The 56479-nt window shown below is 61.9% G+C and carries 51 protein-coding genes and 1 tRNA gene (2 of these 52 only partly in view); 38 read left to right on the top strand and 14 right to left on the bottom strand.

Translation table 11 applies throughout. The features are described from left to right. The 10 genes from K3819_RS00805 to pgaD form a co-directional block, all read left to right on the top strand. Nucleotides 1-424, top strand: the final stretch of a protein-coding gene (locus K3819_RS00805) for an FUSC family protein (protein WP_221398452.1). 1640 nt of this gene lie to the left of the window's left edge; 424 of the gene's 2064 nt are visible here — the last part of the coding sequence; its start codon lies beyond the left edge, outside the window; it ends in the stop codon at nucleotides 422-424. Further along, the gene (locus K3819_RS00810; RefSeq protein WP_007957657.1) at nucleotides 421-630 is read left to right on the top strand and encodes a DUF1656 domain-containing protein; all 210 of its coding nucleotides are present in this window, start codon (nucleotides 421-423) and stop codon (nucleotides 628-630) included. Before K3819_RS00805 ends, K3819_RS00810 begins: the two co-directional genes overlap by 4 nt. Continuing rightward, nucleotides 627-1514: an HlyD family secretion protein gene (locus K3819_RS00815; protein ID WP_163973805.1), complete on the top strand. Its 888-nt coding sequence runs from the start codon at nucleotides 627-629 to the stop codon at nucleotides 1512-1514. Before K3819_RS00810 ends, K3819_RS00815 begins: the two co-directional genes overlap by 4 nt. After that, a complete protein-coding gene (locus tag K3819_RS00820; protein WP_085613322.1) occupies nucleotides 1511-2953 on the top strand; it encodes an efflux transporter outer membrane subunit in 1443 nt (480 codons plus the stop codon). The genes K3819_RS00815 and K3819_RS00820 overlap by 4 nt, the downstream gene beginning before the upstream one ends. A 93-nt stretch (nucleotides 2954-3046) precedes the next feature. After that, nucleotides 3047-3682, top strand: a complete 636-nt coding sequence (locus K3819_RS00825) for a hypothetical protein (RefSeq protein WP_011331886.1) — start codon at nucleotides 3047-3049, stop codon at nucleotides 3680-3682. A gap of 199 nt (nucleotides 3683-3881) precedes the next feature. After that, nucleotides 3882-5387 carry a YdgA family protein gene (locus K3819_RS00830; RefSeq protein WP_221398453.1) on the top strand — a complete coding sequence of 502 codons (1506 nt, stop codon included), beginning with the start codon at nucleotides 3882-3884 and terminating at the stop codon, nucleotides 5385-5387. Between the two features lie 257 nt (nucleotides 5388-5644). Beyond that, a complete protein-coding gene (gene pgaA / locus K3819_RS00835; RefSeq protein ID WP_221398454.1) occupies nucleotides 5645-8125 on the top strand; it encodes a poly-beta-1,6 N-acetyl-D-glucosamine export porin PgaA in 2481 nt (826 codons plus the stop codon). A gap of 12 nt (nucleotides 8126-8137) precedes the next feature. Continuing rightward, on the top strand, nucleotides 8138-10135 hold the full coding sequence (gene pgaB / locus K3819_RS00840; RefSeq protein WP_221398455.1) for a poly-beta-1,6-N-acetyl-D-glucosamine N-deacetylase PgaB: 1998 nt from the start codon (nucleotides 8138-8140) through the stop codon (nucleotides 10133-10135). Nucleotide 10136: 1 nt separating this feature from the next. Then, a complete protein-coding gene (gene pgaC / locus K3819_RS00845; protein ID WP_085746287.1) occupies nucleotides 10137-11492 on the top strand; it encodes a poly-beta-1,6-N-acetyl-D-glucosamine synthase in 1356 nt (451 codons plus the stop codon). Then, complete coding sequence (gene pgaD / locus K3819_RS00850) at nucleotides 11489-12022, top strand: poly-beta-1,6-N-acetyl-D-glucosamine biosynthesis protein PgaD (RefSeq protein WP_134334008.1); 534 nt, start codon at nucleotides 11489-11491, stop codon at nucleotides 12020-12022. The genes pgaC and pgaD overlap by 4 nt, the downstream gene beginning before the upstream one ends. Here pgaD and K3819_RS00855 read toward each other — a convergent pair. Then, nucleotides 12015-13544 (bottom strand): FAD-dependent oxidoreductase, encoded by a 1530-nt coding sequence (locus K3819_RS00855; protein WP_221398456.1) that lies wholly within the window; start codon nucleotides 13542-13544, stop codon nucleotides 12015-12017. The genes pgaD and K3819_RS00855 overlap by 8 nt on opposite strands. A 139-nt stretch (nucleotides 13545-13683) precedes the next feature. Between K3819_RS00855 and K3819_RS00860 the strand changes: the two genes are divergently transcribed. The 5 genes from K3819_RS00860 (at nucleotide 13684) to K3819_RS00880 (ending at nucleotide 17524) form a co-directional block, all read left to right on the top strand. Beyond that, complete coding sequence (locus tag K3819_RS00860; protein ID WP_064592611.1) at nucleotides 13684-14244, top strand: YbhB/YbcL family Raf kinase inhibitor-like protein; 561 nt, start codon at nucleotides 13684-13686, stop codon at nucleotides 14242-14244. 88 nt (nucleotides 14245-14332) lie between these two features. Further along, nucleotides 14333-16024 (top strand): VWA domain-containing protein, encoded by a 1692-nt coding sequence (locus K3819_RS00865; RefSeq protein WP_221398457.1) that lies wholly within the window; start codon nucleotides 14333-14335, stop codon nucleotides 16022-16024. Between the two features lie 29 nt (nucleotides 16025-16053). Further along, nucleotides 16054-16635, top strand: a complete 582-nt coding sequence (locus K3819_RS00870) for an RNA polymerase sigma factor (protein ID WP_039773061.1) — start codon at nucleotides 16054-16056, stop codon at nucleotides 16633-16635. Then, the gene (locus K3819_RS00875; RefSeq protein WP_221398458.1) at nucleotides 16632-17234 is read left to right on the top strand and encodes a hypothetical protein; all 603 of its coding nucleotides are present in this window, start codon (nucleotides 16632-16634) and stop codon (nucleotides 17232-17234) included. The genes K3819_RS00870 and K3819_RS00875 overlap by 4 nt, the downstream gene beginning before the upstream one ends. Before the next feature lie 20 nt (nucleotides 17235-17254). Continuing rightward, complete coding sequence (locus tag K3819_RS00880) at nucleotides 17255-17524, top strand: hypothetical protein (RefSeq protein ID WP_256575423.1); 270 nt, start codon at nucleotides 17255-17257, stop codon at nucleotides 17522-17524. Between the two features lie 67 nt (nucleotides 17525-17591). Here K3819_RS00880 and K3819_RS00885 read toward each other — a convergent pair. After that, nucleotides 17592-17668: transfer RNA gene (locus K3819_RS00885), tRNA-Arg, on the bottom strand. A 442-nt stretch (nucleotides 17669-18110) separates the two neighbouring features. Here K3819_RS00885 and gabD point away from each other — a divergent pair. The 3 genes from gabD (at nucleotide 18111) to K3819_RS00900 (ending at nucleotide 22369) form a co-directional block, all read left to right on the top strand. After that, nucleotides 18111-19553 carry an NADP-dependent succinate-semialdehyde dehydrogenase gene (gabD, locus tag K3819_RS00890; protein WP_221398459.1) on the top strand — a complete coding sequence of 481 codons (1443 nt, stop codon included), beginning with the start codon at nucleotides 18111-18113 and terminating at the stop codon, nucleotides 19551-19553. A gap of 186 nt (nucleotides 19554-19739) precedes the next feature. Beyond that, nucleotides 19740-21017 (top strand): 4-aminobutyrate--2-oxoglutarate transaminase, encoded by a 1278-nt coding sequence (gabT, locus tag K3819_RS00895; protein WP_007957613.1) that lies wholly within the window; start codon nucleotides 19740-19742, stop codon nucleotides 21015-21017. A gap of 140 nt (nucleotides 21018-21157) precedes the next feature. Beyond that, entirely contained in the window at nucleotides 21158-22369 is a 1212-nt protein-coding gene (locus tag K3819_RS00900) for a response regulator (protein WP_134334004.1), read from the top strand. A 27-nt stretch (nucleotides 22370-22396) separates the two neighbouring features. Here the strand turns inward: K3819_RS00900 and K3819_RS00905 are convergent, their stop codons facing one another. Both K3819_RS00905 and desA read right to left on the bottom strand, forming a co-directional pair. Then, on the bottom strand, nucleotides 22397-23386 hold the full coding sequence (locus K3819_RS00905; RefSeq protein ID WP_085613312.1) for a sensor domain-containing diguanylate cyclase: 990 nt from the start codon (nucleotides 23384-23386) through the stop codon (nucleotides 22397-22399). Nucleotides 23387-23531: 145 nt separating this feature from the next. Continuing rightward, nucleotides 23532-24716, bottom strand: a complete 1185-nt coding sequence (desA, locus tag K3819_RS00910; RefSeq protein ID WP_221398460.1) for a delta-9 fatty acid desaturase DesA — start codon at nucleotides 24714-24716, stop codon at nucleotides 23532-23534. 146 nt (nucleotides 24717-24862) lie between these two features. Here desA and dibA point away from each other — a divergent pair, with 146 nt between their 5' ends. The 6 genes from dibA to K3819_RS00940 all read left to right on the top strand — a co-directional run bounded on the left by dibA (nucleotide 24863) and on the right by K3819_RS00940 (nucleotide 31163). Continuing rightward, nucleotides 24863-26782: a phosphodiesterase DibA gene (gene dibA, locus K3819_RS00915; protein WP_085613310.1), complete on the top strand. Its 1920-nt coding sequence runs from the start codon at nucleotides 24863-24865 to the stop codon at nucleotides 26780-26782. Between the two features lie 190 nt (nucleotides 26783-26972). After that, on the top strand, nucleotides 26973-27155 hold the full coding sequence (gene oscA / locus K3819_RS00920) for a sulfur starvation response protein OscA (RefSeq protein WP_039772974.1): 183 nt from the start codon (nucleotides 26973-26975) through the stop codon (nucleotides 27153-27155). 140 nt (nucleotides 27156-27295) lie between these two features. Beyond that, nucleotides 27296-28309 (top strand): sulfate ABC transporter substrate-binding protein, encoded by a 1014-nt coding sequence (locus K3819_RS00925; protein WP_221398461.1) that lies wholly within the window; start codon nucleotides 27296-27298, stop codon nucleotides 28307-28309. A gap of 156 nt (nucleotides 28310-28465) precedes the next feature. Beyond that, nucleotides 28466-29284 (top strand): sulfate ABC transporter permease subunit CysT, encoded by an 819-nt coding sequence (gene cysT, locus K3819_RS00930; protein WP_007952818.1) that lies wholly within the window; start codon nucleotides 28466-28468, stop codon nucleotides 29282-29284. A 13-nt stretch (nucleotides 29285-29297) separates the two neighbouring features. Next, nucleotides 29298-30170: a sulfate ABC transporter permease subunit CysW gene (cysW, locus tag K3819_RS00935; RefSeq protein WP_011331905.1), complete on the top strand. Its 873-nt coding sequence runs from the start codon at nucleotides 29298-29300 to the stop codon at nucleotides 30168-30170. 3 nt (nucleotides 30171-30173) lie between these two features. Then, complete coding sequence (locus K3819_RS00940) at nucleotides 30174-31163, top strand: sulfate/molybdate ABC transporter ATP-binding protein (RefSeq protein ID WP_064592629.1); 990 nt, start codon at nucleotides 30174-30176, stop codon at nucleotides 31161-31163. Nucleotides 31164-31267: 104 nt separating this feature from the next. On the opposite strand, the gene K3819_RS00945 is transcribed toward K3819_RS00940, so the two are convergent. Next, nucleotides 31268-31792, bottom strand: a complete 525-nt coding sequence (locus K3819_RS00945; RefSeq protein ID WP_221398462.1) for a DUF962 domain-containing protein — start codon at nucleotides 31790-31792, stop codon at nucleotides 31268-31270. Between the two features lie 85 nt (nucleotides 31793-31877). Between K3819_RS00945 and K3819_RS00950 the strand changes: the two genes are divergently transcribed. Then, nucleotides 31878-32561 carry a Crp/Fnr family transcriptional regulator gene (locus K3819_RS00950; RefSeq protein WP_221398463.1) on the top strand — a complete coding sequence of 228 codons (684 nt, stop codon included), beginning with the start codon at nucleotides 31878-31880 and terminating at the stop codon, nucleotides 32559-32561. A 122-nt stretch (nucleotides 32562-32683) separates the two neighbouring features. On the opposite strand, the gene uraH is transcribed toward K3819_RS00950, so the two are convergent. Next, complete coding sequence (gene uraH, locus K3819_RS00955; RefSeq protein WP_064592647.1) at nucleotides 32684-33094, bottom strand: hydroxyisourate hydrolase; 411 nt, start codon at nucleotides 33092-33094, stop codon at nucleotides 32684-32686. A gap of 16 nt (nucleotides 33095-33110) precedes the next feature. Beyond that, nucleotides 33111-33593, bottom strand: a complete 483-nt coding sequence (locus K3819_RS00960; protein ID WP_085611234.1) for a heme-binding protein — start codon at nucleotides 33591-33593, stop codon at nucleotides 33111-33113. 136 nt (nucleotides 33594-33729) lie between these two features. On the opposite strand from K3819_RS00960, the gene K3819_RS00965 reads away from it, so the two are divergent. The 4 genes from K3819_RS00965 to K3819_RS00980 all read left to right on the top strand — a co-directional run bounded on the left by K3819_RS00965 (nucleotide 33730) and on the right by K3819_RS00980 (nucleotide 37367). Then, on the top strand, nucleotides 33730-34410 hold the full coding sequence (locus tag K3819_RS00965) for a heavy metal response regulator transcription factor (RefSeq protein ID WP_085611233.1): 681 nt from the start codon (nucleotides 33730-33732) through the stop codon (nucleotides 34408-34410). Then, nucleotides 34400-35788 (top strand): heavy metal sensor histidine kinase, encoded by a 1389-nt coding sequence (locus tag K3819_RS00970; RefSeq protein ID WP_221398464.1) that lies wholly within the window; start codon nucleotides 34400-34402, stop codon nucleotides 35786-35788. Before K3819_RS00965 ends, K3819_RS00970 begins: the two co-directional genes overlap by 11 nt. Nucleotides 35789-35902: 114 nt before the next feature. Further along, entirely contained in the window at nucleotides 35903-36151 is a 249-nt protein-coding gene (locus tag K3819_RS00975) for a helix-turn-helix domain-containing protein (RefSeq protein ID WP_085647915.1), read from the top strand. After that, nucleotides 36144-37367 (top strand): type II toxin-antitoxin system HipA family toxin, encoded by a 1224-nt coding sequence (locus K3819_RS00980; protein ID WP_221398465.1) that lies wholly within the window; start codon nucleotides 36144-36146, stop codon nucleotides 37365-37367. The genes K3819_RS00975 and K3819_RS00980 overlap by 8 nt, the downstream gene beginning before the upstream one ends. Nucleotides 37368-37382: 15 nt before the next feature. Here the strand turns inward: K3819_RS00980 and K3819_RS00985 are convergent, their stop codons facing one another. Beyond that, nucleotides 37383-38387: an AraC family transcriptional regulator gene (locus tag K3819_RS00985; protein ID WP_064592655.1), complete on the bottom strand. Its 1005-nt coding sequence runs from the start codon at nucleotides 38385-38387 to the stop codon at nucleotides 37383-37385. 100 nt (nucleotides 38388-38487) lie between these two features. Between K3819_RS00985 and K3819_RS00990 the strand changes: the two genes are divergently transcribed. After that, complete coding sequence (locus tag K3819_RS00990) at nucleotides 38488-39561, top strand: fatty acid desaturase (protein WP_221398466.1); 1074 nt, start codon at nucleotides 38488-38490, stop codon at nucleotides 39559-39561. A gap of 110 nt (nucleotides 39562-39671) precedes the next feature. Here K3819_RS00990 and K3819_RS00995 read toward each other — a convergent pair whose 3' ends face one another. From K3819_RS00995 to K3819_RS01005, 3 genes are read right to left on the bottom strand one after another with little or no spacing between them, the layout of a single operon-like run. Continuing rightward, nucleotides 39672-41282: an arylsulfatase gene (locus K3819_RS00995; RefSeq protein WP_221398467.1), complete on the bottom strand. Its 1611-nt coding sequence runs from the start codon at nucleotides 41280-41282 to the stop codon at nucleotides 39672-39674. Nucleotides 41283-41296: 14 nt separating this feature from the next. Beyond that, nucleotides 41297-42112 (bottom strand): ABC transporter ATP-binding protein, encoded by an 816-nt coding sequence (locus K3819_RS01000; RefSeq protein ID WP_221398468.1) that lies wholly within the window; start codon nucleotides 42110-42112, stop codon nucleotides 41297-41299. Continuing rightward, nucleotides 42109-43707, bottom strand: coding sequence for an ABC transporter permease (locus K3819_RS01005; protein WP_221398469.1), 1599 nt, complete (start codon nucleotides 43705-43707; stop codon nucleotides 42109-42111). Before K3819_RS01005 ends, K3819_RS01000 begins: the two co-directional genes overlap by 4 nt. Nucleotides 43708-44016: 309 nt before the next feature. Between K3819_RS01005 and K3819_RS01010 the strand changes: the two genes are divergently transcribed. Then, on the top strand, nucleotides 44017-45030 hold the full coding sequence (locus K3819_RS01010; protein WP_011331920.1) for an ABC transporter substrate-binding protein: 1014 nt from the start codon (nucleotides 44017-44019) through the stop codon (nucleotides 45028-45030). A 94-nt stretch (nucleotides 45031-45124) separates the two neighbouring features. Here the strand turns inward: K3819_RS01010 and K3819_RS01015 are convergent, their stop codons facing one another. Next, nucleotides 45125-46045 carry a LysR family transcriptional regulator gene (locus K3819_RS01015; RefSeq protein ID WP_039764497.1) on the bottom strand — a complete coding sequence of 307 codons (921 nt, stop codon included), beginning with the start codon at nucleotides 46043-46045 and terminating at the stop codon, nucleotides 45125-45127. 180 nt (nucleotides 46046-46225) lie between these two features. Here K3819_RS01015 and K3819_RS01020 point away from each other — a divergent pair, with 180 nt between their 5' ends. Then, on the top strand, nucleotides 46226-47146 hold the full coding sequence (locus tag K3819_RS01020; RefSeq protein ID WP_221398470.1) for a TauD/TfdA family dioxygenase: 921 nt from the start codon (nucleotides 46226-46228) through the stop codon (nucleotides 47144-47146). Nucleotides 47147-47233: 87 nt separating this feature from the next. On the opposite strand, the gene K3819_RS01025 is transcribed toward K3819_RS01020, so the two are convergent. Further along, a complete protein-coding gene (locus tag K3819_RS01025; protein WP_221398471.1) occupies nucleotides 47234-48844 on the bottom strand; it encodes an alkaline phosphatase family protein in 1611 nt (536 codons plus the stop codon). Between the two features lie 190 nt (nucleotides 48845-49034). Then, complete coding sequence (locus tag K3819_RS01030) at nucleotides 49035-49979, bottom strand: LysR family transcriptional regulator (protein ID WP_085611223.1); 945 nt, start codon at nucleotides 49977-49979, stop codon at nucleotides 49035-49037. 165 nt (nucleotides 49980-50144) lie between these two features. Between K3819_RS01030 and K3819_RS01035 the strand changes: the two genes are divergently transcribed. The 6 genes from K3819_RS01035 to K3819_RS01060 form a co-directional block, all read left to right on the top strand. Continuing rightward, the gene (locus tag K3819_RS01035; RefSeq protein ID WP_221398472.1) at nucleotides 50145-52505 is read left to right on the top strand and encodes a TonB-dependent receptor; all 2361 of its coding nucleotides are present in this window, start codon (nucleotides 50145-50147) and stop codon (nucleotides 52503-52505) included. A 23-nt stretch (nucleotides 52506-52528) separates the two neighbouring features. Beyond that, on the top strand, nucleotides 52529-53872 hold the full coding sequence (locus tag K3819_RS01040) for an aryl-sulfate sulfotransferase (protein ID WP_221398473.1): 1344 nt from the start codon (nucleotides 52529-52531) through the stop codon (nucleotides 53870-53872). Nucleotides 53873-54251: 379 nt separating this feature from the next. Beyond that, nucleotides 54252-55064 carry an energy transducer TonB gene (locus tag K3819_RS01045; RefSeq protein ID WP_041475106.1) on the top strand — a complete coding sequence of 271 codons (813 nt, stop codon included), beginning with the start codon at nucleotides 54252-54254 and terminating at the stop codon, nucleotides 55062-55064. Between the two features lie 45 nt (nucleotides 55065-55109). Continuing rightward, on the top strand, nucleotides 55110-55835 hold the full coding sequence (locus tag K3819_RS01050; RefSeq protein WP_221398474.1) for a MotA/TolQ/ExbB proton channel family protein: 726 nt from the start codon (nucleotides 55110-55112) through the stop codon (nucleotides 55833-55835). A 1-nt stretch (nucleotide 55836) separates the two neighbouring features. Next, a complete protein-coding gene (locus K3819_RS01055) occupies nucleotides 55837-56238 on the top strand; it encodes a biopolymer transporter ExbD (RefSeq protein ID WP_003220570.1) in 402 nt (133 codons plus the stop codon). A 168-nt stretch (nucleotides 56239-56406) separates the two neighbouring features. Beyond that, nucleotides 56407-56479, top strand: the beginning of a protein-coding gene (locus tag K3819_RS01060; protein ID WP_007952774.1) for an alpha/beta hydrolase. The gene runs 509 nt beyond the window's last position; 73 of the gene's 582 nt are visible here — the first part of the coding sequence; the start codon lies at nucleotides 56407-56409; its stop codon lies off the right edge, out of view.

Raw genomic sequence — 56479 nt, forward strand, 5'->3', positions numbered from 1 at the left:
ACACCGGCAACTGGGTGTGCAACTGCTCGACCGTCTGATGCAGCACCTGCCGCGTCTGGCGCTGACCGGCCAGGACACCGGCATCGCCATGCGCGAAGTGCGCGTGGGGCTGAACCTGCTCGACCTGCTCGCCTACACACCGCGAGTGACGGGCGCGCCGAACGCGTTGCTCAAGCAAGTGGTGGCAGAGGTCGGCGAGTATTTCCGGGCCTGTCTCAAGGCCGGCGAACGCCTGCCGGCGCCAAGCGCCTTGCTGATGACCATGGATCGCACCCGCCGTGCGCTCAACGGCCACGGCGATGAAGAAACCCGGCTCAACCTGTTGCACGCCTTGAGCGGTTTGCGCCTGGCGCTGTTGCCCGGCGTGGAATTCGTTTCCAACGCAGAGCCCGAAGAACCGCTGCCCGAAGGAGCGCCCCTATGATCGGTGATCTGGATATCAGCGGCATTTTCCTGCCGACCCTGCTGGTGTTGATGGGCATCACTTATGTGCTGTTTGTGTTGGTACACGGCGTGCTCACACGCCTGCATTTCTACCGTCTGGTCTGGCACCGGGCATTGTTCAACGTGGCTCTCTACGCCGTGATGCTGTACGGCGTGGATTCACTCAGTCGATACCTGATGACATGAAAAAACCGTTTCTGACCCTCGGTCGCGTCGTCCTGACGCTGCTGATCGTGACTTTCGCCGTCGTCGTGGTCTGGCGCATGGTGATGTATTACATGTTCGCGCCCTGGACCCGCGACGGCCACATTCGCGCCGACATCGTGCAGATCGCTCCGGACGTGTCCGGGCTGATCCAGCAGGTCGAAGTGAAGGACAACCAGTTGGTGAAGCGCGGCCAGGTGCTGTTCAGCATCGACCAGGACCGTTTCAAACTGGCGCTGCGCCAGGCCAGGGCGGCGGTCGCTGATCGCGAAGAAACCCTCGCTCAGGCGCAGCGTGAAGCCAAGCGTAACCGTGGTCTGGGCAATCTGGTGCCGGCCGAACAGCTGGAAGAAAGCCTGTCGAAAGTGGCCCGCGCGCAATCGGCCCTGGCCGAAGCGCTGGTGGCGGTGGACAGCGCTCAGCTCAACCTCGATCGCTCGGTGATCCGCAGCCCGGTGGACGGCTACGTCAACGACCGTGCGCCACGCTCGCAGGAATTCGTCACCGCCGGGCGTCCGGTGTTGTCGGTGGTCGACAGCAATTCGTTCCACATCGACGGCTATTTCGAAGAAACCAAACTCGACGGCATCCACATCGGGCAGTCGGTGGATATCCGTGTGATCGGCGACCGCGCCCGCTTGCGCGGGCATGTAGAAAGCATTGTTGCCGGTATCGAAGACCGTGACCGTTCGAGCGGCAGCAACCTGCTGCCCAACGTCAATCCGGCGTTCAGCTGGGTGCGTCTGGCGCAACGGATTCCGGTGCGCATTGCCTTCGACGACGTGCCGGATGACTTCCGCATGATCGCCGGGCGCACCGCCACCGTGTCGATCATCGACGATCAACCGCAGGAGCCCGCGCAATGAACAGGGCCCTGATGGTCGCCGGGCTGGGCATGATGCTGTCGGCCTGCTCGATGGTCGGGCCGGACTACCACGTGCCCGAAGACGCGGCGATCCAGCGCAAGGATTTCCAGGGCGACCTGGCGGTGGCCGGCAAACCGGTGGTGTCGGCCCCGGTGCCGGCGGACTGGTGGCGGCTGTACCAGGATCCGCGTCTGGATCAACTGGTGCAGCAGGCCATGGCCTCCAACACTGATCTGCGGGTGGCGGCGGCGAACCTGTCGCGGGCCCGTGCGCAGGTCGATGAAGCCGAAGCGGCCGGTGGCTGGAGCGGCGGCGTGAAGATGGGTGCGCAACGCTTGCAGGAATCCGGCGAGGCATTCCTGCTGCCGGAGAAAGTGCCGGTGGCCAACATCGGCGATATCGGTATCAGTGCGTCCTATCAGTTCGACCTGTGGGGCACCCTGCAACGCGGGATCGAAGCGGCGAAGGCCAACGCCGATGCGACTCAGGCCGCTGCCGACACCGCACGCATCACTCTGGTCGCCGACGTGGTGCGGGCCTACACCCAGGTCTGCGCGGCGAACGAGGAACGGGAAATCGCCCAGCATTCCCTCGACCTGCAATCCCAGAGCACCACGCTGATCCAGCGCCTGCGCGATGCCGGGCGTGGCGACGAAACCCAGGTCACCCGTTCGCAGACCCAATTCAAATCCTTGCGCGCCGACATGCCGCGTTATGAGGCGGCGCGGCAGGCCGGGTTGTTCCGGCTGTCGATGCTGCTGGCCAAGCCTGTCGATCAACTGCCGGCCGGCACCGCGACCTGTGCCGAGCTGCCGAAAATCGCGCAACTGGTGCCAGTCGGTGACGGCGCCGCGCTGCTCAAGCGTCGGCCGGACATCCGCCAGGCCGAGCGGCGTCTGGCGGCCGCGACCGCCGGGATCGGCATCGCCACCGGCGAGCTGTACCCGGACATCAGTTTCGGCGCGACAATCGGCACCGTCGGCATTCTCGACAACCTGGGCAAACCGTCCACCAATCGCTGGGGCTTCGGCCCGTCGCTGAGCTGGAGCGTGCCGACCAACGGCGCCCGGGCCCGCATCCGTGAAGCCGAAGCCACCACCCAGGGCGCGCTGGCGCATTTCGACGGCGTGGTGCTCAACGCCATCCGCGAAACCCAGACCGGCCTGTCCCAGTACTCCGCGCTGCTGCAACGCCGCGATGCGCTGGCCGATGCCGAGCAGTCGGCAAAACTGGCGGCGGACCAGACGCACCGCTTCTTCCAGGCCGGCCGCGAGTCGTTCCTTGCCGACCTGCAGGCCACCCGCACCTACACCGACGTCACCGCGCAACTGGCCGCGGCCAACACCCAGGTTGCCATGAGCCAGATCGATTTGTTCCTCGCCCTGGGCGGCGGTTGGGAAAGCGGACGAACGCAAGCCTCGAGCGCCAGCAAACCCTGAGGCCGTTGCTATGCTTTGAAGTATTGAAAGGGCGCCCCGAACCAGGCGCCTTTTCAGTGCACATCGCTAGCGCAGGTCTAGGGGAAACCAATAATGAAAAACCCTTACGCTCTTGGCTTCTGGTGCGCCCTGGTAGCCTTGGTGCTGCTGTCGGCCACCTACTTCTACGGCATCATGCTGGCCCACCAGATCGACAAGGCAATGGTCTTCCTCGACAGTACCGTGGCGCTGATCGCGGTCATGGCGATCGTGGTCGTGGCGTCGGCGCTGGTGCAGACCCAGCGACTCAAAAAACGCCAGCTTGAGCAAAGCAAGACGCTGCTGCTGATCTGGGACACCAAGGTCGCGCTGCGCAAAGTCGAAACCGTATTCGACCGCTACTTCTGGGGCGGCTACTGGCAGCCGGGGCGTACCTTCGCCGAAGTCATGGGCGAGCTCACCGGCACGCCGCTGGAAAAAAGCCTCGAAGCCCTGAAAAAACAATGTCTGGCCCTCGACCGACAAGTCGCCGGCGACGGCTGGCACTGGCTCAACAACGCCCGCGAACTGTCGGACGTCGCCACGGCCATGGCCCGCGAGCGTTATCAACTGGATTTCTGCGACCCGCGCAGCGACGGGCCGGGCGGAGCGGTGATCGACCGGGATTTCGAAGTGCTGGTGTACACCTGGACCGCGCGGCTGAAAAGCTTCGACCATCAGCTGGACGAGATCGAGGTTCAATACTCCTGAGCCCGAAAAGATCGCCGAACCCGGCGATCTTTTTGTTTGTCCATGTCTTGTCGACACTCTTTAACCTTTAAACATTGGGCTGCCAGGCGCGCCCGGTGCTAATCTCCACCGCTAAATTCAGCGGAGTCGCGCCACGGCCCGGTCACGGGTTCAGGGAAGACGACCACACTTTCAGCCACGGAAATCGATCAGGTCATTCATGAATAAATCAGCAGGCGTGCTTCTCGGAATTGTTGTGGCCATTGGCGCCATCAGCGTAGGCGGGGCCTGGTACACCGGCACCAAAATCGAAGGCGTGCTGAACAACGCCGTCGCCAATGCCAACAGCGAGTTGCAGACCGCCATGGCCGGCTCCAACGGCAGTGCGTCGCTGGAACTGGTGTCGCTGGAGCGCAACACCTTCAGCAGCACCGCGCACTATCGCCTCAAGGGCGAGGGTGAAATGTTCGGCGAAGCGCCGGTCGAGCTGCTGTTCGTCGACCGCATCGAACATGGCCCGCTGCCGTTCTCGCGTCTGGTTTCGCTGAAATGGCTGCCGGTCATGGCCACCAGTCACTTTGAGCTGGAAAAGACCCCGATCACCGAAAAATGGTTTGCCGCCACCAAGGGCGCGGCGCCGCTCAAAGGTGTGGTCAACATCGGCTACGACCAGTCCACCACCGGCAACCTCGAACTGCTGCCACTGGAAACCGCGCTGGATGACAAGTCGAACCTGAAGTTTTCCGGCTTGAACATGGATATTTCCGCCAGCGCCCAGGCCCAGAAGGTCAAGGCCGACGGCTACATGGACAGCCTGCGCCTGACCACGGTCGCCGAAGACCAGACCCCGGTGCAGATCGAACTCAATGGCCTGACCCTGGCCAGCAACCTCGCCAAGAGTACCTACGGCTATTACACCGGCGAGAACACCCTGGAGCTGACCAGCAGCAAGACCACCTTCGGCGCCAAGCAGTCGGTGCTGGGCGTGAAGAACTTCGAAATGAAGAACCGTACCGAAGAGAACGGCAGCAACGCCTCCGGCCGTGCCGACTACAAGGTCGCTGAAGTGACCCTCAACGACAAGAAGATCGGTTCGGCCAACCTGGCCATGAGCCTGAAAAACCTCGACATTCCGTCGGCGATGTCGCTGATGCAGATCTACCAGACCAAGCTGCAGCCTTACGAAAAAGCCGCTGCCGAAGCCACCGCCGCCGGCCTGCCGGCACCGGAGCTGAACCTGACCGAGGCCGAGTCGACCCAGGTCAAGGCCGACCTGCAGAAACTGCTGGCAGCCGGGCCGCAGTTGGCACTGGAAGACCTGTCGCTGAAAACCGCCAACGGCGAAAGCCGGGCGAATCTGGTGCTTGATCTGACCAAGCCTGCGTCGATGGACCTGCCACCGGATCAACTGGGCAAACAGTTGATCGCGCTGCTGGACATCAATGTGTTGGTGTCCAAGCCGATGCTGATCGACCTGCTCAGCGTGCAGGCGCAAATCGATGGCCAGACCGATGCCAAGGCCATCGTCGACCAGGCCAGCGCTGGCGCCGACATGTTCGCCGGCATGGCCGTTGGTTCGCAGTTGGCGACACTCGATGGCACCAACGTTGTCACCAAGCTGCATTACGCCGCCAATCAGGTGGAGTTCAACGGCCAGAAGATGACCGTCGAGCAGTTCGTGGGCTTTCTGATGAGCAAGTTCGGCAGTATCGAACAGCCTCAGTAAACGCCTCGCGCGTCACCGAAACGCCCGGCCTCTGCACCCGCAGACGCCGGGCGTTTTGCTGTCTGGCATCCGGGTCAACGGTTAGCCGGGGCCAGTCATCGTCACGAATCTGAACAATTATTGTGTTCTGAATATTGATCTACGCTTGCGTGCAAGACTGCTTGGATAGCTTGGCCAGGTGAATCGACCTGGCCTCCGTTACGAATTGGGCAAGGGGGGGCACTGCTACCCGGCTGGCCATGTAAGGATGCTGACGAATGCCGCGTATTGATGGTCCTGTATTACATCGTGGTTTACGCCCTTTGTTTCGAGTCGCGCTGTGCAGCCAGTTGCTCTGGCCGGCGTTCGCGTTCGCCGACACGGCCTACGATCAAATGGTACTCGACGCCCGGGCCGGGCATTACACGCCCGCGCTGACCGTTTTGCGTCAGGTGCCGCCGGCCCAGGCCACCACCGGCCAGGTCAGCGATCACCTGCAAATCGCCGGTTGGGCCGGGCTCGACGCCGAAGTGGTGCAGGTCTACGAGACCCAGGCTCGTGGCCGCGCACTGCCGGTTCAGGCGCTGACCGCCACCGCCCGGGCCTACCGTAACCTCAAACGCTGGGATCAGGCGATCCAGGTCTACAACAAGGCCCTGACCCTGGAGCCGGATAACGCCGACCTGCAACTCGGTCTCGCGCTGACCCAGGCCGATTCCAGCAAGCCCGACGAAGGGGTGATCCGCGCCCGTTCGCTGGTCGCCGCCAAACCCGATGATCCCTCCCGCCGACTGGCGCTGGGCTACGCCCTGAATCGCGCCGGCAAGCCGTACGACGCGCTGTTCGAATACGACCAGGCCTTCATGCGCGCCGGCAATAAACCGGAGGTCGCCCGCGAATACGTGGTCGCCCTGCAAAAGGCGCGTCTGCCGGAGCCGGCGCTACGTTTGGCGAAGCAGCGTCCGGGGCTGATCGATCCCGTCACCTTGCGTCGACTGGAAGGTGATCTGGCCGCCGAACGCGTGCGCCTGGCCGAACTGGCCACCCGCAGCGAAAAAGAACGCTACGTGATCGCCGACCGCGCCCTGGCCGACTACGACCAGTTGCTCGCCACCTGGACCCCGGACGCCAGCGCCCACGATGACGTGACCCGCTGGCGCATCGACCGCATGGGCGCACTCAAGGCCCGGGCGCGCACCGCCGAAGTCATCAGCGAATACCAGAAGCTGCAAGCCGAAGGCGTGAAGATCCCGACCTACGCCCTGCGCTGGGTGGCGGCGTCCTATCTGGATCAGCGCCAGCCGGAAATCGCCACCGATCTTTACCGTCAGGTGCTGGCGGCGCCGGACGCCGATGTCGGCGACCGACTCGAAGACACCACGGCGCTGTATTACTCGCTGCTGGAAAGCGACCGCGCCGAAGAGGCGCGCAAGGTTGCTGAGGATCAGGCCAAGGCGCAGAAGCCGCGTGTCGAACTCAAGGGCTTGCCGATCGGCAACCCCAACGACGAATGGATGGACGCCCAGCAACTGGCGGCACAGGCCGGCACCTATGGCTCCGACCTGCCTCACGGTGAAGAGCGTTTGCAGACTCTGGTGGATCAGGCACCGGGCAACATCGGCCTGCGCCTGGCCCAGGCCGATCTGTACCTGGCCCGCAACTGGCCGCGCCGCGCGGAAAACCAGCTCAAGGAAACCGAGAGCATCGCGCCGCGCGACATGGGCCTGGAAGTCGCGCAGGCCCGCACCGCCATGGACTTGCAGGAATGGCGGCAGATGGATGCGCTGACCGATGACGTGGTGGCGCGCTTCCCTGACAACCGTCAGGTCCAGCGTCTGGCCCGTGAACGCGAAGTGCACGACATGTCCGAGCTGCGCGTCGAGGCCTACGGCGGCAAGGCCAACGGCGGCAGCGGTGGCGATGCCGGCGCGGTCTCCGGCAGCCGGGATTTCGGTATCCAGACCACCCTTTACAGCCCGCCGATCGATGAGGACTGGCGGGTGTTCGCCGGGGCCGGATACGCCACCGGCGATTTTGCCGAAGGCACCGGCCACCACCGCTTCCAGCGTGTCGGCCTGGAGCGTCGCACCCGCGACATGACCCTCGAAGCCGAAGTATCGAATCATTCCTACGGTTTCGGCGACAAGCAGGGCGCGCGTCTGGCGATTGCCCGGGATATCAACGACCACTGGCAATACGGCGGCAGCCTTGAATACCTGTCGGCCGAAACCCCGCTGCGGGCATTGAACAGCGACATCAAGGCCAACGGCGGCAGCGGTTTCATCCGCTGGCGCGCCAACGAGAGCCGCGAGTGGCGGCTGGCGGTCAGCCCGTCACACTTCAGTGACGGCAATAACCGCGTCGAAGCCTTGCTGACCGGAAAAGAGGGCGTCTACAGCGCGCCGAACCTGCAAGTCGATGCGGGCCTGGAAGTGGGCACCAGCCACAACTCCAAGTCCGATGACGTGCCGTACTTCAACCCGAAGTCGGACTTCAGCGTCATGCCGCTGCTCAACGTCAATCACGTGCTGTACCACCGCTACGAAACCGCCTGGAGCCAGCAGTTCCAGGCCGGTGCGGGTACTTACAGCCAGCGTGATCACGGTACCGGCGGCATGGCATTGCTCGGTTACGGCCAGCGCTACGCCTGGAACGATGTGTTCGAGGTGGGCGGTTTGTTCAGCGTGATCAACCGGCCCTACGACGGTGACCGGGAAACCGATCTGCGTCTGCTCGTCGACCTCACTTTCCGCTTCTAGAAGAGTTTGAAGATGCCTTTGATTTCGCGTTTCTTCCTTCTGCTGGGAGTGCTGCTGGTCAGCGCCTGCGCCCAGCAAGCCCCGGCCTTCGTGCCGCCGTCCGAGCGACCGGTGGCAGCCAATGAAAAGCCCTGGCCGAAAAACCACGTGCTGGGCATTGCCTACCACGACGTCGAAGACCGTGACCCCGATCAGGCGGTGGTGGCGGTGCGCACCGAGCGCCTGCTCGAACAGCTCGCCTGGCTGCGGGAGAACAACTACAAACCGGTGACGGTCGACCAGATCATGGCCGCGCGCAAAGGCGGGCCGGAACTGCCGCCCAAGGCAATCCTGCTCAGCTTCGACGACGGTTACTCAAGCTTCTACACCCGAGTGTTGCCGGTATTGCGCGCCTACAACTGGCATGCGCTGCTGGCGCCGGTCGGCACCTGGATCGATACGCCGCTGAACCAACCGGTGGATTTCGCCGGTACACCGCGTGCGCGCTCGGACTTCCTGACCTGGGCTCAGGTGCGGGAAATCTCGCAGTCGGGCCTGGTGGAAATCGCCGCCCACACCGATGCCAATCACAAAGGCATTCTCGCCAATCCGCAAGGCAACCTGCAGCCGGCGGCCGCGACCCGACGCTACGATCCGGTGAGCAAGCGCTACGAATCCGAAGCCGATTTCCAGGCGCGGATCCGCGCCGACGTGCAGGCGATCTCGGAGAAAATCCGCAAGAACACCGGTAAGAAACCGCGCATCTGGGTCTGGCCTTACGGCACGGCGGACGGCACGTCGCTGACCGTGGTGAGCGAGGAAGGCTATGAAATGGCCCTGACCCTCGATGACGGCCTCGATGCCCTCGACAACCTGATGAGCGGGCCGCGTTTCCTGGTGGCTTCCGATCCTGACGGCGAGCACTTCGCCAACAGTGTGGTCGGCGTGCAATCGGACTTCACCATGCGCGTCGTGCACGTGGATCTGGATAACGTCTACGACCCGGACCCGGCGCAGCAGGAAATCAACCTCGGCAAACTGATCCAGCGCATGGCCGACATGGGCGCCAACACCGTGTTCCTGCAAGCCTTCGCCGATCCGAAGGGCGATGGGCTGGTGCATTCGCTGTACTTCCCCAACCGTCATCTGCCGATGCGCGCCGACCTGTTCGACCGCGTCGCCTGGCAATTGCGCACCCGGGCTCACGTGAAGGTTTTCGCGTGGATGCCGGTGCTGAGTTTCGAGCTGGATTCGAAGCTGCCACGGGTGACGCGCTGGGATCCGAAGACTGGCACGACCGCGGTCGACCCGGATCAATACAAACGCCTGTCGCCGTTCGATCCCGAAGTGCGACGAATCATCGGCGAGATCTACGAAGACGTGGCACGCCTGACTTCGGTCGACGGCATTCTCTACCACGACGACGCGGTGCTTTCGGACTTCGAAGACGCCAGCCCGCAGGCGCTGAAGGCCTATGCCGCCAACGGCTTGCCGGGCTCGATCGCCGCTCTGCGTGACGATCCGGCAGCGATGCAGCGCTGGACGCGGTTCAAGAGCCGTTACCTGATCGACTTCACCAACGAACTCACCGCCAAGGTGCGCGCGATTCGTGGCCCGCAAGTGCTCACCGCACGCAACATCTTCGCCGAGCCGGTGCTCAATCCGCACAGCGAAGCGTGGTTCGCGCAGAACCTCGACGACTTCCTCGTGACTTACGACTGGACGGCGCCGATGGCCATGCCGCTCATGGAAAAACAGACGTATGCGCAGTCCGGCCCGTGGCTCGAAGAACTGGTGGCGAAGATCAAACAGCGCCCCGGTGCGCTGAATCGCACGGTGTTCGAATTGCAGGCCCGGGACTGGACGAAAAAAGACCAGACCGACATTGACGGCGCGCAACTGGCCGACTGGATGAGCCGCCTCAAGCGTCAGGGCGCCACCAGTTTCGGCTACTACCCGGACAACTTTCTCGAGAACCTGCCGGACCTGAAAACCGTGCGGCCTGCGCTCTCCAACAAATGGAACCCATGACATGCTGGATAGACTGCTGGCCCTGCTTGTTCTGGCGATCGTCCTCGGCGTCCCGCTGGGGCTGATCTTCCTGGTCACCGGGCAATTCCTGATGGACTTCGTGTTCTTCTACCCGCTGTTCATGTCCGGGTTGTGGATTTCCGGTGGCCTGTACTTCTGGCTGCACTGGGAACGCCACTGGCCGTGGAAGGACGACACCCTGCCGCCACCGCTGGAAGGCGAACCGCTGATTTCGATCCTGATCCCTTGCTACAACGAGGGCGACAACGCCGCCGACACCATCCACGCGGCGCTGGCGCAGCATTACCCGAACATCGAAGTCATCGCGATCAACGACGGCTCCAAGGACAACACCGCCGAAGTGCTGGATGCGCTGGCCAAGGAAGACCCACGACTGCGCGTGCTGCACCTGGCGGAAAACCAGGGCAAGGCTGTGGCCCTGCGCATGGGCGCCATCGCGGCGCGCAGCGAATATCTGGTGTGCATCGACGGTGATGCGCTGCTGGCGCCGAACACCGCCGCTTACCTCGTCGCGCCGATGCTCGACAACGCACGACTGGGTGCGGTGACCGGCAACCCACGAATCCGCACGCGTTCGACCCTGGTCGGTCGGGTTCAGGTCGGCGAGTTCTCGTCGATCATCGGGCTGATCAAGCGCACCCAGCGAGTGTTCGGGCGGATCTTTACGGTGTCGGGTGTGATCGTCGCGTTCCGCCGCACGGCGCTGAACCGGGTTGGCTACTGGAGCCCGGACATGATCACCGAAGACATCGACATCAGCTGGAAGCTGCAACTGGATCACTGGAGCATCTTCTACGAGCCCCGTGCCCTGTGCTGGATCCTGATGCCGGAAACCCTGCGCGGTCTGTGGAAACAGCGTCTGCGCTGGGCCCAGGGCGGCGCCGAAGTGCTGTTCAAGAACATTCGCGGGATCTGGCAGTACCGTCACCGTTACCTGTGGCCGCTGCTGTTCGAATACTGCCTGTCGACCGGTTGGGCGTTCACCTTCCTGTTGTCGGTGATCTTCTGGGGCGTCGGCAAGTTCGTGGTCATGCCTGAAGCCATTGCGGTCGATCACCTGATGCCCCCGGCGTTCACCGGTCTGCTGCTGGCGTTTGTCTGTCTGGTGCAGTTCGCGGTCAGCATCATCATTGACCGGCGTTACGAGCCGGGCCTGGGCAAGACCATGTTCTGGGTGGTCTGGTATCCGATCGCGTTCTGGTTCGTCAGCCTGCTGACCACGCTGGTCAGTTTCCCCAAAGTACTGTTCGGCCAACACCAGAAGCGTGCGCGCTGGGTCAGTCCCGACCGGGGTATCAAGCCGCTCGGGGACGATGAAGAGGAGGTAATCAAATGAAAATCATCCGGACCCGCCAACGGCCGTTTCTGGTGGTGGTCGATGCGTTCTTCACCGTGCTGGCCTGGATCGGTCTGCTGTATCTGCTGGCGCGCGGTTTATGGCCGCTGATCGAGACCCACGAAGGCGGCCCGCGCATCGACAACTCGGCATTCGAAGCCCTCGGCACCTTGCAGATTTACCTGTGGGTGGCGCTGGTCAACGCGGTGATCCTGATCGGCTGGGCGCGCTATCAGCAACGCAAGAGCCGAAGCTTCGCCCAGCGCCGCCTGCCGTCGCCGGTGGTCGACGATGAGGGGCTGAGCCGCAGCTTCAAATTGTGCGACGAGCGCTTTCAGAAACTGCGCGGGCCGGGCGTGATGACCATCCACAATGATCAGGACGGCGACGTCAGCCAAGTGGTGCCGCATCTGTGGCCGGTCCAGCCGGAAGAACTGCCGCCACCGCTGGCGCCACTCGAGCATCCTCGGGTGATTTTTCTGCACGCCGAGGACGACGACAACCGCGAGCCGCTGAACCGGATCACCTGACGGCGCGAATCAGTCGCCAGGCTTCCTCCATCGGCAGCGGTTGTTTCATGCGTTCGGCCAACAGTGCCATCGCTCGTTCCTCTTCGCAGGCGACCGCCGCCACTACCACGCCCTTGCAACCGAACAGCCCGATAAATGGCGGCTGTTTGGGTTCGCCTATAAATTCGACCGCATCCCACGTCTCGGCGTGACCGAGATAGTCGTAGTTGCGGCCGAAATGCCAGGTCCAGAAATACGGCACGTCGAGGTAATGCTCATCGCCACCGAGCAGGTTGGCGGCAGCGATCCGCGCGTGCTGCTGGGCCAGGCGCCAATGTTCGATGCGTTGTGGTTTGCCGTTCAACGGGAAGGTGGCGATATCGCCAATCGCCCACAGGCCGTCAGCCACGCGCAGGCTGGCATCGACCAACAGTGATTGATCCTCCTCGCGCGGCAGGTCGCCGAAGGCTTCGGTGGCCGGATGTACGCCGATTCCCGCCAACACCAGATCCGCCGACAGGCGCAGGCCGTTATCGAGCAACACCGCCTCGACCTTGCCGTCGCCGGTGATCTCCCTGGCTTCGTGATCGGTGATGAATTTCACGCCGTGTTCTTCATGCAGTGCCCGGATCGCCTTGCCGACGGCTTCACCGAATTGCGCCGCGAAGGGAATCTCGTGACGCGCCAGCACCGTCACCTCGAGCCCGTGCTGGCGCAGGGCCGAGGCGCGTTCGAGCGCAATGAAACTGTCACCGATGATCACCGCGCGCTGGCCCGGCTGGGCGGCGTCCATGATGGATTGCGCCTGGGCTTTGCAGCGCAGGACAAACACCTGGGGCAGGTCGGCGCCGGGTAACTCCAATGCGTTGGGCGTCGCGCCGGTGGCCAGCACCGCCGCGCTGTAATGCAGTGTGCGGTCATCGCTCAGGTGAAGGGTTTTGGCTTCGGCATCAAGCCCGGTGACCTCGCCTGAAACCCGGTTGATGTGCTGTTCGCGGTAAAAGTCTTCATCGCGCAGGGGCGGGGTTTCCGGCGCCGGCATTTCCCCGGACAGCACGAATTTGCTCAGCACCGTGCGGTCGTAGCCGGCGTCCGGCTCGCGGTCGATCAGCACGATTCGCCCGCCGAAGCCTTTTTCCCGCAGGGCGGCGGCGCAGGCCGTTCCCCCGGCACCGGCGCCGACGATGACAAAGGTGCGCGGGTCGTCCTGCGGCGGGGTGTGCGGATCCGGCAGCGGCTGGTCATCGACCCACACCTCGTCGCCGCGCAGTTCCAGCGGATAACGCTTGAGGCTGTCCAGCGCCGGTGGCTCGCACAACGCGCCATCTTCGGCACGAAAAGCTGCCTTGTGCCACGGGCAGATCAGCCGGCCGTGGCACAACGCACCTTCCGCCAACGGCGCGCCGGCGTGCGGGCATTCGCCCTGAAAGGCGCGCAACTGGCCGGCGGCGCGCAGCAGGACGATCTTGCAGTCGCCGATCTGCACCTCCAGCCCACGGTCTTCAGGCACATCGGTGAAACGGGCGACACGGTGCAGGGTCATGGTCGTGCTCCTCACAGGCATTTCTCATACGAGTTTGGGCCGCATTGCGAGGTTCAGCCATTTGCCACTGCCACGGCACGAACGGTACGGCTATAGTTTGCAGGCCGACGAAGGCCCAACTGCACAAGGTGCTCCCGGAATGACCCGATTGACCTCTCTCAACCCTTGGCTGGCGGCCGTTGCCGTCGCCCTTTGCGTGCAGTTTCCGGCGCAGGCCCAGGAGCGTTTCACCCTCAGCATTCCCGGTGTGTCGGATAACCGCCTGTTCACCTCGGCGGCGGCAAGCGATGCGGCCGGCTGCGGCGGCAAGAACCAGTCGCCGGCCCTGAGCTGGAACGCCGGCCCGAGCGGAACCCTGAGCTACGCCATCGTCATGCACGATCCGGACGGCCAGAAAGGCGCGGGTGTCGATCACTGGATTCACTACGGCATCAAGGCCACGACCCGGCAGATTGCCGCCGGCGTTGGCGCCAAATCGGCCCTTGAAGGCGTCGGTGGCACCAACAGCAAAGGCACCACCAGCTACGTCGGCCCGTGCCCACCGGTGGGCGACAGCGCGCACCACTACATCATCCAGATCTACGCCCTGGATCTGGCTCCGGACGCCTTGCCTGCCGGCCTGACCCGCGCCCAGCTGATGGAAAAAATCAAAGGCCACGTGCTGCGCAACAGCAGTGCGGTGCGGCGTTATCACCGCTGAAAAAAATTTCGGCGAGGTTTAACCCGAACGCAAAGGGCTGCCCGTCTCAGGGGATGAATGGATCAATTCTTCCCCGAGGTCAGCCCCCATGTCCCTTCCTTCCACGCTTCTACGCCCCCTTGCTGCCAGTGTGTTGCTGGTGGTTGCCGGTTGCGGCGTTTCCTCCAGCCCGGAAACCATCGTCGCGCCGCCTCCGGCGCAGACCGAACTGAAATCTTCCGTGCAGCCTGAAGCGGTCATGGCCGACAGCGCGATGGCCAAGCGCAGTGTACGGGCGGCGCCGATCGCCAGTTTTGCACCGCTGCCGGCTGCTGAAAGTTATCCACAGGACTATCGCGACGAACAGCGCGAGCAATACGCCAAGCTGGCCGACAACCCGATCCACAGCGTCGCCGAAACCCCGGTCTCGACCTTCAGTGCCGACGTCGACACCGGCGCCTACGCCAACGTGCGGCGACTGCTCAATCAGGGTCGACTGCCGCCGGAAGGCGCGGTGCGCCTGGAAGAGATGGTCAATTACTTTCCCTACGACTACGCGCTGCCGAGCGATGGCTCGCCTTTCGGCGTGACCACCGAACTCGCCGCCTCACCGTGGAACCCGCACACCCGCTTGCTGCGCATCGGCATCAAGGCCTCCGACCGCGCGGTGGCGGAACTGGCCCCGGCCAATCTGGTATTTCTGGTGGATGTGTCCGGCTCGATGGACCGCCCCGAAGGCTTGCCGCGGGTCAAAAGCACCCTGAAGTTGCTGGTCGATCAATTGCGCGAGCAGGATCGGGTTTCGCTGGTGGTGTATGCCGGCGAATCCAGAGTGGTGCTGGAGCCGACTTCCGGACGGGAAAAGGCGAAAATTCGCACAGCCATCGAGCAATTGACCGCCGGCGGCTCGACTGCGGGCGCTTCAGGCATCGAGTTGGCTTACCAGATGGCGCAGCAGGCGTTCATCCCCAACGGCATCAACCGCATCCTGTTGGCCACCGATGGCGACTTCAACGTCGGCATCAGCGACTTCGACAGCCTGAAACAAATGGCTGTGGATAAACGCAAGACCGGCATTTCCCTGACCACACTGGGTTTTGGTGTGGATAACTACAATGAACACCTGATGGAGCAACTGGCTGATGCCGGTGATGGCAACTACGCCTACATCGACAACCTGCGCGAAGCGCGCAAGGTGCTGGTGGATCAACTCGGTTCGACACTCGCCGTGGTGGCGAAAAACGTCAAGTTGCAGGTCGAGTTCAACCCGGCGCAGGTCAGCGAATACCGCCTGCTCGGTTACGAGAACCGCGCGTTGAAGCGTGAGGATTTCAGCAATGACAAGGTCGATGCCGGTGAAATCGGTGCGGGCCATACGGTGACGGCGTTGTATGAAATTGTCCCGACAGGCGAGAAGGGCTGGCTGGAACCGCTGCGTTTCGGAAAAACCGATGCAGTGGTTTCCGAGAAGAAAGGAGAATTGGCCATGCTGCGTGTGCGATATCAAAAGCCTGAGGGTGGGAAAAGTCTGCTGATCGAGCGGCCGATTGCCAGTCAGGTTGCGTCCGCCAGTGAAGACCTGCGTTTCGCTGCCGCGGTCGCTGCGTTTTCCCAGCAACTCAAGGACGGCCGCTACACCGGCGAATTCAGCCTCAAGGACACCGAAGCCCTGGCCCGAGGTGCACGCGGCGATGACCGCTTCGGCCTGCGCAACGAGTTCGTGCAACTGGTGGAACTGGCGCAGAGCCTGCGTACGTCCACGGCCTCCAACGCAATGTCCACCGAGCGACGGATTGAATAGTGAGCCGCCTCAAAGGCTTCATCACCCAGCTGTTTGCTTCTGCAGACAGCCTTGAGGCCAGCAGCGACGAATCGCTGCTGGCCCGTTATCGCGAGGGTGACGGCAAGGCGTTCGAGATCCTGTACGCCCGTCATCGGCAGAGTCTTTACCGGTTTCTGCTCGGTTTGAGCGGCAAACCGGAACTGGCCGACGAGGTTTTCCAGGAGACCTGGCTGAGCCTGATCCGCAGTGCCAGTCAGCCACAGGGCAGGGCGACCTTTCGTACATGGTTGTTCCAGATTGCCCGCAATCGCCTGATCGACCACTGGCGCAAACACGGCGCCCGGCAACCGCTGCATGACAGCTACGACGAGCAATTCCACGCCGTCAGCGACGACGCCTCCGATCCCGAACAATTGCTCAACCTCAGCCGCGACAGCCAGCGCCTGGAGAGCGCCCTGCAATCCTTGCCCGCCGACCAGCGCGAAGTGTTCCTGCTACGCGCCCATGGCGACCTCGACCTGGCGCAAATCGCCAGCCTCACCGAAACACCGCTGGAAACCGTCAAGAGCCGCTTGCGCTACGCCCAGCAAAAACTGCGTCGGCTGCTGGCCGAGGAGGTACTGACATGACGGACGCCCGCCCGACACCCGAAGAGCAAGTGCTCAAGCATGTGCGCGAACAGCACAACGCCGAACCGCCGGCGCATCTCGACACGCTGATCCTCAACGCCGCCCAGCGCGAAACCCCGGCGCCACGGCAGAGCCTGTGGCAACGCTGGCTCAGGGCCTGCCAGACGCCGCGCTACCAGGTGGCTTTTGCCAGTCTCGTCGGCATCGCGCTGATGCTGTCGCTGGTGCAGCGTGCGCCGGAACCCGTGGCTCAATTCGATTTCGCCCCTGCTGCCAAACCGGCTGCGCCTGGGGTCCGCCAGGAGGCCCGATCGCTGTCGGCTCCTGCCGGCGCACTTTCCGCGCCAGCTCCCGCGCCGATGGCGGAAATGGCCGCGCCGATGCAGAGCGAATCGATCAGCGCCGACACGGCGGACGAAGCCAAGGTCAGCAAGCGCGCCGCCGCCCCGGTCAACGGTCTCGACGCGCAACTGCGCGAGGTCCTGCGCCTGCGCGAGTCCGGCCAGTCGCAAGCGGCCGACACCCTGTTCAACAACTTGCACAAGCGCTACCCGAACGTGAATCTCGACCTGCGGCTGGAAAAAATCCGCAAGAACTGACCGTATCCGCCATCCGCCATTTGGCATTGACCCGCAAAAACGCGCACTATCGGGTCATTGCCGATGCGCTGGAGGATGCCGTGGCCCAAAAAATCGACCGCATCGCCCAAATGCTCAACTGCCCGGTGAAGGGTGAGGAACTGCGGCGGGCAGTGACAGAGAGTCGCAAGGAGTTTCTTCTGGCCAAACAGGCCGAAGAGGATCTGGAGCAAGACGTTCTCGATGATGACCTGATCGATGACGAAGAAGACGATGATGAATATGACGAGTTTGACTGGACGACGGAGTGAGTCGCCAGCCAGCAGGCACAAAAAAGCCCCGGACCATCACAGTCCGGGGCTTTCTCGTTTAAATCAATGGCGCACCAGGCGGGATTCGAACCCACGACCCCTGCCTTCGGAGGGCAGTACTCTATCCAGCTGAGCTACTGGTGCAGCGGGCGACATCATACCTAGGTCGGCTCGGGGCGTCCATGCCGGGTTTTGGCGCTTATTGTCAGTGCGCGTGTCGGTCGAAAACCCTGCATTCCATAAAGCTGTAACGTCCTGCAAAAGGCTCGCTTGGCGCTTTGGGGAGGCTGTTCTATGGTTTCCCTGCGATCGGGGCTGTGGGTACGTTGATCTGAAATGTTCAGCAATCGCGGCGTTTTTGTTCTTTTTTTCGAACGCCCTATTGTCCTTCAACCCCTTTGAACCTAGGATTCGTTTGAGATTTCAAACGCTCCTGATCCAGGTGCTGAGCCGCACGCGTTTCGAGTCGTGCGCTATTCATGTGCCAGCCCGGTGAATGATTTCCCTGACGGCAGCCTTGCGAGGCGCCTTTCTACAATCATAATTTTGCTCCGCGCCTTGCGCGGTGCTGTTAAGGAAAGCCGACATGCAGCTTAAAGACACCCAGTTATTCCGCCAGCAAGCCTTCATCGATGGCGCATGGGTCGACGCGGACAACGGTCAGACGATCAAGGTCAACAACCCGGCCACTGGCGAGATTCTGGGCACCGTGCCGAAAATGGGCGCTGCCGAAACCCGCCGCGCCATCGAAGCCGCCGACAAGGCGCTTCCGGCCTGGCGTGCACTGACCGCCAAGGAGCGTGCAGGCAAACTGCGTCGCTGGTTCGAACTGATGATCGAGCACCAGGAGGACCTCGCTCGCCTGATGACCCTCGAGCAAGGCAAACCGCTGGCCGAAGCCAAGGGCGAAATCGTTTACGCCGCTTCGTTCATCGAGTGGTTCGCCGAAGAAGCCAAGCGCATTTACGGCGACGTGATTCCGGGCCACCAGCCGGACAAGCGCCTGATCGTGATCAAACAACCGATCGGCGTGACCGCTGCCATCACCCCGTGGAACTTCCCGGCGGCGATGATCACTCGTAAGGCAGGTCCTGCGCTGGCCGCCGGTTGCACCATGGTGCTCAAGCCGGCTTCGCAAACGCCGTTCTCCGCATTCGCTCTGGCCGAACTGGCCCAGCGCGCCGGCATCCCTAAAGGTGTGTTCAGCGTGGTCTCCGGCAGCGCCGGCGATATCGGCAGCGAGCTGACCAGCAACCCGATCGTGCGCAAACTGTCCTTCACCGGCTCGACCGAAATCGGTCGTCAGCTGATGTCGGAATGCGCCAAGGACATCAAGAAAGTCTCCCTGGAACTGGGCGGCAACGCGCCGTTCATCGTGTTCGACGACGCGGACCTGGATAAGGCCGTCGAAGGCGCGATCATTTCCAAGTACCGCAACAACGGCCAGACCTGCGTCTGCGCCAACCGTCTGTACATTCAGGATTCGGTCTACGACGCGTTCGCCGAGAAGCTGAAAGTGGCAGTCGCCAAGCTGAAGATCGGCAACGGTCTGGAAGAAGGCACCACCACCGGCCCGCTGATCGACGAGAAAGCCGTGGCCAAGGTGCAAGAGCACATTGCTGACGCGGTGAGCAAAGGCGCGACCGTTCTGGCCGGTGGCAAGCCGATGGAAGGCAACTTCTTCGAGCCGACCATCCTGACCAACGTGCCGAAAGACGCGGCGGTGGCCAAGGAAGAAACCTTCGGTCCGCTGGCGCCGCTGTTCCGCTTCAAAGACGAAGCCGAAGTGATAGCGATGTCGAACGACACCGAGTTCGGTCTGGCCTCATACTTCTACGCTCGCGACCTGGGCCGTGTGTTCCGTGTGGCTGAAGCCCTGGAATACGGCATGGTCGGCGTCAACACCGGGCTGATCTCCAACGAAGTCGCGCCGTTCGGCGGCATCAAGGCCTCGGGCCTGGGTCGTGAAGGCTCCAAGTACGGCATCGAAGATTACCTGGAAATCAAATACCTCTGCCTGGGCATCTAAGCCTCGGTAGAAGATCGCTGTAAACGCAAAGGGCACGAGAGCGCTGTCCCTTTGCGTCGTTTCAAACCGGAATTTTCTCTGCGGCCGGGAACGCCGTGGCAGTCGATCATCGCATGCTGCCACCGCCGATTTCTCCCGCTTTATCCTTGAACCACGCCGCCCGATGAGCGGCGAATGAGGACTGTAATGAGCAAGACTAACGCTGAACTGATGGCCCGTCGTACCGCAGCTGTTCCACGTGGTGTTGGCCAGATTCACCCGATCTTCGCCGAGTCCGCGAAGAACGCGACAGTGACCGACGTTGAAGGTCGTGAATTCATCGACTTCGCCGGCGGTATCGCCGTACTGAACACCGGCCACGTGCACCCGAAAATCATCGCCGCCGTGACCGAGCAGCTGAACAAGCTGACCCACACCTGCTTCCAGGTGCTGGCCTACGAGCCGTACGTCGAGCTGTGCGAGAAAATCAACGCTCGCGTACCGGGCGACTTCGCCAAGAAAACCCTGCTGGTGACCACCGGTTCCGAAGCCGTTGAAAACGCCGTCAAGATCGCCCGTGCCGCCACTGGCCGCGCTGGCGTGATCGCCTTCACCGGCGCTTACCACGGTCGCACCATGATGACCCTGGGCCTGACCGGTAAAGTCGTGCCTTACTCGGCCGGCATGGGCCTGATGCCAGGCGGCATCTTCCGCGCGCTGTACCCGAACGAACTGCACGGCGTGAGCATCGACGACTCGATCGCTTCCATCGAGCGCATCTTCAAGAACGACGCCGAGCCGAAAGACATCGCCGCGATCATCATCGAGCCTGTGCAGGGTGAAGGTGGTTTCTACGTCGCACCGAAAGAGTTCATGAAGCGTCTGCGTGCCCTGTGCGACCAGCACGGCATCCTGCTGATCGCTGACGAAGTGCAGACCGGCGCTGGCCGTACCGGCACCTTCTTCGCCATGGAACAGATGGGCGTTGCTGCCGATCTGACCACCTTCGCCAAGTCCATCGCTGGCGGCTTCCCGCTGGCCGGTGTCTGCGGCAAGGCCGAATACATGGACGCCATCGCGCCAGGTGGCCTGGGCGGCACCTACGCCGGTAGCCCGATCGCTTGCGCCGCGGCCCTGGCCGTGATGGAAGTGTTCGAAGAAGAAAAACTGCTGGACCGCTGCAAGGCTGTCGGCGAGCGTCTGGTTACCGGCCTGAAAGCCATCCAGGCCAAGTACCCGGTGATCGGCGAAGTCCGTGCCCTGGGGGCCATGATCGCGGTCGAGCTGTTCGAAAACGGCGACAGCCACAAGCCAAACCCGACCGCCGTCGCGGCTGTCGTGGCCAAGGCGCGTGACAAGGGCCTGATCCTGCTGTCCTGCGGCACCTACGGCAACGTGCTGCGCGTCCTGGTACCGCTGACCTCGCCGGACGAGCAACTGGACAAAGGCCTGGCGATCATCGAAGAGTGCTTCTCGGAGCTGTAATCGCAGCACCGTGTGATCGGATCGACAAAAAACCCGCTTCGGCGGGTTTTTTCATGCCGGGAGAAACACCTGTGCGGTTTTCAGGTTGTACCGAAACGCCAGCATTGGCTAAGGTTCAAGCATTGCAAGGGAGGGCGAGCATGACGGCCGTTGATTTACCCGCTGTACCGAGAGTCCTGATTGCCGAGGCCGACCCGTGGTCTCGTGACCTGCTCAAACAAGTGTTGCTGAATGTGCGCTGCGATGCGCGGCTGGATCTGTGCGCCGATGGCCAGGAGGCAATGACGCTGCTCAGCGAAGTGCCCTATGACCTGGCGATCGTCGACTGGGAGTTGCCCGGCGTCGATGGCTTGAACGTATTGCGCAGCGTGCGCCAGCGCAGACGCAATCCGCCGCTGCCGTTCATTCTGATGAGCAGCCGCAACGACAGCGCCAGCGTGCGCGAAGCCTTGCCGCTGGCGCCGACCGCTTATCTTGCCAAACCCCTGAACATGGAAAGCCTGACCGAGCGTTTGCAGGGACTGCTGCTGAACGCCGGCGAAGAAGTGTTCTGCCAAGTACCGGCGCTGGCGCCGGGCATGACATTGTCGGTGTTCCTCGAACGCCGCCGCGAGCAGGCCGACGGCGCGCCACTGATGACCGACGTGCAGGTGGCGGTCAAGCGCAGCCTCAATCCCAACGGCCTGGATCTGAAGCTGCTGGAAGAGGAAATTCGCACCGACCCGCAGATCACCGCCGTGTTGATCGCCGCCGCCAACAGCGCCGCCCAGCACCACGGTGCGCCAGTGCAGACCCTGGCCCAGGCGCTGCATCGTCTGGGCACCGGGCAAAGCATGAACCTGATCCTTGGTTTGGCACTCAAGCGCAGCGCCCGGCTCAGCGACCCGTGTCTGGCCGACTACGCCGAGCGCTATTGGGGCCTGTCGCTGCACACCGCCGAGTACGCCCGCACGCTGGCGCGGTTGCTCGATCTGGATCAGGAGCGCTGCTATTGCGCCGGGATGCTCCATCGCCTCGGTGATCTGGCGTTGCTGCGTTGTCTGCAGGAGTGGAAGCAGGCTGGCGGCGAACTGGATGAGCTGGAGGAAGTCGGCGATGCGCTGGCGGAATTCGGTGCGGCCTATGGTTCGGCGTTGCGTACTCGCTGGCGCCTGCCGCTGGAGTTGCGCGAGCTGATTGCCTCGGTCTACCAGCTCGGTGGCGGGGTATATTCCCGCGAGGCACTGGTGATGAACATGGCGGCGCAGATGGCCCGGCTGACCGAGCATGAAGGCGTCGAGGAACTGGCGAAGAGCCGCACGGCGCGGTTGCTCAAGATCGGCTTGCCGGAGCTGATGCGGATGCGCAAATAGCGGGTTGATTGCGCATCCGCTCTTGAATCAGGCGGAAATGATCCGGTTCTTGCCCTGGCGCTTGGCCTCGTACATCGCCGCGTCTGCGCGGGCGAACAGGGTGTCGAGGCTTTCATCTTCCGGGGTGAGGCTGGTCAGGCCCTGGCTGACGGTGATACCGAACGTCTGTTCACCATGGTTGAAACTCAGCCGCTGGATTTCCCGTTGCAGCCGTTCGGCCACCTGCATCGCCATGTCCGGCGCACAGCCTGGAAAAACCGCAGCAAACTCTTCACCGCCAATCCGCCCGAACAGGTCGCCCCGGCGTAACGAGGCACGACCGCATTCGGCAATCCGTTGCAGCACGTTGTCGCCCTCCGGGTGGCCGTAGGTGTCGTTGATCACTTTGAAGTCATCGATGTCCAGCAGCAGGAACGCCATTTGCGCGCCTTGCAGGCGGGCTTGTTCAAATTCACGGTGGGCACATTCGAAGAAGTGCCGGCGATTGCTGCTCTGGGTCAGTACGTCGGTGGTGGCCAGGCGTTGCAGCTCGGTTTCCATTTGCTTCTTGTCGGTGATGTCTTCGGCGAAGCCGACGATGATCACCGGTTGCCCCGGTTCGTCCTGACGATTGATGAAGCACTTGTCGCTGACCCAGCGAACCTGGCCGTCGGCGGCGATGATCCGGTATTCGCGGTCTTCCACGGCGCCTTTGTGCAGCACTTCGGCGAGGCTGCGTTCGGCGTATTCCAGATCATCCGGGTAGATGCTGTCGCGCCACTGGTTGTAGTCGGCCAGCAACAGGCCGGCGGAACGACCGAAGATCCGCTCGTAAGCGGGGCTGACGTACAACACCTGACGGGTTTCCCAGTTGAAGGCCCAAAGCACGGCGTTGACGCTGACCAGCAGCGAACTGAACAGCTGCTCGCGTTCGCTGAGCCGAGCGACTTCGCCCTGGGCGTGCATCAATGCCATCAGGGTTTGCGCGGCCTCGGGCCACTGGGGAGGGGATGAGTCTTTTTGATTGTTGTTGACCATCGACACGAATCTCAAAGGGCGTGCCGATCAATCGACAACGGCCACGGGAAAACCCGCCGGGGGTGGCGAAGTGTCTTTGAGATAGGGGATCGACGGTGAAGTTCCGAAGGGTGCGCCCGGGAACCGGGCGCACCGATCAACGGCATCAGACGGCGGCAGGGCGCAGCGAGTAGGTTTTCAACTGGTCGGCGAATTCACGCAGGGACTGGATGCCACTGGCCTCGGCCTCGTGTACCCATTCCTTGATGGCGGCGAGCATGTCGTGGCCATTTGCGCTGGTCTTGACCCAGATCTGCTGCAGGGCCAGACGTTTCTCGTAGATTACCTTCAGCGCCTGGCTGTGCTCGAGCATGTTCTGGATGCGCGCGTGATGGCGATCTTCCAGCAGGCTGGTTTCCCGCGAGAGCAGGCGTTTGGCCCGGTGGAACTGGTGGCGTACCGAATGATCGACCTTGGCCAGTTCCTGCTTGACCAGCGGCCCGATCACCAGCTTGCGGTACTGGGCCATGATCTGGAAGCGGTTGTTGAGGATCGCCATGGCGGTGTCCATGTCCAGGCTGCCCTTGCCTTCGACGCGGTGGGCGATCGGCGCGACCCGCTGCACTTTGGCCAGACGCAGGAAGCTGAAGACCTGGATCCACGCCCAGCCGAGGTCGAACTCCCACTTCCTGACCGACAGCTTGGCCGAATTGGGGTAGGTGTGATGGTTGTTGTGCAGTTCTTCGCCGCCGATCAGGATGCCCCACGGCACCAGATTGGTCGCCGCGTCGCGGCATTCGAAGTTGCGGTAGCCGACGGCATGGCCCAGACCGTTGACCACACCGGCCGCCCAGACCGGGATCCACATCATCTGGATCGCCCAGATGGTGATGCCGATGGTGCCGAACAGCAGCAGGTCGACGACGGCCATGATCGCCACGCCCAGCAGCCGGTAGCGGCTGTAGAGGTTGCGCTCGATCCAGTCTTCGGGGCAGTTCTTGCCGTAGATGCGCAGGGTTTCCGGATTCTGCGCTTCTTCGCGATACAGCTCTGCCCCTTTGCGCAGGACGGTGGACAGACCCTTGACGACCGGGCTGTGCGGATCGTCTTCGGTTTCGCATTTGGCGTGGTGTTTGCGGTGGATGGCAGTCCACTCGCGGGTGTTCTGCGCCGTGGTCAGCCACAGCCAGAAACGGAAGAAATGCTTCAGGCCGGCATTCAGCTCCAGGGAGCGATGGGCCGAGTAGCGGTGCAAGTAGACCGTGACGGCAACGATCGTCACGTGGGTCATCACCAGGGTGACGGCGACCAGCGACCAGGCCGACAAGCCAAGAAAACCTTCGTACCACATAGGCTATAGGGCCCTCGATAAAGAAAAAACAGCCGTTGCATTATCACCAAGCACACAGATAAAACCAGTCGCCCTTTCAGATAAGAGATGGCTGGATGTTTCTTGACCTATAATCCCGACATTTTTGTAGGGACATGGACGGCCGAATGTCTGCCACTTACCGCGATGCCTTGCGTGCAGCGCTGCTTTACCTGGTCCTTGCCGTGGTCTGGCTGCAAGGTACTGGTTATTTATTGAACAGTTTCTTCGATAGCTCTGACGAGTTGCTGCGCTGGCAACTGATCAACGGCTACCTGTTCGTGGCGCTCAGCGCCGGGTTGATCTTCCTGGCCCGGGCGCGGCTGTTCGAATGCCTGGGCATCGGCGCCCGATTGCGTGAACGCCAGGCGGATCGCGAACGCCTGCGTCAGGCCGCTGCGGTATTCGATTGCACCCGCGAAGGCGTGCTGGTCACGGACCGGCAGGGGCTGATCGTGCACGTCAATCGCGCGTTCATGGAAATCACCGGTTATCAGCGCGATGAAGTCATCGGCCAGCAGCCCAGCCTGTTCAAGTCCGGGCACCATCCGCCGGGGTTCTATCAGGCGATGTTCGCTTCTTTACAGGCGCGGGACGAATGGAGCGGCGAGATCTGGAACCGGCGCAAGAGCGGTGAAATCTACCCGCAATGGCAGACGATCCGGGTCATTCGTGACGATGACAACCGGCTCAGCCATTACGTCGCGGTGTTTTCCGACATCAGCGCGATCAAGGATTCCGAGCACGAACTCAAGCACCTGGCTCACCACGATCCGCTGACCGACCTGCCCAACCGCCTGCTGTTCAGCGACCGCGCCGAGCAGGCGCTGGCATCGGCGCAGACCCACAAGCGCGGCTGCGCGCTGCTGATGATCGATCTGGACCATTTCAAACTGATCAACGACAGCCTCGGACACACCATCGGTGACCGTTTGCTCAAGGCGGTTGCGGCGCGTTTGCAGGCGTTGTTCGGGCCGGGCATCACCCTGGCGCGGCTGGGCGGCGATGAATTCGCTGTCCTGCTGGAAAGTTGTCCACAGCCGGCGCAGGCGGCGGCGCTGGCTCAGCGCATTCTCGATGCGCTCAAGGAACCGTTCTGCCTCGACGGCCATGAACTGTTCATCAACGCCAGCCTCGGCATCAGCCTGTTTCCCAGCGATGCACTGAGCGCCGAACAGCTGTTGCGCAACGCCGATGCGGCGCTGTTCAAGGCCAAGAGCAGCGGCCGCAATGGCTATGCGCTGTACACCGAAGAGCTCACGGCTCACGCCCAGCAGCGGGTCGAAATCGCCTTCGAGTTGCGCCGCGCGCTGGAGCAGCAGGAACTGCGGGTCTACTACCAACCGGTGCACGACCTGCAAACCAGTCGCCTGATCGGTGTCGAGGCGCTGGTGCGCTGGGAGCATCCGCAGCGGGGCCTGGTGTCGCCGGCGGAGTTCATCCCGATTGCCGAGCGCACCGGGCTGATCTCGGAAATCGACGCCTGGGTCATGCAGCAGGCCTGCCGGCAGATGTGCCAATGGCAGCAGGCCGGGGTGGTGCTGTCGTTTGTCGCGGTGAACGTGTCCTCGCGGTTATTCGCTCGCCGCGAGTTGTATCAGCAGGTGGCGCAGGTGCTGCACGAGACCGGCCTGGATCCGGCCTATCTGGAACTGGAAGTCACCGAAAGCGCGGTGATGGACGATCCGGAAGTCGCACTGGACCAGATGCACCGTCTGCGCGAGCTGGGCATTCGTCTGGCCATCGATGACTTCGGCACCGGTTATTCGTCGTTGCTGCGGCTCAAGCGCCTGCCGGTGCAGAAGCTCAAGATCGATCAGGGTTTCGTCGCCGGCCTGCCATGGGACGAGGACGATGCGGCGATCGTCCGGGTGATCATCGCCCTGGCCCGCAGCATGGGCATGCAGGTGCATGCCGAGGGCATCGAGCAGGTGGAACAGGCCGCGTTCCTGCTGGAGCAGGCCTGTGATCTGGGGCAGGGCTACTGGTTTGGGCGACCGGTTCCGGAAGCGCAAATCGACTGGAACCGGGCGCCCTTGATCGGTTGATGACGGCGTACGGCGGGTTTGCCTGCGGGCAAATCCGCCGCAAACCCTTGCTGCATCACATAATGTTTTCCAGTTATATAAACATTCTTAAATAGTCTTTTTAAGAATATCCGCGCCTCTCTTATATTGCTCCCACGCCGAACGCAGTGCCGCCCACTGCCAGGCATATCCCATACAAAGGAGCAGCACCATGAGCGCATCCCTGCGTAGCGTTGACGGTCAGGACGAAAGCACCATCCTGCGTGAAATCCAGAGCGCCTTGCGCGACCTGCGTTTCGGCGCGGTGGAAATCACTGTGCATAACGCCCAGGTGGTCCAGATCGAACGCAAAGAGAAATTCCGCTTGCAGCAACCGGGCAACAAACCGAGCTGAATCCAGAAAAGATTCCAGCCTGCGCCCGCTCTTGCCGGGGATCAATGCAAGAGTGGGCGCAGGCGGTGATCTTTACAGGCAACCCGATTTTCGCAATCCATAAGAAAAAGCCACCACCAAGAATTCCAGGAGCTTTCACCATGTCGTCGATTCGCCGTTACGCTTTGGCCGCCCTGGCCAGTACTGTGTTTGCCGGTTCCGCGGTTGCCAAGGATTACGAACTGCTCAACGTGTCGTATGACCCGACACGCGAGCTGTATCAGGATTACAACGCCGAGTTCGTGAAGTATTGGCAGTCGGAGCACGCCGGCGACACCGTGAAAATCCAGCAATCCCACGGCGGTTCGGGCAAGCAGGGCCGTGCGGTGATCGACGGTCTGCGCGCCGACGTCGTGACCCTGGCCCTGGCCGGCGACATCGATGAAATCGCCAAGCTCGGCAAGACCCTGCCGGCCGACTGGCAGAAGCGTCTGCCGGACGCCAGCACTCCTTACACCTCGACCATCGTGTTCCTGGTGCGCAAGGGCAACCCGAAAGGCATCAAGGACTGGGGCGATCTGATCAAGAATGACGTCTCGGTGATCACCCCGAACCCGAAAACCTCCGGCGGTGCACGCTGGAACTTCCTCGCGGCGTGGGCCTACGGCCTGAAAGCCAACGGCGGCAACGAAGCCAAAGCCAAGGAATACGTACAGACCCTGTTCAAACACGTACCGGTTCTGGACACCGGCGCCCGTGGCTCGACCATCACCTTCGTCAACAACGGTCAGGGTGACGTGTTGCTGGCCTGGGAAAACGAAGCCTTCCTGGCGCTGAAAGAAGACGGCGGCAAGGACAAGTTCGACATCGTCGTGCCTTCGCTGTCGATCCTCGCCGAACCACCAGTGGCTGTGGTCGACAAGAACGCCGAGAAGAAGGGCAACGAGCAGATCGCCGAGGCCTACCTCAAGCACCTGTACAGCCCGGCCGGTCAGGAAATCGCGGCGAAGAACTTCTACCGCCCGCGTGACAAGGACGTGGCAGCCAAGTACGCCCAGCAGTTCCCGAAACTGGAGCTGGTGACCATCGACAAGGACTTCGGCGGCTGGAAAACCGCGCAGCCGAAATTCTTCAACGACGGAGGCGTGTTCGACCAGATCTATCAGGCGCAGTAATCTCAAATGAAACGAGCCTGATGCTCAGGCACGAAACCATGTGGGAGCGGGCTTGCTCGCGAAGAAGGTGTGTCAGACGACGTAAATGTTGAATGATAGGGCCCATTCGCGAGCAAGCCCGCTCCCACATTGATGCGTTTTTAACCAAGGACTTTTATGTCGCGTCGTATCTCCCCCGTCATACCCGGCTTCGGGCTGACGCTGGGCTACACCTTGGTGTACCTCAGCCTGATTGTGCTTATCCCGCTGGCGGCGATGTTCGTCCACGCCGCCCAACTCACCTGGGATCAGTTCTGGACGATCATCTCCGCGCCCCGCGTTCTCGCCGCATTGAAGCTGAGCTTCGGCACCGCACTGTGCGCCGCGATCATCAACGGCATCATCGGCACGTTGCTGGCGTGGGTGCTGGTGCGCTACACGTTCCCGGGACGCAAGGTGATCGACGCGATGATCGATCTGCCGTTCGCCCTGCCGACCGCGGTGGCCGGTATTGCGCTGACGGCGCTGTACACGCCGACCGGGCTGGTCGGGCAGTTCGCCGCCGACCTCGGTTTCAAGATCGCCTACACCCCGCTCGGAATCACCCTGGCGCTGACCTTCGTGACGCTGCCGTTCGTGGTGCGTACGGTGCAGCCGGTGCTGGCCGACATCCCCCGTGAAGTCGAAGAAGCGGCCGCGTGCCTGGGTGCCAAACCGTTGCAGGTGTTCCGTCACATTCTGCTGCCAGCGCTGTTGCCGGCCTGGCTGACCGGTTTCGCCTTGGCGTTCGCCCGTGGCGTCGGCGAGTACGGTTCGGTGATATTCATCGCCGGCAACATGCCGATGAAAACCGAGATCCTGCCGCTGCTGATCATGGTCAAGCTCGACCAGTACGATTACACCGGCGCTACCTCCATCGGCGTGTTGATGCTGGTGGTTTCCTTCGTCCTGTTGCTGCTGATCAACTTGCTGCAGCGGCGCATCGAAACCCCATAAGGAGGCGCGAACCATGTCCCAATCGTCTATTGCGGCCGCTTCCTCGGCCAACGCCGCCCGCCGTGGCAGTGCTACTTCGCGCAGAATCCTGATCGGCCTCGGCTGGCTGATTTTCTTCCTGTTTCTGCTGCTGCCGCTGTTCATCGTGGTGTCGCAGGGATTGAAGAACGGCCTCGGCGCGTTCTTCACCGCGATCTTTGAACCGGATGCCTTGTCGGCGCTGAAACTCACCGTGATCGCGGTGCTGGTGTCGGTGCCGCTGAACCTGGTGTTCGGTGTCAGCGCTGCGTGGTGCGTGAGCAAATACTCGTTCCGTGGCAAGAGCATGCTGGTGACGCTGATCGACCTGCCGTTCTCGGTATCGCCGGTGATCGCAGGTTTAGTCTACGTGCTGATGTTCGGCGCCCAGGGCCTGTTCGGGCCGTGGCTGCAGGATCACGACATCCAGATCGTCTTCGCCCTGCCGGGCATCGTGCTGGCGACGATCTTCGTCACCGTGCCGTTCGTGGCCCGTGAGCTGATCCCGCTGATGCAGGAACAAGGCACTCAGGAAGAGGAAGCCGCGCGCCTGCTCGGCGCCAATGGCTGGCAGATGTTCTGGCACGTGACCGTCCCCAACATCAAATGGGGCCTGATCTATGGCGTGGTGCTGTGTACCGCGCGGGCCATGGGTGAGTTCGGTGCGGTGTCGGTGGTCTCCGGGCACATTCGCGGGGTGACCAACACCTTGCCGCTGCACGTCGAGATCCTCTACAACGAATACAACCACGTGGCCGCGTTCGCTGTGGCGAGCCTGTTGCTGATCCTGGCGCTCTTCATCCTGCTGCTCAAGCAGTGGAGCGAAAACCGTATCAACCGCCTGCGCGCCAGCGCCGCGGAGGAATAATTCATGTCGATCGAAGTGCGTAACGTCAGCAAGAATTTCAATGCGTTCAAGGCGCTGGACAACATCAGCCTGGACATCCACAGCGGTGAACTGGTGGCGCTGCTCGGCCCGTCCGGCTGCGGCAAGACCACCCTGCTGCGCATCATTGCCGGTCTGGAAACCCCGGATAACGGCAACATCGTGTTCCACGGCGAAGATGTGTCCGGTCACGACGTACGGGATCGCAACGTCGGTTTCGTGTTCCAGCACTACGCCCTGTTCCGCCACATGACGGTGTTCGACAACGTCGCGTTCGGCCTGCGCATGAAACCGAAAAACCAGCGCCCGAACGAAAGCCAGATCGCGACCAAGGTTCACGAGCTGCTGAACATGGTGCAACTGGACTGGCTGTCGGATCGTTATCCGGAGCAACTGTCCGGCGGCCAGCGTCAGCGTATCGCCCTGGCCCGCGCCCTGGCGGTAGAGCCGAAAGTGCTGCTGCTCGATGAGCCGTTCGGCGCCCTCGACGCCAAGGTGCGTAAAGAGCTGCGCCGCTGGCTGGCGCGCCTGCACGAAGACATCAACCTGACCTCGGTGTTCGTGACCCACGACCAGGAAGAGGCGATGGAAGTGGCCGACCGCATCGTGGTGATGAACAAGGGTGTGATCGAGCAGATCGGCTCACCGGGCGACGTCTACGAAAACCCGGCCAGCGATTTCGTCTATCACTTCCTCGGCGATTCGAACCGCCTGCATCTGGGCGATGACAATCACGTGCTGTTCCGCCCGCACGAAGTGTCGCTGTCGCGGCATGAACTGGAGGATCACCACGCCGCTGAAGTCCGCGATATCCGGCCGCTGGGTGCGACCACGCGGGTGACGTTGAAGGTTGAGGGGCAGGCTGATCTGATCGAGGCGGAAGTGGTGAAAGACCACGACAGCCTGACCGGGTTGGCCAAGGGGGAGACGTTGTTCTTCAAGCCGAAGGTCTGGCAGAAAGTCGCCAGCCTTTGATCTCGCTCGTTCCCACGCTCTGCGTGGGAACGCCGCTATGGACGCGGAGCGTCACGGGATGCATTCCCACGCAGAGCGTGGGAACGAGCGAGCCGGGCAGTGGTTCAGACGGCCGCACGATTCGGATTGACCCGCACCACACCCGCCCGCGCCTCGATCTGCTCTTTCAGTTCATGCCGCATCCCGAGCAGGAACGCCAGTTCGGCCACCACAAACAGCGGCCCGACAATCAACCCGCTCACGTCATCGACAAACGCCGGTTTGCGCCCTTCATAGTGGTGCCCGACAAACTGGATCACCCAGCCAATCACAAACATCGCCAGACCGCTGCTGAGCCAGACCATGGTGCTCTGCTGCGCCAATACATGCCCGGCCCAGACCGACAACCCCATCAACACGGTCATCAACACCCCGAGCTTCAGTTCCAGGCGCAGGTAAAACCACGCCGAAGCAAGGGCGGCAATCACCGCCGGGGAAATCCACAATCCGCCCACCGACCATTCCGGCCGCGACAACAGCACGGCCACCGCCACCACAATCAGCGGAATCCCGATAAAGTGGCTGGCGATGTTGCGCGGGTCACGGTGGTAAGCGGCGTATTGACTCAAATGATCGACGAGGCTTTTCATTGTTGTTCCTCCTGTAGGGTGATCGAATCATGCCCCGGGTTCACGGCTCGCTCTGTCAGGCAGGCGACAATCTTTCGGAGAACGCATGGATAAGGTCTGGCGTGAGCGCCTGCTGACCGGGCAATGGTTCAGTCATCTGCCCTCGTCCTTTCAGGATAGTCTGCTGGCGGCGGCCAAGGAGCGGCGGCTGACGGGGGGGCAGCGGCTGTTCCAGCGCGGCGATGCGCCGTGCGGCCTGTACGCGGTGCTCGATGGCGCGGTACGCATCGGCGCGGTCAGCGAGCAGGGCAAGGAGGCATTGCTGAGTCTGGTGGAGGCGCCGCACTGGTTCGGCGAAATCTGCCTGTTCGACGGCCAGCCCCGCACCCATGATGCCTACGCGGTCGGGCCCTGCACGCTGCTGAACATTCCCCAGGCCACACTGCTGCAACTGCTCGATGAGCGCCCCGTCTACTGGCGACATCTGGCGTTGTTGATGAGCCACAAACTGCGCCTGACCTTCATCAACCTCGAACAGCTGAGCCTGCTGCCGGCCCCGGCACGTCTGGCTCATCGCTTGCTGATGATCGCCGAGGGCTATGGCGAACTGGACCCGCCGCGCCGCGTGCTGCAACTGCCTCAGGAGCAGTTGGCGTCGATGCTGTCGCTGTCGCGGCAGACCACCAACCAGATCCTCAAGGAGTTGCAGGGGCAGGGGATTATCGGCTTGAGTTATGGCGAGATCGAAATCCTCGACGCTGTGCGACTGCGCGCGCTGGCGACCCTCTGAAGAACACGGGTTTCCCTGTGGGAGCGGGCTTGCCCGCGAAGGCGGTGGATCAGCTGACACATCATGAACTGACACACCGCCTTCGCGAGCAAGCCCGCTCCCACATTGGATCGATGTTGTTTTTACGAACCGCGATACGTCGAGAAGCCATAAGGGCTGAGCAGCAACGGAATGTGATAGTGCTGGTCCGTCTGCTTCACTTTAAAGATCACCGGAATCTCCGGAAAAAACGTCTCGTGCTTCGCCTTCTCGAAGTACTCGCCAGTCTTGAACACCACCCGATACTCACCGGCCTCGAACGGCTTGTTCGCCGGGAACAGTTCGGCGATCCGTCCCTGTTCATTGGTGGTGCCCTGCGCCAGCGGCTGCCAGTCCTGGCCGACATGACGTTCCAGCGTCACGTTGATACCCGGTGACGGCAGGCCGTTTTCCAGATTGAGTACGTGTACGCTCAGCGGGTTGCCGGCGGCCAGCGCCAGGCTCGAAAAGGCGCTCAATCCAAGCGCGGTGAAAGTCATGCGCAGTGGGGTCATGGTGATGCTCCTCGGTTCAAGTACGGTTGATGGACAGGCCGACGATTTCGGCGGCCTTGATTGCGCAGGTTTCGTCCTGTTCGCCGCCGCCGGAACCGGCCACGCCCATGGCGCCGACCAGTTCTTTCCCGGCAAACAAAGGGATGCCACCGCCGAGCAACAGCAACTCATCGAGGGTGTTGAGGTTGGCGGTTTCCGGGTTGTTGCGGGCGCGCTCGGCAAACAATCGGGTCGGGGTTTTCGTCGATAGCGCGGTGTAGGCCTTGCGTTGGCTGGCGGCGGTGTTGTGCGGGCCGACACCGTCGCCGCGCAGGGTCACCAGCAGGTTGCCGCCACGGTCGAGCACCGATACCGTGCCGGTGCAGTTTTCCAGTGCCGCGTCGGCCAGCAGCCGTGCGGTTTTCAGATCGAGGTCGGCGTGATGGGGCAGCTCAGGCGCGGCGATTGCGGCGGTGCCGAAGCTGATTGCCAGGCTGGCGATCAAGTATTTAGCGGTCATGGGCAGGCTCCTGAAGCGAAGGCCACCACCTTATCCGCCGGTCCCCGTCGAAACCTCGTCAGTCGGATTACAAGTTTGTAATGGGCAACACGGTCGAAGGAGCCTAGCCTGTGTCTCTGATCAATCGAGGTGTGCCATGCGTTTGCTGGTCGTAGAAGATGAAGCCAAAACCGCGAACTTCATCGCCAAAGGGCTGGGAGAGTCGGGTTTTGCCGTGGACGTGGCGCTGAATGGCCTCGACGGTCGCTACTTTATTGAGCAGCAGGCATATGACCTGATCATCCTCGACGTGATGCTGCCGGGCCTCAACGGCTGGCAACTGCTGCAGCTGATCCGCCAGCGCGGCGCCACGCCGGTGCTGTTCCTGACGGCGAAGGACGCCATCGAAGACCGCGTGCGCGGCCTCGAACTGGGGGCCGATGACTATCTGCTCAAGCCGTTCGCCTTCGCCGAATTGCTGGCGCGGGTGCGCACGTTGTTGCGGCGCGGCCCCCTGCGTGAAGCCGAGTCGTACAACATCGCCGATCTGGAAATCGACGTACTGCGCCGCCGGGTCAGCCGGGGCGGCCAGCGCATCGCCCTGACCAACAAGGAATTCGCCCTGCTGCATCTGCTCGCCAGCCGCCAGGGTGAAGTGTTGTCGCGCACGCTGATCGCTTCGCAGGTGTGGAACCTGAATTTCGACAGCGACACCAACATGGTCGAAGTCGCGGTGCGTCGACTGCGTTCGAAAGTCGATGATCCGTACATGCCGAAACTGATCCACACCGTGCGCGGGGTCGGCTATCAACTCGAAGCGCCCGACGATGCGCGCTAGATCCATCGCCTGGCGCCTGGCCCTGGCGTTCGCCGCCGTCAGCGCGTTGGTACTCAGTGCGATCGGCGTGTTCCTGTATCGCTCGCTGGCCTCGGAAATCGCCTGGCGCGACGACATGGCGTTACTCGGTCGCCTGGAACAGGTGCGCGCGCTGCTCGCCGACAGCGACAGCCTCGACGCCCTGCAGGCGCGGCCACGGCTGTACCAGAACATGCTGGGCAACCTCGACAGTCTGCTGCTGGTGCAACGCGCGGACGGCTCGAATGTGATCACGATCAACCCTCGCCAGCGCGCACTGCCGCCCGTGCAGGCCATCCCCCGGGATCAACCGCCGCAACGCCGCGATGTGCTGACCTGGCAGGCGGCGGACGGTGTCGAGCTGGCCCTGTTGTCAGGTCAGGCCCAAGGGCCGAACGGTGAAGCGCTGACCGTGATCGCCGGCAAGATTCTGAGCGAGCGCGAGCAGATGCTCGGCAGCTATCGCCTGCGCTTGTATCTGGCCGTCAGCCTTGGCGCTTTGCTTGCCTTCACCTTGGGCCTGGTGCTGTTGCGCCGAGGTTTGCGGCCTCTGCGCAAGCTGAGTGAAGCACTGCGCGGCATCGACCTGCGCAGCCTCGACCAACGCGTTCCCACCGCCGGCACGCCAGCGGAATTGCTGGGACCGGTGCACGCGCTGAACGGCATGCTCGGGCGGCTGGACGACGGCTTCCAGCGCCTCTCACAGTTTTCCGCCGACCTCGCCCACGAAATCCGTACGCCCCTGCACACCTTGCTCGCCAGCAATGGCCAGGCACTGAATCACCCGCGTAGCAGCACCGAGTATCAGGAAGTGCTGGCGTCGAACATGGAAGAATTCGAACGGCTCAAGCGCATGGCCGAAAACCTGATGTTTCTCGCCCGCGCCGAGCAGGCTGAGCGAGCACTCGATCTGCGTACGCTGAAGTTGCACGAAATCGGCGATGAGTTATGCGACTACTTCGAAGCCCTGGCCGATGACCGGGAAATCCGTCTGGAAAACACGTTCAGCGGAGAATTGCTGGCGGATCAGCAACTGCTGCAACGCGCCTTGGGCAACCTGTTGGCCAACGCCGTACGCCATGCTGATGCCGGCTCGGTCATCAGCCTGCGCCGACGCGATGAGCCAGGCCTGTGCTGGCTGCAAGTCCACAACCTCGGCCTGGTGATCGCGGATGAGCATCTGGGCAAACTGTTCGACCGCTTCTACCGCGTCGACCCGTCCCGCGCGGAGCCGGGAGACTCCGGCGGATTGGGACTGGCGATCGTGCAGTCGATCATGCAGTTGCATGGGGGGCGGGTGCGGGTCAGCAGTGATGCAACGGGTACGGTTTTTGAGCTTGGATTTGTAACCCGCCGCTAATCGACCCGCACATGCCGTTTTATATGAGCTAGACTTGCCCTGAATTTATATCGAATACGATGCATATACTTTTAATTGCGCTTTATTGCACTGCATATAATGCACTGGTGTGTCATGGAACAGTTGGGCGAACTGATCAGAACTCTGCGCAAAGCGCAAAAACTCTCGCAGCAAGCGTTGGCGCAACGTTACGGCATGAGCCGCGCCACCATTTCGGGTATCGAAAACAATACGATTTCTGAAATTGGTCTGCGCAAAGTCGAGGCGATCCTCAACGGCTTTGGCTATGAGCTGACAGCGATTCCCGTGAGAGCACAACGTCCGACACTCGACGCGTTGCAGAAGGTCAATTTCCATGACTGAGCCGACAGATCGCTTGCACATTACCGTCGCTGATAGCCCGGTCGGAACGCTCGGTCGAGGTCAGCCGGGCATGGACAGTGTGTTCAGTTATCGCGAGGACGCCATCGACGAGAATGCAGTGTCGCTGACAATGCCGACCCGGCTGGAGAGCTACGGCTGGGAGCGGGGCATCCATCCTGTCTTCGAAATGAATCTGCCGGAAGGCGCGCTGCGCGATGAGCTGGTTCGACGCTTCAGTAAGGCCGTCCGCGGTTTTGATGATTTCTCCTTGCTCGCTATTGTCGGACCGCATCAGTTGGGGCGGCTGGCGATTACCAGTGAGTCGGCAACCGAGCGTCAGCCCGAAACGTCACTGGCCGAGCTTTTGGTGCATGACGGTGCCCAGGGACTGTTCGATGATTTGCTACAGAAGTACGGCCAATACTCCGGGGTTTCGGGCGTGCAGCCCAAAGTGCTGGTGCGCGATAGCGCGGCAGCAGTTGATCGCCTGACTCATCGAGGCTCCACACATCTGGTCAAAGCCTTCCGTCCCGAAGAGTTTCCCGAGCTGGCGACCAACGAGTACTTCTGTATGCGCGCCGCAGCGCTTAGCGGACTTGAAGTGCCAAAGTTTGAATTGAGTGAGCAGGGCAAGTTTCTGGTGGTCGAGCGTTTTGACCTGATTGAGCATGGCTATCTGGGTTTCGAGGACTTTTGCGTGCTCAATGGCTGGCCTTCCAGAGCCAAATACGATGGTTCTTACGAAGGCGCTGCCCGACAGATCAAGGCCTTTGTTTCGCCTGCGCTGTTGAGTCAGGCGCTGGAGGCTTTTTTCAAGATCGTGGCGCTATCAGCGGGACTGAAAAACGGCGATGCGCACCTGAAGAACTTCGGTGTGCTGTATGACCATTGCGGCGCGCAGGCCTCGATCCGGCTTGCCCCGGCTTACGACATCATCACCACATCGGTTTACATCAGGAACGACAGCCTGGCCTTGCTGCTGGGCGGGTCGAAGGCATGGCCCAAGCACAAGGCGCTCATCCGCTTCGGTCGTACGGCGTGCAATCTCACTGAAGGCCGGTGCAATGAACTACTGCAGCAGGTTGTTCATGGCATGCAGACGGCGATGGCGGAAATGTTTGAGCATTGCCGAACCCATCAGTCGTTCGCCGAGGTCGGTACGGCAATGATCGAGCAGTGGGAAGCCGGGATTGAGCGCAGTCTGACCAAGGGTTGAGCGACCCATTTGCGCTCAGCGCAACTGATCCCGAAACTGCCCCGGCGTCATCCCGGTCCAGCGTTTGAACGCACGGCTGAAGCTGCTGGTATCGGCAAATCCCAACAGGTAACTGACCTCGCTCAGCGAGCATTGCGGATCGCGCAGGTGCAGCAGTGCGAGGTTTTCGCGGCTTTCATTCAGCAGGGTGTCGAAGCGGCAACCCTCGTCCGCCAGATGCCGTTGCAGGCTGCGCAGGCTCAGGTGCAGGGCCTGGGCGATACGTTCGGCGCTGGGTTCGCCTTCGGGCAGTTGTTCTTCAATGGCGTCGCGCACCTTGCGCTCCCAGGTCAGCGGTTTGAGCTGGGCGAGGGTGCGTTTGAGCACCGCTTCGTTGTGCTCGGCCAGTTCCGGGTTGGCGTCGTCGAGGTGACTGTCGAAGTCGGTGAGGGCGAATTCGATCCGGTCTTCTTCGGCGGAAAAGTGTACCGGCGAGCGGAACACCTTGTGCCATTGATGCGCATCGACCGGTTCCGGGCGACGCAGGTACACCGCCAGTGGCGCGTAGTCGCGGCCCAGGCGATTGCGGCAGGTGCGCACGTAGATGGCGGCAAAGGCGTCGATGGCTTCGAAGGCCGGGGCCGGATTGCCGGCCGGGATTTTCAGGCGAAAGCGGTAGCGGTCCTCGGTGCGGGTCAGCTCCAGTTCCAGCGCGTCGCTGACCACCTGGTGATAACGCACGATCCGCTCGAACACTTCCCGCAGGCTGCCGCTGGCCACCAACGCATAGCCCAGTGCGTGAAAGGTCGTGGGGCTGACGAATCGCGACACCCGCAAACCAATCGCCGGATCGCCGCTGACCTGCACCGCAATTTCCCACAGGCGCGTGGTGGCGGACAACGGATAGCGGGCGTTCGGGTCGTCCATCAGTTGCGGATCGAGCCCGGCCTGCCGGCACAGGGCAGTGCTGTCCAGCCCCAGCGCGTCGAGTTGCTTGCGCAGGGCGCGGGTCCAGCTGGCGAGAGAAGTCGGTTCCTTCATGCTGATTGGCGCTTCCGGTCAACAGGTTGGCGTTCTCGGCTACCGCGTTTGGAGTCCGCGCGGGGCAGGATGCGAACATCAATAACCAGAGGATGGAAGCATGGACCGTACTTCTGCAAGTCCCCAGCGACACAATGCTGCCCAGCGATCAGCGCATATTCGCGAAGTGGTGCTGGCCAAGGGCGTGGAGCTGCGCGAGCGCTACCCGATTCTCAAGCATCAGGATGCACTCGGCGCCGGGATTCTCGCCTTTGCCCTGGCCGGAATGATCGGTTCGGCGGCGCTGTATATCAGCGGGCACATGGCGTGGTGGGCGTGCCTGTTGCTCAACGCGTTTTTCGCTTCGCTGACCCATGAGCTAGAGCACGACCTGATCCACAGCATGTATTTCCGCAAACAGCGCGTGCCGCACAACCTGATGATGGGCCTGGTGTGGCTGGCGCGGCCGAGCACGATCAACCCTTGGATCCGCCGTCATTTGCACCTCAATCATCACAAGGTGTCCGGCACCGAAACCGACATGGAAGAACGGGCGATCACCAACGGCGAGCCATGGGGTTTTGCGCGATTGCTGATGGTCGGCGACAACGTGATGTCGGCGTTCATCCGCATGCTCCGGGCCAGGACCTGGGCGCACAAGTTCAACATCATCAAACGCACTTTGAAGGTCTATGCGCCGCTGGCACTGGTGCATTGGGGCGCGTGGTATGTGTTTCTCGGGTTCCATGCCGCCAACGGGATTGCCTACCTGATGGGCTCGCCGATTGAATGGTCGGCGACCACGCTTTCAGTGATGCAGGTGATCGACATCGCCGCCGTGGTGATCATTGGCCCGAACGTGTTGCGCACGTTTTGCCTGCACTTCATCAGCTCCAACATGCATTACTACGGGGATGTGGAACCGGGCAATGTGCTGCAGCAATGTCAGGTGCTGAATCCTTGGTGGCTGTGGCCGTTGCAGGCGTTCTGCTTCAACTTCGGCAGCAGTCACGGGATTCATCATTTTGTGGTGAAGGAGCCGTTTTACATCCGTCAGCTGACGGTGCCGGTGGCGCATAAGGTGATGCGGGAGATGGGGGTTCGGTTTAATGATTTCGGGACGTTCGGGCGGGCGAACCGGTTTGTACGCCAAGTGAAGGTATCGGCCGAAGAGGCTCGTACAGCTCAGGCTTGATGGGTGATTGCAACGCTCTCATCGCGAGCAGGCTCGCTCCCACAATTGAATGGTGAATACGATCCAATGTGGGACCGAGTCTGCTCGCGATGGCAATATTTCAGCCCCCCTCAATCCGGCTGAAACGGCGACTCACTCAGAATCACCCCGGTCTCCTCCACATACCGCTGCCAATGCTCGATCAGCGCTTCAAGCTTCTGCGGCTGACTCGACGCCAGGTCATGAATCTCCCCCGGATCACTCCCGAGATCGTAAAGCTGCCAGGTCGCCGGCCCCACCGGCCCGGGAATCCACACCGCCTTCCACTGTCCCTGCCGAATCGCCCGGCGCCCGAACAATTCCCAGCCGGTGACGGTGTGTTCGTCATGCACCTGCGCTGTCTCGCCGGACAAAAAGCCCAGCCACGATTTCCCGCGCAACGGCGCCACCGGTTTGCCGTGCCATTGCTTGCCCGGATGGCGCACGCCGGCCAGATCGAGGATGGTCGGCGTGATGTCCATCACCGTGCCGAAACCATGGCTGATCTGCCCCTTCAGCGGCAGTTGCGGATAGTGCAGCAGCGCCGGAACGCGAATTCCGCCCTCGGTGGTGAACGCCTTGAACAGGCGTGACGGCGCGGTCGCCACCTGCGCCCAGTTCGGCCCGTACCAGACGTAGGAGTTGGCGCGGCCGATGTTGTCGAGGCTGTTGTCGTAATGCTGGCTCAGATACGTCATCAGCTCCGGGCCGAATTTCGGAAAGGCTTCCAGCAGCGCACCTTCGGCACCGTTGTCGGACATGAACAGGATGAAGGTGTTGTCGAGCTGGCCCTGTTGGCGCAGGTAGTCGACGACACGGCCGATGTTCCAGTCCATGCGCTCGACCATCGCTGCATAGACTTCCATTGCCCGGGCGGAAATGCGTTTTTGTTCATCGCTCAGCGCGTCCCATTGCGCGGTCAGCTGGATCAGCGGGTGCGGTTCGACATCCGGTTCGATCAGCCCCAGCGACTTGAGTTTTTCCAGACGCTCGAGGCGCAAGACTTCGGGGCCCGCGTCGTAGCGGCCACGGTATTTTTCGACGATGTCGGCGGGCGCCTGCAACGGCCAGTGCGGCGCGGAAAACGGCAGGTAGGCGAAGAACGGTCGGCTCTGGTCGCGCTCCTTGAGGTACTGCAACAGCTTGTCGCCGAACGCGTCGGAGGAATAGAAATCCTTCGGCAATTCGTCGATGAACCTGTCGTCCTCGATGTACAGCGCCGGGGTGGATTTCAGCAGGCCGGGCGTGTGTTCGTCGTAGGTCGGTTCAAATCCGTAGTGGTTGGCCGCGCCGGGCAGCAGCGAGAACGAACGCTCGAAGCCTCGGGCGTGGGGCGCCAGTTCGGCGGTCAGGCCCAGGTGCCATTTGCCGCTCATCAAGGTCTGGTAACCGGCCTCGCGCAGCAACTCCGGCAGCGCGACGACACGGTCATTGAGATAGCCTTCGTAACCCGGTTTGCCGATCAGCTCCGGGGTCAGCGCTTCGGCCATGGTGCCGATGCCGGCGATGTGGTGATCGGTGCCGGTGAGCAGCATCGAGCGGGTCGGCGAACAGGTCGGTGCGGTGTGAAAATCGGTCAGGCGCAGGCCATTGTTGGCCAGGGCATCGAGGTTCGGCGTGGCGATTTCGCCGCCGAACGCGCCGATGTCGGAGAAGCCGAGGTCATCGGCCAGAATCACCAGAAAGTTGGGACGTTGCGGCATCGACAGGCTCCTGTTCAGCAGGCAATGAACGACAGCGGCAGATCGCGGATCTGCACCGGTGCGCTCGGTTGGTAATGATCGTCACTGGTCAGCTCGTGCAGCAGTTCTTCGCGCAGCTGATGGAAGTCGAAACTGCTGCGCTGGCGCGGATGGGGCAGGGCGATGTCCACCACCCGCTTGATCCGGCCGGGGCGCGGTTCCATGACTACCACGCGGTCGGCGAGGAAGATCGCTTCCTCGACATCGTGGGTGACCAGAATCGTGGTGATCTTTGCCCGCTCGCGAATCGCCAGCAGTTCGTCCTGCATCTGCTGGCGGGTGAGCGCATCGAGGGCGCCGAAGGGTTCGTCGAGCAGCAGGATTCGCGGGCTTGCCACCAGCCCGCGAGCAATCGCCACGCGCTGGGCCATGCCGCCGGAGAGCTGGTGCGGGTAGGCGCGGGTGAAGTCGCGCAGGCCCACCAGCTCGATGAAATCGTTGATGCGTTGCTGCTTTTCGGAGGCAGCCAGCGGCTCGTTGACCAAGCCCAGGCCGATGTTGTCGGCCACCGTCAGCCACGGGAACAAACGGTGCTCCTGAAACACGATGCCGCGCTCGCCGCCAATGCCATTCACGGCTTTGCCATCGACGCTGATCTGCCCGCGAAACTGCGTGTCGAGACCCACCAGCAAACGCAGCAAAGTGGATTTGCCACAGCCGCTGGAACCGACGATGGCGACGAATTCGCCCTCGGCGATGTCGAGGTTGAATTCACGAATCGCTTCCAGTTCGAAGCCGTCGACGTCGAAGGATTTGCCTACATGGTTGAAGCTGACAATCGGTGCGTTCATGCGTGTCTCCAGCGGGTGGCGCGGATTTCCAGGCGTTGGCCAATGAGGTTGAGCAGGGCGCCGGTGAGGCCGACCAGCAGCATCCCGGCCATGATCAGGTCCATGCGCAGCAGTTGTTGGGCGCCGATCATCTGGCTGCCGATGCCGCCGTTGGACGGCATGAAGTATTCGGCGCCGATGGTGCCGAGCCAGGCGTAGATCAGGCTCAGGCGCAGGCCGGCGAAAATCCCCGGCGCGGCCCCCGGCAGCACCAGTCGGCGCAGGCGTTGGGCGAGGCTCAGGCGCAGCACCTGCGCGGCTTCGTTGAGCTGCGGTGAGAGGTTGGCGACGCTGCGTTGGGTCGCGACAAACAACGGAAAGAAAGCGGCCAGGGCGACGAACACCCATTTCGCCAGTTCGCCCAGACCGAACCACGCGGTGAGCAGCGGCACCCAGGCGAAAATCGCGATCTGGCGCAGGGCGGCGAGGGTCGGGCCGAGCACGCGTTCGCTGGTGCGTGACAGACCCAGCAGCAAACCCAGCCCGAGGCCGAGACCGCCGCCAATCAACAGGCCGCCAAGTGTGCGGCCCAGGCTCAGTGCCATGCCGGAGATCAACGTGCCGTCGAGCAATCCGTTTTTGGTTGCCTCAAGCACCACCCATGGGCTGACCAGAATGTTGGCATCGATCCATTGCTGGTCGACCGCCAGTTGCCACAACGCAAACAGCGCCAGTGGCAGCAGCCATGGCTGCACGCGCTGCCAGCCTTCATAACGTGGGCCGCGACGAATTTCCGCCGTGGCCGGGTGCGGCCAGTGCACCAGTTTTTTGTCCAGCAGACCGATGCCGCGATCCATCGCCACGCCGATCAGGCCGATTACGACGATGCACACGAAGACGATGTCGAGCATGAACAGCTGTCGCGCCCAGACCATCAGGTAACCGATGCCTTCGCTGGAGGCCAGCAGCTCGACCGCAAGCAACGAGGTCCAGCCAGCGGCCAGCGCCAGACGCACGCCAGCCATGAACGCCGGGAGGGCGGCGGGCAGCACCAGTCGGCGGATCAACAGTCGTGGAGGCAAACGTAAAACAGCGGCGGCTTCGCGCAGCTTGGGTTGCGCATCGCGCACGCCGACCAGCGTATGCAAGGTCACCGGTACCACGATGGCTTTGACCAGCACCACCAGTTTCAGCGTTTCGCCGATGCCGAAAAACACCATGAACAACGGAATCCACGCCAGCGTGGGCACCTGGGCCAGGCCGGCGAACGTCGGGAAGATCAGGCGTTCGAGGCGACGGCTGAAGCCCAGCGCCGCGCCGAGCACCGCGCCGGCGCTATCACCCGCCAGCAGTCCCCAGAACAACCGTTGCAGGCTGATCCACAAATGACTCCACAACTCGCCCTGGGACAGCTCGATCGCGCTGCTCCACACCAGTGAAGGCGCGGGCAGGATCTGTTCGCTCATCCATTGATTGCGCGCCGCCAGCCACCACAGGGCGAACAGGGAGAGGGGCAGCAGCCACGGCAGCACACGCTGGCCAAGGCTTGGCCATGAGCGCAGTGCTTTCAGCGGTGGTGCGGGCAGCGGCAGGCTGAGCAGGGATTGTCGGGCCATGGTGACCTCCGTTGTCGGGTTGCAGGCAGGCCTGCCTTCATGGAAGTGCGGTATGCAAATTTGATATATAAAAATTCAATTCAATGCTATTGGGAGATAAGCAAGACCATTTAAGGCCTCCAGCCCATGCGCATCCAATGCATTCGGAGAATATTTTCGATGCTCTGCATGCATATCGATCTACAGGCCCTGTGCACTCTGGCTTAGCGTTTAAAGCTATAAAAATGTGCTTTTTAAGTATTTAAACGTTAATACGGAATGTGCCTACTTTCGGCTCCTCAACGCCCGTCGTGATCAGGAGCCGTACCCATGAACCTTCCCTTCAAACGTGTCATCAGTCTGTTTGCCGCGCCGGCGCTGGCAGGGCTGCTGGCGTTCTCTGCCCAGGCCGACGAGCTCAAGGAAATCAGGATTGCCGTGCCTGATCTGAGCGCGGGTACTCAACACAGCGGCGGGGGCATCGTGGACGTGCTGCGCGATCAACAGATCTTCGAAAAAGCCTTCGCCGATCAGGGCATCAAGATTCAGTGGAGTTTCTTCAAGGGCGCTGGACCGGTGATCAACGAAGCGTTCGCCAATGGCCAAGTGGATCTGGCCTATCTCGGAGATCTGGCGGCCATCATCGGCAAATCCAACGGACTGGATACGCGCCTGCTCAGCGCCAGCGCCCGGGGCGTGAAGCAATACCTCGGCGTGGTGCCGGGTTCGGGGATCAAGACGCTGCAGGATCTCAAAGGCAAGCGCGTAGCGATCTTCCGCGGCACCGCGACCCAGTTGTCGTTCGATGCGGCGCTGGCCAGCGTGGGTTTGAGCGAGAAGGACGTGAAAGTGATCAACCTCGATTTCAACGCAGCGGTAGCGGCGCTGGCGGCGAAGCAGATCGATGCGTCGTGGGGCAGTTCCGGGCTGACCGCGTTGCAGGCCAAAGGCCTGGCCGAGTTGCCTCTGAATACCAAGGATCTCGGTGGCGCCGGCAGTGTGCAGTCGGTGCTGGTGGGCACCGGCAAGTTTGTCGACGGGCATCCGGAAGCCGTGGCGAAGCTGCTCAAGGCGCAGCAGCAGGCGGTGGAGTGGCTGACTCAGGACAGCAACAAGGACGCCTATGTGCAACTTGTGTCGGGGCTGGCGAGCTATCCGCCGGTGATCCTGACCCAGGATCTGAAGGATCAGAACCTGAGCGAAGTGTTCCCGTCGACACTGGACCCGCTGTTCCTCGAAAACCTGCAGGGCAAGGTGGATCTGGCGGCGCAGCAGAAGCTGATCCGCAAGCCGTTCAAGGTGAACGAGTGGGTCGCGCCTGAGCTGGCGGCTGCGAAGCTTTGATTTTTTAGCGTCAGAGCAGACTTCATCGCCAGCAGGCTGGCTCCCACAATTGGATGCATTTCATGTGGGAGCCAGCCTGCTGGCGATGACGACCTCAAACCGCGACGCTGATTTCCTGTTTATCCACTGCCACCAACGTCTCAATCATCGCCCGCGCTGCCGGTGACAGCCGGAATCCCGTCCGGCTGACAATCCCGCACCGCGCATTCATGCTCTCCAGGTTCTGCGGCAGATTGCGCCAGTGCAGCAGCGCCAGCGAGCCCTGGGCGATGTCCTCGACGAACGCCTCTTCAGTACCGACGCCGATCGCGTTGGATTGCAGCACCACTTTCACCAGCGCCGGAAAGTGCTCGGTCTCGATGGTCGGCGAAAAGTCGATCCGTCCGCTGAGATTCGCCAGCAATTTGCGAATGCCTGGCGGGATCAGCGTGGTCGCCAGCGGATAGTCGAACATGTCGTTGGTCGACAGGCTTTCCTTGGCCAGCAGCGGATGCCCCGGCCGGCAGAAAAACACCCCGCGCTTGGGCGTCAGCGGCTGGGTCTGGAAGTTCGGGTCGGATTCGAAATGGCGAATGTCGGCGATAAAGAATTCGATCTCCTCGCGGCTCAGGGCGCGGCTGAGCTTTTCCCAGTTATCCACCTGAAAGCAGGTACGTACTTTCGGGTGCGCATTGATGAATTGCGCCACCGCGTCCGGCACCAGTTTCACCGCCGGGGCCGGGCCGCAACCGAAGTGCAGTTCGCCGGCATCGAGCTTGGTCATCTGCGTCACCTCGGCGCTGAGCAATGCCGCGCCTTGCACCAGGGTCAGGGCGTGTTGCAGCACCACCTGGCCTTCGGGCGTGGGGCGCAGATCCTTGTTGCCGCGATCCACCAGCACGCAGCCGAACTCCTGCTCCAGCCCCTGAATACTGCGGCTGAACGCCGGTTGAGTGATGCCCATGGCGTCGGCCGCGCGGACAAAACTGCGGTGTTCGTTGAGGGCGATGAAGTAGCGCAGCTGGCGAAGATCCATATGCTTTTCCGGCATCCTAAAAATAGCTCGAAGGCATTTGCGACGAGGTTGCTTGAGGTTTTAAATGCAAGCTCTTATTCCGTCAACGAAGCATGTGAATATCTATTAGATGTAAATGGAATATAGATAGAGCGTTGTTTCGCTGCCGTCAAACCGCAAGCAGTCGATGAGGGTCTACCCATGAGCAATGCCGCACTCGCTGTAAAACCCGCTGTCCACGCGCTGGACATTCATCCGGTGGCCGGTCGTATCGGCGCCGAAATCCGTGGCGTGCACCTGTCCGGTGAGCTGGATGCCGCGACGGTTGAAGCCATTCAACTGGCGCTGGTCCAGTACAAGGTGGTGTTCTTTCGCGAGCAGACCCAGCTCGACGATCAACGGCAGGAAGCCTTTGCGCACCTGCTCGGCGAGCCCGTAGCGCATCCGACCGTGCCGTCCCGCGAGGGCACCCGTTATCTGCTGGAACTCGACGGCGCCGAAGGGCAGCGCGCCAACTCCTGGCACACCGACGTAACCTTCGTCGATGCCTATCCGAAAGCCTCGATCCTGCGCTCGGTGGTGGCCCCGGCGTTCGGTGGCGACACGCTTTGGGCGAACACCGCGACCGCGTACAACGAATTGCCGACCGAGTTGCGTGAGCTGGCGGACAAGCTGGTGGCCGTGCACAGCAACGAGTACGACTACGCCGCCGTGAAGCCGGACGTGTCGGCGGAGAAGCTCGAGCGCTATCGCAAGATCTTCACCTCGACCGTCTACGAGACCGAGCACCCGGTGGTGCGTGTGCACCCGATCAGCGGCGAAAAGAGCTTGCTGCTGGGGCATTTCGTCAAACGCATCAAGGGCTATTCCCAGGCCGATTCGGCGCACCTCTTCGGCTTGCTGCAAAGTCATGTGATCCGCCAGGAGAACGTCGTGCGCTGGCGCTGGAAGGCCGGTGATGTGGCGATCTGGGATAACCGTTCGACGCAGCATTATGCGATTGATGATTACGGCACTCAGGATCGTGTGGTGCGTCGGGTGACGCTCAAAGGGGAAGTGCCGGTCGGGGCGAATGGGCAGCGTAGCCAGACCATCAAAGGCGCAGAAATCGTCGGCGTCTGATCGGGCCTCATCGCGAGCAAGCTCGCTCCCACAGGTTTGCGGCGCACACAAATCCTGTGGGAGCGAGCTTGCTCGCGATGCTTTTAATCACCACACGCCGATCTGCACCATTTTCTCGGTCTCCGGCTCCCCATAGCGAAACCGCTGCCCGCGCAAATCAATCTCCTGATGACTGATCGTCGTGCGGCGCTTCAACCCGCGCACCCATTCGAACAGATACCCCGCATGCTCCTCGCGCACCGCCGCATACGCCGGGTCCGCGCCCAGATCCTGCAGCTCCTGCGGGTCATTCAACAGATCGAAAAGCTGCGGCCGGAAGCCGTCATACGCCAGGTATTTCCAGCGCTCGCTGCGCACCATGGTCATGCGGCAACGGTCGATCGGCTGGCCCAGCCGCTCCCGTGCCGGGGCCTGGAAGGCGTAGTCGTATTCGCTGATCGCATAGTGGCGCCAGTCCGGGTTTTCACCGTGCAGCAGCGGAATCAGCGAGCGACCTTCCAGGCGATGCTCGGCGCCCGTCACGCCCAGCGCCTCGAGAAAGGTCGGCACGCCGTCGATGGTTTCCGCCAGGCGTTCATCCACCGTGCCCCGTGTGACATCCGCCGCCGCACGCGGGTCGCGCACGATCAATGGCACGCCCACCGCCTGTTCCAGCAAAAACTCCTTCTCACCCAGCCAGTGATCGCCAAGAAAGTCGCCGTGATCGCTGGTGAACACGATCAGCGTGTCCTCCCAGCGGCCGTTGCTTTGCAGGAAATCGAACAGCCGCCCCAACTGATCATCGACCTGTTTGACAAGGCCCATGTACGTCGGGATCACGTTCAGTCGTACCGGATCTTTGGAGAAATTCAGGCTTTCCTCATGCTGGCGAAAGGCCTGATAGACCGGGTGGTCGCTTGGAGAGGCATTACGTACCGGTTTGAGAATCGATTTCGTACTGTACAAGGTGTGGTACGGCGCCGGTACGATGTAGGGCCAGTGGGGTTTGATATAGGACAGGTGCAAAAACCACGGTTTTTCACCTTGCTCACCGATGAAGTCGATGGCCCGATTTGTAGTGTAGACAGTCTCCGAATGTTGCTCGGGAATTCGCGCCGGCAAATGGGCATTGCGCATTTTCCAGCCGCTGAGGATTTCTCCGTTGTCGCCTTCGGCCGCGTTGGCCCAGTCATGCCAGGGGTTACGCCCTTCGAAACCCTGCTCGCGCAGGTAGTGGGTGTATGGCGCGGATTCGCGTTTGTCATCGAACAGCGGGTCGTCGGGGAAGATGCCGTCGTGACGAAAGTACGGCTCGAAGCCGACTTCGTTCAGCACTTCGGCCTGGGCGCTTTCCGGGTTGATCGACAACCGCTGCAAGGCATCCACGTTAGCCGTGGCGTGGGTCTTGCCGACCAGCGCGGTACGAATGCCGTGGGGTCTCAGGTAATCGCCGATCGTCAGTTCTTCAAGCGGCAGCGGCACGGCGTTCCACGCCACTTGATGACTGCTGACATAGCGCCCGGTGTAGGCCGACATCCGCGACGGCCCACAAATCGTGCCTTGGGTGTAGGCGCGGCTGAAACGCACGCCTGCAGCGGCCAGGCGGTCGATGTTCGGGGTGTGCAGGTGCGGGTGGCCGTAGCAGGACAGGTAATCGCGGCGCAGTTGATCGCACATGATGTACAGCACATTGCGCACAGGGTTTTGCGGGTTGGACATGGGGTTCACCAGTCAGGAAGACAGGCGAGGTTTTTCGCTTTCGGCGAGGGTGTTCGGCAAGTGCATTCGGGGAATGTGTTTCATGCAGGAAATGCATCGGCGCCTGCACAGGCCTCTTCGCGAGCAAGCCCGCTCCCACAGGAGTACGCGTTCCAAATGTGGGAGCGGGCTTGCTCGCGAAGGCGGTGTGTCAGACGGCAAAGTTCTCCAGTGAACACACTTCTTCATCCACCGCATCAATCGCCTTTATCTGCTCGATCATCGCCTCGGCCAACGGTGACAACCGATACCCGGCGCGGCTGACGATTCCGTAACGGGTGTAAAGCTCCTCCAGATCATCCGCCAACCCTTCGACCTTCAAGCACACCAACTCACCCCGGGCCTGATGCAGCGCATCCGAATAGGCACCGACGATGCCGATCGCATCCGAACGCAGCACCACGCCGAGCAGGCTGGCGCTGTTCTCGCACTCTACGTTCGGGACGAAATCCGGCCGGCCACTGAGGTCGACGATGACTTTGCGCAGGTTTGGCGGGCGAATGCTCACGGCCAGTGGATAGCTCATCAGTTGCTCTGCCGTGACTCGCTCGAAAGCGCCCAGCGGATGCCCGGCGCGGCAGCAGAAATGCCATTTGCGTGGCCGCAAGCGGTGGGTCAGATAATCCGGATCCGCCTCGAAGTGCCGAGTGTCGGCGACGAAGAATTCGAACTCCTCGCTCAGCAGTCTTTTGCTCAGGCTCTGCCAGTCATCAACCTGGTAATGCACCCGCGCTTTCGGGTAGCGGCCGATGAAGCTACCGATGGCTCGCGGGATCAATCCTGCCGCCGGCGCCGGGCCGCAACCGAAGCGCAATTCCCCCGCCTCCAGCCCGTTGAACTGGCTGATCTCGTTGGCCATCTGCTGCGCACCGCTGACCAGTCGCCGCGCGTGTTCAAGCAGCACCTGGCCCTGTTTGGTCGGCGGCAATTCCTTGCGCCCGCGATCCACCAACTGGCAACCGACGCTGTGCTCCAGCGCCTGAATGCTGCGGCTGAACGCCGACTGCGACAGGTTCACCGCCTGCGCGCCGGCGACGAAGCTGCGTTGTTCGGCAAGGGCGATGAAGTGTCTGAGTTGGCGCAAGTCGATATGCATTTTTCACATAAAAAATATCCGGGAAATGCATTGGATATGCATTAGGTCGACTCCTTATAAAGGCAATCTCTTATGCAGTAAATCTTTGTAAAAACATAAATAAATAACTTAAAAGAATATGCGGCACGGAAGATGTCTGCGTGTTTTTTGACCAGGAGCAGTCCCATGAGTCCGTTGAACCTCGCTTCACCGCCGCCGCCACGACGGCTCAAACGTCTGCCTCTGGCCCTGTTGCTGGCGGGGAGTGCCAGCTGGACCCACGGCTACGCTGCGGAAACGGAAACCCCTGTACCGGCGCCGGCCGGCAAGACCGCGACCGCCACTTCGCAACTGGAAACCGTGACCGTTACCACCCGCCGTCGCGAAGAAAGCTCTCAGGACGTGCCGACGCCAATGAGCGTGGTGAGCGGCACGACTTTGGAGACGCAACGGGTCTACCGAATCCAGGATCTTCAGCAACTGGTGCCCAGCGTCAACGTCGCCTACATGCATGCGCGCCAGTCCAGCGTGTCGATCCGGGGCCTGGGCAACAACCCGGCCAGCGATGGTCTGGAAGGCAGCGTCGGCCTGTACATCGACAACGTTTATCTGGGTCGCCCGGGGATGGCGGTGTTTGACCTGATGGACATCGAACAACTCGAAGTCCTGCGTGGGCCGCAGGGGACGTTGTTCGGCAAGAACACCACCGCCGGGGTGATCAATATCAGCACCCGCGCGCCGAGTTTTACCCCGGAGCGCAGCATCGAGACGTCGGTCGGCGAGGACGGTTACTTCCAGACCAAGGGCACGCTTTCCGGGCCGCTCAACGATCAGTTGGCCGGACGCATCTCTGCCTATCGCACCCGCAGCGACGGTGACATCAAGAACGAATTCAACGGCCATGATTTGAATGGCGGCTCTCGCGACGGCTTCCGGGCGCAACTGCTGTTCAAGCCCAACGAGAATTTCAACCTGCGCTGGATCGGTGACTACAACGAAGAGGATTCCAGCGCCGGCACCCGCGTGCTGTACAACACCGGGCCGACCATCAATGGCGTCAATCTCTACTCGGCCCGCGCCGCCGCTGCCGGCGCGACGCTGGTCAACGGCTCGCACCGCAAGGTCAATCTGGACAACGACCAGCACGTCACCGTCCATCAGGGCGGCACATCGGTGGAGGCCAACTGGACCTTGCCGAGCGACTTCACCCTGACCTCGGTCAGCTCCTACCGTTTCTGGAATTTCACCCCGCGCAACGACGATGGCCTCAATGTGCCGGCGACCTACAACGCCGGGGTGTCGGTTGAGGACAAACAGTATTCCCAGGAATTTCGTCTCGCATCGCCCAAGGGCGAGTTCTTCGATTACGTCCTCGGCGCCTACTACTTCGGCTCGGACCTGGACAACAAATCCTTCGCCTATTACGGCCCCCAGGCAGACATCTGGAACGGCACGCCACGGGGTGCGCTGGCCAACGTCAACAGCGTCGGACGTGGCCATATCAAGACCGACAGTTTTGCGCTGTTCGCCCAAGGCACCTGGCACCTGACCCCGCGACTGGATTTCACCGCCGGGGTGCGTGGCACCTATGAAGAGAAGAACGCCTGGGTCAATCGTGATGCGCCGGTCGGTGGCGCCGCTGTCACGGGTGCCGCAGCCACTGCGCGACGCGGCCGCACCGGTGCCTACGATTCCGGCGACCTGAATCAGTACAGCTCCAGCCCGTCCGGATTGCTCAACCTCAGCTATCGCTTCACCGACGATCTGCTCGGCTACGCTACGTTGTCTCACGGCGAAAAATCCGGTGGGGTCAACCTTGTGGTCGGCTCGGCACCGACCGCCGGCGCCGACTCTTTGCTGATCGGCACCGAGCGCGCCAACAACGCTGAACTCGGCTTCAAGAGCACGTTGTGGGATCGGCGTTTGCAGCTCAACGCCAACGTATTCTGGACTCAGGTCAACGCCTACCAGACCAACGCCTACGACGATGTCAACCGCGTGCAATACCTGACCAACGCCGGTTCAGTGCGCTCGCGCGGCGTGGAGTTCGAAAGCACCCTGATCCCGTTGCGCGGTCTGACGCTGAACTTCAACGGCTCATACAACGACGTCAGCTATCTCTCCTACAAGGACGCGCCGTGCCCGCCGGAAGTCAGCCAGGCACCGGGTGCTCCGGCCTCTTGCGACCTCAGCGGCCATCAGGTGGTCGGCGCCTCGAAATGGATCGGCAATGCCAACGGCAAATACGAATGGAACCTGGATAACGGTTTGCAACCTTACGTCACCGGCAGCTACGCATTCCGCTCCAAGGCGGTGGGCACGGTCGAAGATTCCGACTACGGCCAGATCCCGAGTTACGCGGTGGTCAATCTCTCCACCGGCCTGCGCGGCGATTTCAATCAGGGTCAGTGGGACGTCTCGCTGTGGCTGAAAAACGCCTTCGACAAAACCTACTACACGACCCTGTGGACCGGCGGCAACGGCGGCTATGAAGGCCTGCTCGGCACGCCGCGCACCCTCGGCGTCACTGGTCGCTACGACTTCTGATCGATCCTTCAAGGAGCTGCATCATGTTGCGCATCAAAACCGCTTTACCGGTGTTGTTGTCCGGCGCAGTGCTCAGTGCCGGGGCGCTCGCCGCCCCCAGCGTCTACCCCACCGGCGTCACCCGTTACGATCCGGCCAAGGCCTTCAATCAATATGTGATCTTCAGCGGTGCCGACAAGCAGACGCACCTGATCGACATGAACGGCAACGAGGTGAAGAGCTGGCCGCAGTCGGGTTTCCCGTCGGCGATCATCGACCCGCAACTGGTCGGTGGCGAGCGCGGCCACGTGTTGCTGCAACTGAGCGAAAAGGATCCGGGCAAGCTCGGTTCCGCCGGCAATGGCCTCGGCAATCAGAGCATCGGCGAGCTGGACTGGAATGGCAAAGTCGTCTGGCAGTGGGGCGACAAGGCCCCCGGTGGCGCCGCGCAACAGCATCACGATCAGCGTCGCCTGAGCAACGGCAACACCGTGGTGCTGGCGAACAAGGTGCACCAGGTCAAAGGCTTCAAAGTGCCCGAGGTGATTGACGATGCGATCTATGAAGTCAGCCCCGCCGGCGAGGTGAAATGGCAGTGGCTGGCGTCGGACCACTTGAACGAATTCGGCTTCACCGCCGAGCAGTTGAAGCTGGTTCGCGCCAGTGAAAATCCGGATTACCTGCACATCAACAACCTCAGCCTGGTCGGGCCGAACAAGTGGTTCGATGCCGGCGACAAGCGCTTCAACCCGGACAACCTGCTGATCGATTCGCGCAACGCCAACTTCATCGCGATCATCGACAAACACAGCGGCAAGGTGGTCTGGCGTCTGGGGCCGAATCTGCCGCTGGCCAATCCGAAAACCGCGCAAAAAATCCCGCGGCCGGTGGACCAGTTCGTCGGCCAGCATGACGCGCACATCATCCCGGCTGGATTGCCCGTCGCGGGCAATCTGCTGGTGTTCGACAACCAGGGTTCGGCGGGGTACCCGAACGTCACGCTGGGGCTGATTTCCGGTTCGCGGGTGCTGGAGATCGACCCGGTGAAAAATGAAATAGTCTGGCAGTACAGCGCGGCGAATTCAAAGCAGCCGGGGTGGGCGTTCTACAGCTCGTTCATCAGCAGCGCGCGGCGCTTGCCCAACGGCAATACGCTGATCGACGAAGGCATGAACGGGCGGTTTTTCCAGGTGACGGCCAGTGGTGAAAATGTCTGGGAATACGTCAGCCCTTATCTGGGCAAGGCACCGGGCAGCGACGCGATCAGCAACTGGGTCTATCGAGCCCTTCCTGTAAGTTATGACTGGGTGCCGGCAGGAACGCCGCGCTCGGAGACGGCAGTGATTGCGCCGGCCATCGGCGTGCAACAGACCAATGCCAGTCGTTAGTTATCAGGATTATTCAGCGCCGAACCAAGACCGTTGAGCTTGTGAAGCAATAAGAAATTCAGTCATCGAAGGCCGATGCATTAAACATGCATCGGCCTTTTTGTTTGCTTTTTTTCAAGATCCGATGCCTTGGATGAATACTTTTTATGCCGCGAAAGCATGTCGATTTCGGCGAATCGCTGGAAGCCTTGCAGGCCGCGGCTATGGCGGAAATGACCGTTTCATATATTCCATAAACGTCTATTCATAACATGAAAGATTACTTTCGGAGATAAGCCGCTGGCCCAATGATTGACCCATCGATCACGCCGTGGGGGATTCAACAAGCGGCGAATCGGCTAAGCGAAAAAAACGCAAAGAGACCGCAGGGAGTAAATCAATGGGCAATGTCCAGACCGCCGCCAGCGCACAGGAGGTGCTGTGGCGCCAGGCGCCGAGCGGCGAGTTGGTCGATCTCGGCCGGCCCCATCGCGTGCCGTTGGGGCAGCTGCGTTTGCAGCGCGCGCCCAAGGGCATTCTGAGCCGCCGCGAAACGATTCTGCTCGGCGTTCTGGCGCTGGTGGTGCACGGCGCGGTGATCTACTGGATCAACCAGCATCCGACGCCGGCGCTGCCGATCGTGCCGCCGGAAATTCCACCGATGACCATCGAGTTTTCGCGCCCGGCGCCACCGGCACCACCTGTAGTTGTGCCGCCGCCACCGGCGCCTGTGGTCGAGCCTCCGCCCCCGGTGGAGGACGAACTGGCAACCAAGCCGCCACCGAAACCAAAGCCGATCCCCAAACCGAAACCGGTGGCCAAACCCGTACCGAAACCGGCGCCGAAAGCGGTCGAGCAACCACCGGCTCCGCCACAACCGGCCGCCCCGGTCGCCGCGCCAGCGCCACCTGCACCACCGGCGCCTGCTCCGGTGACGCCAGCCTCGGCCAACGCCGCGTACCTGAAGAACCCGGCGCCGGAGTATCCGTCGCTGGCCCAGCGTCGCGGTTGGGAAGGCACGGTGTTGTTGCGGGTGCACGTGTTGGCCAGCGGCAAACCGGGCGAGATCCAGATTCAGAAAAGCAGTGGCCGGCAACAGCTCGACGACGCGGCGCTGGACGCCGTGAAGCGCTGGAGCTTCGTGCCGGCCAAGCAGGGTGATGTCGCCCAGGACGGCTGGGTCAGCGTACCCATCGATTTCAAGATTCATTAAACCGAAACCAATTTCGCGCTAAACGTTTACACGAGGGAACACATCATGACGTTACTGGCATCTCCACTGGAATCCATCGAAAGCGCGGTGATCTGGCTGCTGGTGGTCTTCTCTGTCGCTACCTGGGGCCTGGCATTGCTCAAGGCTGTGCAGTTCGGCCGGCTGAAGGCGCAGGACCGCAAATTTCACAAGCGCTTCTGGGCGGCGTCGAGTCTGGACTCCGCCGCCGAGTTGAGCGAAACCCAGCCCGGCGCGGCAGCGCGGGTGGCACAGGCCGGTTATGCGGCGATACAAGTGGGCGAGGCGCCGCAGGCCAATGACCTGAGCCAGGCGATCAACCATCAGGATCGCCTCGAACGTGCCTTGCGTCAGCAGATCGTTCGCGAGCGGCGTTCGCTGGAAACCGGTCTGGCGGTGGTCGCGAGTATTGGCAGCACCTCGCCGTTCATTGGTCTGTTCGGCACGGTGTGGGGAATCATGGAAGCGTTGAAAGGCATCAGCGCGGCAGGCTCGGCGAGCCTGGAAACGGTCGCAGGACCGATCGGTGCAGCGCTGGTCGCCACTGGTGTGGGGATCGCGGTCGCGGTGCCGGCGGTGCTGGTTTACAACTACTTTTTGCGTCGTCTGAAACTGACGGCGGCGGACCTGGACGACTTTGCCCACGACTTCTACAGCCTGGCGCAAAAGAGCGCGTTCCGCGTGCTGATCCACCCGACCGTGCACAAGGCTGCGGCCCAGGGCAACGCAACAAAAGTGAAGGAGGCGTCCTGATATGGCCTTCTCCACGCAAGACAGCGACGAGGTGCTCAGCGAGATCAACGTAACGCCGCTGGTGGACGTGATGCTGGTGCTGCTGGTGGTGTTCATCGTGACCGCGCCGCTGCTGACCAACGCGATACCGATCAACCTGCCGAAGACCGAAGCAGTGGCGCCGGTCGAGCAGAAAGACCCGTTGGTGGTGAGCATCGACGGTGCGGGAAAACTGTTTATCAACAAGGACGAAATCCAGCCGGATCTGCTGGAGTTCAACCTCAAGTCGGCCAAGGCCAAGGACCCGGAAGTGCGCGTGCAATTGCAGGCCGACGACGGGGTGAATTACGGCGAAGTGGCGCGAGCCATGGCTTCGATTGAGCGGGCGGGCATCACCAAGCTGTCGGTGATCACTGCACGATAAGGGTTTCACGTTTTTCCGGGGCCGTCTCCTTGGCAGGGTGCGGCCCCTTTTTTGTCTGCGGCTTAATATTCTTTTCAGGTCTTAATAAATAGCTTCTTATTCCTTAACGAATATAAATCCCATCCCTATACTCGTTCAGGAACAGACACGACGCAGGAGAGCTCCCCCATGCGCAACGAATCAATCCGTTATCTGATTGTGCCGGGCTGGCAAGGATCGCCAGAAGATCATTGGCAAACCC

Source organism: Pseudomonas sp. 3-2 (genome assembly GCF_019710535.1).
In the GTDB taxonomy this organism is placed as follows: Bacteria; Pseudomonadota; Gammaproteobacteria; order Pseudomonadales; family Pseudomonadaceae; genus Aquipseudomonas; species Aquipseudomonas pharyngis.

What these genes read in the sequence shown, in the direction of transcription:
- K3819_RS00810 (WP_007957657.1), top strand. Translation starts at nt 421, where the DNA reads ATGATCGGTGATCTGGATATCAGCGGCATTTTCCTGCCGACCCTGCTG.
- K3819_RS00815 (WP_163973805.1), top strand. Translation starts at nt 627, where the DNA reads ATGAAAAAACCGTTTCTGACCCTCGGTCGCGTCGTCCTGACGCTGCTG.
- K3819_RS00820 (WP_085613322.1), top strand. Translation starts at nt 1,511, where the DNA reads ATGAACAGGGCCCTGATGGTCGCCGGGCTGGGCATGATGCTGTCGGCC.
- K3819_RS00825 (WP_011331886.1), top strand. Translation starts at nt 3,047, where the DNA reads ATGAAAAACCCTTACGCTCTTGGCTTCTGGTGCGCCCTGGTAGCCTTG.
- K3819_RS00830 (WP_221398453.1), top strand. Translation starts at nt 3,882, where the DNA reads ATGAATAAATCAGCAGGCGTGCTTCTCGGAATTGTTGTGGCCATTGGC.
- pgaA (WP_221398454.1), top strand. Translation starts at nt 5,645, where the DNA reads ATGCCGCGTATTGATGGTCCTGTATTACATCGTGGTTTACGCCCTTTG.
- pgaB (WP_221398455.1), top strand. Translation starts at nt 8,138, where the DNA reads ATGCCTTTGATTTCGCGTTTCTTCCTTCTGCTGGGAGTGCTGCTGGTC.
- pgaC (WP_085746287.1), top strand. Translation starts at nt 10,137, where the DNA reads ATGCTGGATAGACTGCTGGCCCTGCTTGTTCTGGCGATCGTCCTCGGC.
- pgaD (WP_134334008.1), top strand. Translation starts at nt 11,489, where the DNA reads ATGAAAATCATCCGGACCCGCCAACGGCCGTTTCTGGTGGTGGTCGAT.
- K3819_RS00855 (WP_221398456.1), bottom strand. Translation starts at nt 13,544, where the DNA reads ATGACCCTGCACCGTGTCGCCCGTTTCACCGATGTGCCTGAAGACCGT.
- K3819_RS00860 (WP_064592611.1), top strand. Translation starts at nt 13,684, where the DNA reads ATGACCCGATTGACCTCTCTCAACCCTTGGCTGGCGGCCGTTGCCGTC.
- K3819_RS00865 (WP_221398457.1), top strand. Translation starts at nt 14,333, where the DNA reads ATGTCCCTTCCTTCCACGCTTCTACGCCCCCTTGCTGCCAGTGTGTTG.
- K3819_RS00875 (WP_221398458.1), top strand. Translation starts at nt 16,632, where the DNA reads ATGACGGACGCCCGCCCGACACCCGAAGAGCAAGTGCTCAAGCATGTG.
- gabD (WP_221398459.1), top strand. Translation starts at nt 18,111, where the DNA reads ATGCAGCTTAAAGACACCCAGTTATTCCGCCAGCAAGCCTTCATCGAT.
- gabT (WP_007957613.1), top strand. Translation starts at nt 19,740, where the DNA reads ATGAGCAAGACTAACGCTGAACTGATGGCCCGTCGTACCGCAGCTGTT.
- K3819_RS00900 (WP_134334004.1), top strand. Translation starts at nt 21,158, where the DNA reads ATGACGGCCGTTGATTTACCCGCTGTACCGAGAGTCCTGATTGCCGAG.
- K3819_RS00905 (WP_085613312.1), bottom strand. Translation starts at nt 23,386, where the DNA reads ATGGTCAACAACAATCAAAAAGACTCATCCCCTCCCCAGTGGCCCGAG.
- desA (WP_221398460.1), bottom strand. Translation starts at nt 24,716, where the DNA reads ATGTGGTACGAAGGTTTTCTTGGCTTGTCGGCCTGGTCGCTGGTCGCC.
- dibA (WP_085613310.1), top strand. Translation starts at nt 24,863, where the DNA reads ATGTCTGCCACTTACCGCGATGCCTTGCGTGCAGCGCTGCTTTACCTG.
- oscA (WP_039772974.1), top strand. Translation starts at nt 26,973, where the DNA reads ATGAGCGCATCCCTGCGTAGCGTTGACGGTCAGGACGAAAGCACCATC.
- K3819_RS00925 (WP_221398461.1), top strand. Translation starts at nt 27,296, where the DNA reads ATGTCGTCGATTCGCCGTTACGCTTTGGCCGCCCTGGCCAGTACTGTG.
- cysT (WP_007952818.1), top strand. Translation starts at nt 28,466, where the DNA reads ATGTCGCGTCGTATCTCCCCCGTCATACCCGGCTTCGGGCTGACGCTG.
- cysW (WP_011331905.1), top strand. Translation starts at nt 29,298, where the DNA reads ATGTCCCAATCGTCTATTGCGGCCGCTTCCTCGGCCAACGCCGCCCGC.
- K3819_RS00940 (WP_064592629.1), top strand. Translation starts at nt 30,174, where the DNA reads ATGTCGATCGAAGTGCGTAACGTCAGCAAGAATTTCAATGCGTTCAAG.
- K3819_RS00945 (WP_221398462.1), bottom strand. Translation starts at nt 31,792, where the DNA reads ATGAAAAGCCTCGTCGATCATTTGAGTCAATACGCCGCTTACCACCGT.
- K3819_RS00950 (WP_221398463.1), top strand. Translation starts at nt 31,878, where the DNA reads ATGGATAAGGTCTGGCGTGAGCGCCTGCTGACCGGGCAATGGTTCAGT.
- uraH (WP_064592647.1), bottom strand. Translation starts at nt 33,094, where the DNA reads ATGACCCCACTGCGCATGACTTTCACCGCGCTTGGATTGAGCGCCTTT.
- K3819_RS00960 (WP_085611234.1), bottom strand. Translation starts at nt 33,593, where the DNA reads ATGACCGCTAAATACTTGATCGCCAGCCTGGCAATCAGCTTCGGCACC.
- K3819_RS00965 (WP_085611233.1), top strand. Translation starts at nt 33,730, where the DNA reads ATGCGTTTGCTGGTCGTAGAAGATGAAGCCAAAACCGCGAACTTCATC.
- K3819_RS00970 (WP_221398464.1), top strand. Translation starts at nt 34,400, where the DNA reads ATGCGCGCTAGATCCATCGCCTGGCGCCTGGCCCTGGCGTTCGCCGCC.
- K3819_RS00975 (WP_085647915.1), top strand. Translation starts at nt 35,903, where the DNA reads ATGGAACAGTTGGGCGAACTGATCAGAACTCTGCGCAAAGCGCAAAAA.
- K3819_RS00980 (WP_221398465.1), top strand. Translation starts at nt 36,144, where the DNA reads ATGACTGAGCCGACAGATCGCTTGCACATTACCGTCGCTGATAGCCCG.
- K3819_RS00985 (WP_064592655.1), bottom strand. Translation starts at nt 38,387, where the DNA reads ATGAAGGAACCGACTTCTCTCGCCAGCTGGACCCGCGCCCTGCGCAAG.
- K3819_RS00990 (WP_221398466.1), top strand. Translation starts at nt 38,488, where the DNA reads ATGGACCGTACTTCTGCAAGTCCCCAGCGACACAATGCTGCCCAGCGA.
- K3819_RS00995 (WP_221398467.1), bottom strand. Translation starts at nt 41,282, where the DNA reads ATGCCGCAACGTCCCAACTTTCTGGTGATTCTGGCCGATGACCTCGGC.
- K3819_RS01000 (WP_221398468.1), bottom strand. Translation starts at nt 42,112, where the DNA reads ATGAACGCACCGATTGTCAGCTTCAACCATGTAGGCAAATCCTTCGAC.
- K3819_RS01005 (WP_221398469.1), bottom strand. Translation starts at nt 43,707, where the DNA reads ATGGCCCGACAATCCCTGCTCAGCCTGCCGCTGCCCGCACCACCGCTG.
- K3819_RS01010 (WP_011331920.1), top strand. Translation starts at nt 44,017, where the DNA reads ATGAACCTTCCCTTCAAACGTGTCATCAGTCTGTTTGCCGCGCCGGCG.
- K3819_RS01015 (WP_039764497.1), bottom strand. Translation starts at nt 46,045, where the DNA reads ATGGATCTTCGCCAGCTGCGCTACTTCATCGCCCTCAACGAACACCGC.
- K3819_RS01020 (WP_221398470.1), top strand. Translation starts at nt 46,226, where the DNA reads ATGAGCAATGCCGCACTCGCTGTAAAACCCGCTGTCCACGCGCTGGAC.
- K3819_RS01025 (WP_221398471.1), bottom strand. Translation starts at nt 48,844, where the DNA reads ATGTCCAACCCGCAAAACCCTGTGCGCAATGTGCTGTACATCATGTGC.
- K3819_RS01030 (WP_085611223.1), bottom strand. Translation starts at nt 49,979, where the DNA reads ATGCATATCGACTTGCGCCAACTCAGACACTTCATCGCCCTTGCCGAA.
- K3819_RS01035 (WP_221398472.1), top strand. Translation starts at nt 50,145, where the DNA reads ATGAGTCCGTTGAACCTCGCTTCACCGCCGCCGCCACGACGGCTCAAA.
- K3819_RS01040 (WP_221398473.1), top strand. Translation starts at nt 52,529, where the DNA reads ATGTTGCGCATCAAAACCGCTTTACCGGTGTTGTTGTCCGGCGCAGTG.
- K3819_RS01045 (WP_041475106.1), top strand. Translation starts at nt 54,252, where the DNA reads ATGGGCAATGTCCAGACCGCCGCCAGCGCACAGGAGGTGCTGTGGCGC.
- K3819_RS01050 (WP_221398474.1), top strand. Translation starts at nt 55,110, where the DNA reads ATGACGTTACTGGCATCTCCACTGGAATCCATCGAAAGCGCGGTGATC.
- K3819_RS01055 (WP_003220570.1), top strand. Translation starts at nt 55,837, where the DNA reads ATGGCCTTCTCCACGCAAGACAGCGACGAGGTGCTCAGCGAGATCAAC.